At 54.7% G+C, this 53,032-nt stretch carries 56 protein-coding genes (1 of these 56 only partly in view); 20 read left to right on the plus strand and 36 right to left on the minus strand.

The genetic code is table 11. The features are described from left to right. From AYK82_RS13930 to AYK82_RS14000, 15 genes are all read right to left on the minus strand, one after another. A protein-coding gene (locus AYK82_RS13930) for a DUF2163 domain-containing protein (RefSeq protein ID WP_068317142.1) crosses the window boundary here: on the minus strand, positions 1-872 show its 5' portion. The gene continues 22 nt to the left of window position 1, outside the view; the window shows 872 of its 894 coding nt (coding positions 1-872); it begins with the start codon at positions 870-872; its stop codon lies off the left edge, out of view. Positions 873-907: 35 nt separating this feature from the next. Next, the gene (locus AYK82_RS13935) at positions 908-1,582 is read right to left on the minus strand and encodes a DUF2460 domain-containing protein (RefSeq protein ID WP_068317145.1); all 675 of its coding nucleotides are present in this window, start codon (positions 1,580-1,582) and stop codon (positions 908-910) included. A gap of 222 nt (positions 1,583-1,804) precedes the next feature. Next, positions 1,805-2,404 (minus strand): phage tail tape measure protein, encoded by a 600-nt coding sequence (locus tag AYK82_RS13940; RefSeq protein WP_068317148.1) that lies wholly within the window; start codon positions 2,402-2,404, stop codon positions 1,805-1,807. Next, positions 2,401-2,613, minus strand: coding sequence for a phage tail assembly chaperone (locus AYK82_RS13945; protein WP_068317151.1), 213 nt, complete (start codon positions 2,611-2,613; stop codon positions 2,401-2,403). The genes AYK82_RS13940 and AYK82_RS13945 overlap by 4 nt, the downstream gene beginning before the upstream one ends. Positions 2,614-2,624: 11 nt before the next feature. Further along, positions 2,625-3,029, minus strand: coding sequence for a GTA-gp10 family protein (locus tag AYK82_RS13950; protein WP_068317154.1), 405 nt, complete (start codon positions 3,027-3,029; stop codon positions 2,625-2,627). After that, positions 3,026-3,463, minus strand: coding sequence for a phage major tail protein, TP901-1 family (locus AYK82_RS13955; protein WP_068317157.1), 438 nt, complete (start codon positions 3,461-3,463; stop codon positions 3,026-3,028). Before AYK82_RS13955 ends, AYK82_RS13950 begins: the two co-directional genes overlap by 4 nt. 36 nt (positions 3,464-3,499) lie before the next feature. After that, positions 3,500-3,904 (minus strand): tail completion protein gp17, encoded by a 405-nt coding sequence (gp17, locus tag AYK82_RS13960; protein ID WP_068317160.1) that lies wholly within the window; start codon positions 3,902-3,904, stop codon positions 3,500-3,502. A 14-nt stretch (positions 3,905-3,918) separates the two neighbouring features. Next, positions 3,919-4,350 (minus strand): hypothetical protein, encoded by a 432-nt coding sequence (locus AYK82_RS13965; protein WP_068317163.1) that lies wholly within the window; start codon positions 4,348-4,350, stop codon positions 3,919-3,921. Between the two features lie 52 nt (positions 4,351-4,402). Then, positions 4,403-4,975 carry a head-tail connector protein gene (locus AYK82_RS13970; protein WP_068317169.1) on the minus strand — a complete coding sequence of 191 codons (573 nt, stop codon included), beginning with the start codon at positions 4,973-4,975 and terminating at the stop codon, positions 4,403-4,405. Between the two features lie 163 nt (positions 4,976-5,138). After that, positions 5,139-6,449 (minus strand): phage major capsid protein, encoded by a 1,311-nt coding sequence (locus tag AYK82_RS13975; protein WP_082733944.1) that lies wholly within the window; start codon positions 6,447-6,449, stop codon positions 5,139-5,141. Positions 6,450-6,500: 51 nt separating this feature from the next. After that, positions 6,501-6,983, minus strand: a complete 483-nt coding sequence (locus AYK82_RS13980) for an HK97 family phage prohead protease (protein WP_068317175.1) — start codon at positions 6,981-6,983, stop codon at positions 6,501-6,503. Continuing rightward, positions 6,980-8,206 (minus strand): phage portal protein, encoded by a 1,227-nt coding sequence (locus AYK82_RS13985; RefSeq protein ID WP_082733958.1) that lies wholly within the window; start codon positions 8,204-8,206, stop codon positions 6,980-6,982. The genes AYK82_RS13980 and AYK82_RS13985 overlap by 4 nt, the downstream gene beginning before the upstream one ends. Positions 8,207-8,363: 157 nt before the next feature. Beyond that, positions 8,364-9,722 carry a DNA-packaging protein gene (locus AYK82_RS13990; protein WP_068317369.1) on the minus strand — a complete coding sequence of 453 codons (1,359 nt, stop codon included), beginning with the start codon at positions 9,720-9,722 and terminating at the stop codon, positions 8,364-8,366. Next, positions 9,700-10,056, minus strand: coding sequence for a hypothetical protein (locus AYK82_RS13995; RefSeq protein ID WP_068317178.1), 357 nt, complete (start codon positions 10,054-10,056; stop codon positions 9,700-9,702). The genes AYK82_RS13990 and AYK82_RS13995 overlap by 23 nt, the downstream gene beginning before the upstream one ends. A gap of 341 nt (positions 10,057-10,397) precedes the next feature. Next, positions 10,398-10,898, minus strand: coding sequence for a YcgN family cysteine cluster protein (locus AYK82_RS14000; RefSeq protein WP_068317373.1), 501 nt, complete (start codon positions 10,896-10,898; stop codon positions 10,398-10,400). Positions 10,899-11,076: 178 nt separating this feature from the next. Here AYK82_RS14000 and AYK82_RS14005 point away from each other — a divergent pair, with 178 nt between their 5' ends. From AYK82_RS14005 to AYK82_RS14015, 3 genes are all read left to right on the plus strand, one after another. Further along, positions 11,077-13,422, plus strand: coding sequence for a transglycosylase domain-containing protein (locus tag AYK82_RS14005; RefSeq protein ID WP_172795242.1), 2,346 nt, complete (start codon positions 11,077-11,079; stop codon positions 13,420-13,422). Next, positions 13,415-14,110, plus strand: a complete 696-nt coding sequence (locus AYK82_RS14010; RefSeq protein ID WP_068317181.1) for a DUF1214 domain-containing protein — start codon at positions 13,415-13,417, stop codon at positions 14,108-14,110. Before AYK82_RS14005 ends, AYK82_RS14010 begins: the two co-directional genes overlap by 8 nt. Positions 14,111-14,226: 116 nt before the next feature. Next, a complete protein-coding gene (locus AYK82_RS14015) occupies positions 14,227-14,946 on the plus strand; it encodes a DUF1254 domain-containing protein (protein ID WP_208976503.1) in 720 nt (239 codons plus the stop codon). Positions 14,947-15,031: 85 nt separating this feature from the next. On the opposite strand, the gene AYK82_RS14020 is transcribed toward AYK82_RS14015, so the two are convergent. The 4 genes from AYK82_RS14020 to AYK82_RS14035 form a co-directional block, all read right to left on the minus strand. Then, positions 15,032-15,886 (minus strand): hypothetical protein, encoded by an 855-nt coding sequence (locus AYK82_RS14020; RefSeq protein ID WP_156453377.1) that lies wholly within the window; start codon positions 15,884-15,886, stop codon positions 15,032-15,034. Between the two features lie 160 nt (positions 15,887-16,046). Beyond that, on the minus strand, positions 16,047-16,508 hold the full coding sequence (locus AYK82_RS14025; RefSeq protein ID WP_082733945.1) for a DUF1491 family protein: 462 nt from the start codon (positions 16,506-16,508) through the stop codon (positions 16,047-16,049). A 12-nt stretch (positions 16,509-16,520) separates the two neighbouring features. Next, a complete protein-coding gene (locus tag AYK82_RS14030; protein WP_068317186.1) occupies positions 16,521-17,387 on the minus strand; it encodes a peptidoglycan-binding domain-containing protein in 867 nt (288 codons plus the stop codon). A 79-nt stretch (positions 17,388-17,466) separates the two neighbouring features. Further along, positions 17,467-19,077, minus strand: a complete 1,611-nt coding sequence (locus AYK82_RS14035) for a sensor histidine kinase (RefSeq protein ID WP_208976504.1) — start codon at positions 19,075-19,077, stop codon at positions 17,467-17,469. Positions 19,078-19,437: 360 nt separating this feature from the next. On the opposite strand from AYK82_RS14035, the gene AYK82_RS14040 reads away from it, so the two are divergent. Continuing rightward, positions 19,438-20,073, plus strand: a complete 636-nt coding sequence (locus tag AYK82_RS14040) for a DUF5330 domain-containing protein (RefSeq protein ID WP_156453378.1) — start codon at positions 19,438-19,440, stop codon at positions 20,071-20,073. A gap of 92 nt (positions 20,074-20,165) precedes the next feature. Then, positions 20,166-20,597 carry a SufE family protein gene (locus AYK82_RS14045; protein ID WP_068317195.1) on the plus strand — a complete coding sequence of 144 codons (432 nt, stop codon included), beginning with the start codon at positions 20,166-20,168 and terminating at the stop codon, positions 20,595-20,597. An 87-nt stretch (positions 20,598-20,684) separates the two neighbouring features. Here the strand turns inward: AYK82_RS14045 and AYK82_RS14050 are convergent, their stop codons facing one another. The 10 genes from AYK82_RS14050 to AYK82_RS14095 all read right to left on the minus strand — a co-directional run bounded on the left by AYK82_RS14050 (position 20,685) and on the right by AYK82_RS14095 (position 29,291). Continuing rightward, positions 20,685-21,401 (minus strand): DUF6456 domain-containing protein, encoded by a 717-nt coding sequence (locus AYK82_RS14050; protein WP_068317198.1) that lies wholly within the window; start codon positions 21,399-21,401, stop codon positions 20,685-20,687. Then, a complete protein-coding gene (locus AYK82_RS14055; protein WP_068317201.1) occupies positions 21,398-21,844 on the minus strand; it encodes a helix-turn-helix domain-containing protein in 447 nt (148 codons plus the stop codon). The genes AYK82_RS14050 and AYK82_RS14055 overlap by 4 nt, the downstream gene beginning before the upstream one ends. Positions 21,845-22,336: 492 nt before the next feature. Beyond that, positions 22,337-22,753 (minus strand): Ros/MucR family transcriptional regulator, encoded by a 417-nt coding sequence (locus AYK82_RS14060; RefSeq protein ID WP_068317204.1) that lies wholly within the window; start codon positions 22,751-22,753, stop codon positions 22,337-22,339. 630 nt (positions 22,754-23,383) lie between these two features. Further along, entirely contained in the window at positions 23,384-23,710 is a 327-nt protein-coding gene (mnhG, locus tag AYK82_RS14065; protein ID WP_068317206.1) for a monovalent cation/H(+) antiporter subunit G, read from the minus strand. Next, entirely contained in the window at positions 23,707-24,066 is a 360-nt protein-coding gene (locus tag AYK82_RS14070; RefSeq protein WP_068317209.1) for a cation:proton antiporter, read from the minus strand. Before AYK82_RS14070 ends, mnhG begins: the two co-directional genes overlap by 4 nt. Then, on the minus strand, positions 24,063-24,545 hold the full coding sequence (locus tag AYK82_RS14075; RefSeq protein ID WP_068317211.1) for a Na+/H+ antiporter subunit E: 483 nt from the start codon (positions 24,543-24,545) through the stop codon (positions 24,063-24,065). The genes AYK82_RS14070 and AYK82_RS14075 overlap by 4 nt, the downstream gene beginning before the upstream one ends. Continuing rightward, positions 24,542-26,128 (minus strand): Na+/H+ antiporter subunit D, encoded by a 1,587-nt coding sequence (locus tag AYK82_RS14080; protein WP_068317213.1) that lies wholly within the window; start codon positions 26,126-26,128, stop codon positions 24,542-24,544. The genes AYK82_RS14075 and AYK82_RS14080 overlap by 4 nt, the downstream gene beginning before the upstream one ends. A gap of 3 nt (positions 26,129-26,131) precedes the next feature. Then, a complete protein-coding gene (locus AYK82_RS14085) occupies positions 26,132-26,509 on the minus strand; it encodes a Na+/H+ antiporter subunit C (protein ID WP_068317215.1) in 378 nt (125 codons plus the stop codon). Next, entirely contained in the window at positions 26,509-26,928 is a 420-nt protein-coding gene (locus tag AYK82_RS14090; RefSeq protein WP_068317221.1) for a Na+/H+ antiporter subunit B, read from the minus strand. Before AYK82_RS14090 ends, AYK82_RS14085 begins: the two co-directional genes overlap by 1 nt. Beyond that, the gene (locus tag AYK82_RS14095; protein WP_068317224.1) at positions 26,925-29,291 is read right to left on the minus strand and encodes a putative monovalent cation/H+ antiporter subunit A; all 2,367 of its coding nucleotides are present in this window, start codon (positions 29,289-29,291) and stop codon (positions 26,925-26,927) included. Before AYK82_RS14095 ends, AYK82_RS14090 begins: the two co-directional genes overlap by 4 nt. Positions 29,292-29,558: 267 nt before the next feature. Here AYK82_RS14095 and msrB point away from each other — a divergent pair, with 267 nt between their 5' ends. From msrB to AYK82_RS14120, 5 genes are all read left to right on the plus strand, one after another. Continuing rightward, positions 29,559-29,984: a peptide-methionine (R)-S-oxide reductase MsrB gene (msrB, locus tag AYK82_RS14100; RefSeq protein WP_068317226.1), complete on the plus strand. Its 426-nt coding sequence runs from the start codon at positions 29,559-29,561 to the stop codon at positions 29,982-29,984. 115 nt (positions 29,985-30,099) lie between these two features. Then, complete coding sequence (locus AYK82_RS14105; RefSeq protein WP_068317229.1) at positions 30,100-32,208, plus strand: S9 family peptidase; 2,109 nt, start codon at positions 30,100-30,102, stop codon at positions 32,206-32,208. Positions 32,209-32,500: 292 nt separating this feature from the next. Continuing rightward, positions 32,501-32,836, plus strand: a complete 336-nt coding sequence (locus AYK82_RS18235; protein WP_208976505.1) for a hypothetical protein — start codon at positions 32,501-32,503, stop codon at positions 32,834-32,836. A 299-nt stretch (positions 32,837-33,135) separates the two neighbouring features. Then, a complete protein-coding gene (locus AYK82_RS14115) occupies positions 33,136-33,504 on the plus strand; it encodes a hypothetical protein (protein ID WP_208976506.1) in 369 nt (122 codons plus the stop codon). A 99-nt stretch (positions 33,505-33,603) separates the two neighbouring features. Continuing rightward, the gene (locus AYK82_RS14120; protein ID WP_068317231.1) at positions 33,604-33,966 is read left to right on the plus strand and encodes a hypothetical protein; all 363 of its coding nucleotides are present in this window, start codon (positions 33,604-33,606) and stop codon (positions 33,964-33,966) included. Here AYK82_RS14120 and AYK82_RS14125 read toward each other — a convergent pair. Further along, positions 33,963-34,442, minus strand: coding sequence for a MarR family winged helix-turn-helix transcriptional regulator (locus tag AYK82_RS14125; RefSeq protein WP_172795243.1), 480 nt, complete (start codon positions 34,440-34,442; stop codon positions 33,963-33,965). The two genes, AYK82_RS14120 and AYK82_RS14125, sit on opposite strands and share 4 nt — an antisense overlap. Before the next feature lie 294 nt (positions 34,443-34,736). Here AYK82_RS14125 and AYK82_RS14130 point away from each other — a divergent pair, with 294 nt between their 5' ends. Continuing rightward, positions 34,737-35,957 (plus strand): Acg family FMN-binding oxidoreductase, encoded by a 1,221-nt coding sequence (locus AYK82_RS14130; protein ID WP_156453379.1) that lies wholly within the window; start codon positions 34,737-34,739, stop codon positions 35,955-35,957. A gap of 201 nt (positions 35,958-36,158) precedes the next feature. After that, positions 36,159-36,755: a hypothetical protein gene (locus AYK82_RS14135; protein WP_156453380.1), complete on the plus strand. Its 597-nt coding sequence runs from the start codon at positions 36,159-36,161 to the stop codon at positions 36,753-36,755. Between the two features lie 108 nt (positions 36,756-36,863). Here AYK82_RS14135 and AYK82_RS14140 read toward each other — a convergent pair whose 3' ends face one another. Both AYK82_RS14140 and AYK82_RS14150 read right to left on the minus strand, forming a co-directional pair. After that, the gene (locus AYK82_RS14140; protein ID WP_068317244.1) at positions 36,864-37,463 is read right to left on the minus strand and encodes a superoxide dismutase; all 600 of its coding nucleotides are present in this window, start codon (positions 37,461-37,463) and stop codon (positions 36,864-36,866) included. A gap of 323 nt (positions 37,464-37,786) precedes the next feature. Then, complete coding sequence (locus tag AYK82_RS14150) at positions 37,787-38,656, minus strand: branched-chain amino acid aminotransferase (RefSeq protein ID WP_068317253.1); 870 nt, start codon at positions 38,654-38,656, stop codon at positions 37,787-37,789. A gap of 542 nt (positions 38,657-39,198) precedes the next feature. Here AYK82_RS14150 and AYK82_RS14155 point away from each other — a divergent pair. The 4 genes from AYK82_RS14155 (at position 39,199) to AYK82_RS14170 (ending at position 43,588) form a co-directional block, all read left to right on the plus strand. Then, on the plus strand, positions 39,199-39,858 hold the full coding sequence (locus AYK82_RS14155; protein WP_068317256.1) for a haloacid dehalogenase type II: 660 nt from the start codon (positions 39,199-39,201) through the stop codon (positions 39,856-39,858). 430 nt (positions 39,859-40,288) lie between these two features. Beyond that, the gene (locus AYK82_RS14160) at positions 40,289-40,870 is read left to right on the plus strand and encodes a PDC sensor domain-containing protein (RefSeq protein ID WP_068317258.1); all 582 of its coding nucleotides are present in this window, start codon (positions 40,289-40,291) and stop codon (positions 40,868-40,870) included. 17 nt (positions 40,871-40,887) lie between these two features. After that, positions 40,888-42,570: a methyl-accepting chemotaxis protein gene (locus tag AYK82_RS14165; RefSeq protein ID WP_068317261.1), complete on the plus strand. Its 1,683-nt coding sequence runs from the start codon at positions 40,888-40,890 to the stop codon at positions 42,568-42,570. Positions 42,571-42,685: 115 nt separating this feature from the next. After that, a complete protein-coding gene (locus AYK82_RS14170; RefSeq protein WP_068317265.1) occupies positions 42,686-43,588 on the plus strand; it encodes a DMT family transporter in 903 nt (300 codons plus the stop codon). 90 nt (positions 43,589-43,678) lie between these two features. On the opposite strand, the gene AYK82_RS14175 is transcribed toward AYK82_RS14170, so the two are convergent. Beyond that, positions 43,679-45,070: a dipeptidase gene (locus AYK82_RS14175; protein ID WP_068317267.1), complete on the minus strand. Its 1,392-nt coding sequence runs from the start codon at positions 45,068-45,070 to the stop codon at positions 43,679-43,681. A 292-nt stretch (positions 45,071-45,362) separates the two neighbouring features. Here AYK82_RS14175 and AYK82_RS14180 point away from each other — a divergent pair, with 292 nt between their 5' ends. Together AYK82_RS14180 and AYK82_RS14185 are read left to right on the plus strand one after the other, a co-directional pair. Further along, the gene (locus AYK82_RS14180; RefSeq protein WP_068317270.1) at positions 45,363-45,743 is read left to right on the plus strand and encodes a DUF4345 domain-containing protein; all 381 of its coding nucleotides are present in this window, start codon (positions 45,363-45,365) and stop codon (positions 45,741-45,743) included. 176 nt (positions 45,744-45,919) lie between these two features. Next, entirely contained in the window at positions 45,920-46,309 is a 390-nt protein-coding gene (locus AYK82_RS14185) for a DUF2780 domain-containing protein (protein WP_068317273.1), read from the plus strand. A 340-nt stretch (positions 46,310-46,649) separates the two neighbouring features. Here AYK82_RS14185 and AYK82_RS18410 read toward each other — a convergent pair whose 3' ends face one another. After that, positions 46,650-47,411: a LuxR C-terminal-related transcriptional regulator gene (locus AYK82_RS18410; RefSeq protein WP_244265769.1), complete on the minus strand. Its 762-nt coding sequence runs from the start codon at positions 47,409-47,411 to the stop codon at positions 46,650-46,652. A 532-nt stretch (positions 47,412-47,943) separates the two neighbouring features. Between AYK82_RS18410 and AYK82_RS14195 the strand changes: the two genes are divergently transcribed. Together AYK82_RS14195 and scpA are read left to right on the plus strand one after the other, a co-directional pair. Continuing rightward, complete coding sequence (locus AYK82_RS14195) at positions 47,944-49,962, plus strand: methylmalonyl-CoA mutase family protein (protein WP_068317277.1); 2,019 nt, start codon at positions 47,944-47,946, stop codon at positions 49,960-49,962. Next, positions 49,962-52,118, plus strand: a complete 2,157-nt coding sequence (gene scpA / locus AYK82_RS14200; protein WP_068317283.1) for a methylmalonyl-CoA mutase — start codon at positions 49,962-49,964, stop codon at positions 52,116-52,118. The genes AYK82_RS14195 and scpA overlap by 1 nt, the downstream gene beginning before the upstream one ends. Positions 52,119-52,170: 52 nt before the next feature. On the opposite strand, the gene AYK82_RS14205 is transcribed toward scpA, so the two are convergent. Next, the gene (locus tag AYK82_RS14205) at positions 52,171-52,779 is read right to left on the minus strand and encodes a glycosyltransferase family 25 protein (RefSeq protein WP_082733947.1); all 609 of its coding nucleotides are present in this window, start codon (positions 52,777-52,779) and stop codon (positions 52,171-52,173) included. Positions 52,780-52,790: 11 nt separating this feature from the next. After that, positions 52,791-53,030, minus strand: a complete 240-nt coding sequence (locus AYK82_RS18635) for an integrase core domain-containing protein (RefSeq protein WP_425272581.1) — start codon at positions 53,028-53,030, stop codon at positions 52,791-52,793. Positions 53,031-53,032 lie beyond the last annotated feature (2 nt).

Below are 53,032 nucleotides of genomic sequence, written 5' to 3' on the forward strand. Positions count from 1 at the left end.
TCGTTGGGGCCGGAGCCACTGACGGCGGAGAGCACAAAATCGTTGCCCGGCATATGTGGGAAACCTTGGAAGTTTTGCGCATTGGCAAAGCGGCTCTTGCAAGTTGCAAAGCTGCGGTCACAGCCCGCCCGCAGGTGCACGGTGCTGCCCGGCGGGATGGCGCCCACAAGTGGCAACCAAAGAGTGAGACGCGCGCCTGTGGGCGTTTGAGAAAGGCGCAGAATCTTGCCTTGATAACCTTGCCAAGCGCCATCGTGTAGGGAGAACGTGCCATGCTCATACAGCCCGCGAAAAGCTTCCGTCTGTGGCGGCGATGCATCAAGTAACACGTGCCGTGCCCCTTCCTGACTAGCTACTTTGCAAGTAAAACCGAGCGCCGGATCATTCAGATCTACCTTGCACATCTTGTCGCCAAGCGATGCGGCACATTGACGGGAAAGCACACGGCCAGCGGGTTTGTCTAACTGGTCGGCAAGGGAGAGCAACTGGGCATGAAATACTTCGCCATCATAGCTCACTTCGCCAAGCCGGGCGCGGCGCAGCAGCATGTACTGCTCAAGGTTCTCCCAATTGACAAGGTAGGCAGTAAATTCGGCATAGTCCCACAATCCCGCAGCGATCTGTTGATGTTGCAGTTTGGGTGAGCTTAACACCCCACTGATCTGTTGGGAGCCAACGGCCAGCCCGACGCCGGTTTTGGCGTGGCTTGCACTGCCCCCCAGCTCGGGGGTGTAGGTCAGACCGTTCAATTGCAGCGGTCTGTCATGATCGGTGAAGCCAAGGGCCGCGCCGCTGCGGGCCTGTAAGCGCCAGCAATAGCAGGTGGTGGTTTCTTCTTGCTGCAAATGATGCAGCAGCGCAGCGGCGGACATGGCCCCTCCTTTCAAGACATTTTGGTATAAATGACTTACAGGCTCAGCAGCTCCACAAGCGGAATGGAAGGCAACTCGCCTGCTTCAAAATGGGTTAGGCTCAACGCAAGCTGATCAACGTCAAAGCGCACCGGCACATGAAACCGGCACCCAGCGGTAACCACCTGCCCGACCTGCGGCGCATGTTGGGCAGCAAATAGGATTTGGCCATTTGTGGCATCCACATTGAAATGCTCGCCTTGGAGATGCTCCGCGCCATCCACCGCCACACGCACAGTGGGCGCCACTGGTTTGGTAAGCGGGCGATGATAGGCAGGCGCGGACGCGTCATCAGCTCGGGGGTAGGATTTTTGTAATTGAAAACGGGTTTGCAACACGTTGGTATCAGCTAGCCACGTCCCCGCGCCGATCCGGCAATCCTGAGCAGTGGGCACAGACTTACCAGAGGCCGCAGTGCAACTATCAAACGGATCGAGAAAACGAAACCCGCGCAGGCGTCCGTGGGTCCGCTCGAAAAATGCCAGAACTTCTTGCAATTGCGCGAGTGATTGGATGCCGCTGGCAATATCGTAGTGGCGGCGACTATGCGCCCATGCGCTGCTACGCTGTTCCATACCATTTGCCATTGTGAGTACGCGTGTATTGCGGCGGGGCCCGCCGGTAGCGCCAAAACCGATCTGAACAGGAAAAAGCGCTTCGAGAAAAGCCACAGATCATCTCCTCATTTATTGGGCACCTTGAACTGGGACAAATTGGCCGGGATTTCGAATTTCACCGGTGCTTTGACCTGCCTCAAGGAGCTGTGCGCGCCGTTGACCTATGTCTGCGGCAATGGTGGTTGGCAGCCGTTAAAGCCATCGCCGCGCGATGCGTTGAAAAGTGCTGCTGCATGTATGCGTCGGTCCTTGAGTCCCTCCTCTTCAACACCGACGTTACAGCCCGCGTCGTCCCCGTCCGGCGGCGCGGGCGACCATTTGCGCAATTTGTGCAGATGAGTGACGGAACCCCGCAGGATCCGGTGTTTGAATAGTGATGTTGATCGGCGCTGCGCTAACCCCAGATGCTGCGGCAACACCTAAACGCCCGTCTGCAGTTCGTTGCAGAGGCAGCACCGCTTCGGGACCCGCTTCGCCGGCCACTCCAAGGCCTTGTGGCAGACGGAAGTAACTGGGCGCAGTGAGAATGCCGCCATCAGCAAACGCAGTCGCTCCAGAAGCTCCTTCGAGAGACGACCCAACGCCGCCATTTGAAGCGCCGAAAGAGCCAATAGCTGCGCCTAGTCCATCGGCCAGAGCCCCAGAGAGGGGTTTCAGCGCGGCTTGCAGCGTTTGTCGGGAAAGATCGCGCGCGATTTGCTGAAAGATGCTTTGCAGGTCTTTGCCTTGGAAAATTGCTGATTGTAGGCCCTTATTCAAGGAGCCCGAGAAGTCTCTAGCCAACTCTTGCAGGGCGCGCATATGCTCTTCCAGCTGTGCAGCGGCCAGAACCTCCTCTTGCAATTCAAGGCGTGCGTTTTCATCTCTCGCTGTCATTTGTCCTCACTGGGCGGGGGCTGGCTTGTGTCATCGGGATAACGGCGCAGCAGCTCGCGGAGCTGGGCTTTCGTTGGCGTCGCGTTACTAGAAAAAAACTGAGCTGCAAGGGCGGCAAGTTCTTTGGGCGTCGCCTGCCAAAATGCACTGGTGCTCCAGCCATAGTTGATTACGGCAGCGCGGAGGGCGTGGGCAAATGGATAGCCCATTCCCTCCGGCGCTACTTTGGGGCCCGAAACGCTGCCTCACCTGATTGCAAGCTCTCGGAGCGCTGTGTTGGTGTGAAGGTTATCAGCAGAACTTGTAGGGCAAGTGAAAACAGACCTTGAACACCGATGCATTGGCGTAGCGCCTCCACGCTCGCGGCCGGATTAACAGCGCCGCCTCCACGCAGAGCAGCCACAAGTACTTGCTGTGTTTCCTTTGCATTAAGGCCTTCCTCACCAACTTTGCGCAGCAAGGCTGCCGTTGAGCCGCTGGCAAGCTCCGCCTCCAGTTCTGCCAGTGCAGCAAGGGTCATTTGCAGGCAGAGCTCACCACTTGGCAGGGTCAGCGAGATGGCACCTCTATGAGGATTTGCCCTTGGGGCGAGAGAACGGAGTTGGGGCGGGAAACGCATATTCATTGGCTGTCCTCCCCAGTTCTCACCTCTTCTGTGAAGGTGATTAATCCGGCAGATTCCAGCGCGATCTCATAGGTAAGTTCACGGTTGAATTCACCTGCATACTCTAGAGCCTGCAAATGAAATTGCCCTTCTAGATGACCAAGCGCAGGAACAATAATTTGCCATGTGCAAAGCTTCGCGGCGAAGAATACCTGCTGTAACAGTTTATCGCTTTCGCTGTCCTTGATGATGCCGCGCCCAGACAGGGAAAGAGCGCGCGTGCCTGCTGCACTTAACAGTTCGCGCCACCGCTGCGGGCTGGCGGTGTCGGTAATGTCCGGCGCGGTGGCGCTTAAGGCCAGTTTCTTGGAGCGCAAGCCCGCTACGCTGACGAACGCTCCGGTGCCAGTTGCATCGATTTTCAGCAGGAGATCCCGCCCGGTTTGAGCACTCATGGTGCCTCCCTTTAAGTCGTAGGGGAAATGTGCGCCTTACAGCGAGAAGGCTGTGAAGCTGAGGCGCTGGCGCATGGCCCGCGCGCTGGTGAGCGGTTGGATTTCGCTGCGCTGCAACGCCAGATGCAGCAAGGGCGCGGTGGCATCTGCTTTGGGTGCCGCCTGTAGCACCTGAGCCAATCGCTCGGCGATCGCTTCCACTTCGCCAGCATTACGGCTTCTGGAAACCGCGCTCATGCGCAGTTGCAGGCGGATGAGCGGCGGGTCATCGCCATCCAGCGGGGTGCGCTGCAGTTCCTCTATCAGCACCAGCGGATAAGTGGCAGCTAGTGGCAGACGGTCATAAATACGCGGCGGCGTACCAAGCCATGTTTGCAACGCGGCATCTTCGGCCAGCAGTTTGTGCAGGTAGAGGCGGATAGTATCAGGCGGCTGGCGCATAACGCATTCTCTCCTCAGTTCACCGCTCCCGTGGCACTGCCGGGGGTGTTTTCCGGAACGTTTTCATCAGAGCTAAGTGCATAATGCTCAGGTGGTTCTGCGCGGCACAACAGGCGGCGGCTACCGGGCAATTCGGCGCCATCATCTTGCGTGAGCACGAGCAGCATAATTTGCCCAAGCTGTAGCAAGTCGCCTGCCTTGATGCCGGGGCTTAACGGCGCGCGCACAGTGTAAGTGCTGGTCGTTTGAGGTACGGCTGCAGGGGTGCCCAGCGCAAGTGACACCCGCTCAAGCGCGACCCACAAGGTGGCTTGGTACCGCCAGCGTGCAGGGGAGCCTGCTGTGTCACCTTGGCGATAACTCTGCCGGTAAAGCCGGGCCTTGCGGCTACGCCGGGATGCGCTGGCCTTTGCGGCGGCGATTGAGATGGTGGTGTTCGCTGGCATTGTGCGCTCCGTACATCAGAGAATGGATGCAAGATGAAATCCGAGTGGAGGCTTAGAGACGCAGGACTTTGTAGGGGCTGAGTGCCTCAACCAGTCCATGGGGCCTCAAGGAGCACAGCAGCTCTTCCTGTTCCCCCAGACGGCGCTCGAACCAGAAGGCAACCAACAAAATAACCGCTTGGCGCAGTCCAGCTGGTACCGAGGCCGTGCTTGCACCGTAGCCTGCAAGAAAATCAATCTCCGCTCCATTTGCTGCCTTACCGGGGGTGTAGGCATGGGCTGGTAGACGCAGGCGGGGGGGATTGGCTGCCAGATCTTTGCGCAGGCTTTCCAGCGAAAGAGCTTGGGGCTCGCCATCTTCGTCGTACAAGGTGATGCTTTGCAATGAGCTAACCGGTGCCTTGGGCAGGCGCACAACCGGCTCGCTTGGCAGCTGATCTAGATAAAGACGAAACGGGCGAGAAATCAGTGCCCGCTGGGTGATGAGCTCCACTTGCTCGCGCGCAGCAACAATTAAACGGGTGAGAAGCGGGTCTTCTTCGCTATGGCTGAGACGCAGGTGCATATGCAACTGGGCAAGATCCACCGGCTCGCTCTGGGGTGGTTCCAGTTCGACAAGGCTCATTGGTTCTCCATGTCCGGCAAGCATTTAAGACCTGCCTCAACGCTGGTTTAATGGAAGAAAGGTGCCGGTCTTTGGCTAAGGTGCAGCGCATCAATAGGTATTATGACCGGCAGCATGGTGCGTGGGAGCGAAGGGCGCTCGAGCCCCTCGCCTTTTTGAAGGCTTAAGCGCTGTATTTCAGCAGCTTGAGGGCATCAAAATCTAGTATACCGCCGCCAACACGCTTGGTGATGTAGAACAGCACATAGGGTTTGGCTGAGAAGGGATCACGCAGAACGCGCAGGCCAAGCCGGTCCACGATCAGGTAGGCCTGTTTAAAATCCCCAAAAGCGATGGGTGTCTCTCCGCTGCCCGCGTCTGGCATCTGCTCCAGCTCCTGCACCGGATAGCCCAGCAGAGAGGCGCTGGCGCCGATGCTGGCAGGTGGTTGCCAGATGTAGTTGCCGTCGGCATCCTTGAGTTTGCGAAGCTGGGCTTGGGTACCGCGATTGAGCACAAAGGTGGCATTCTGGCGGTAGCGCCCTTTCAAGGTGTAGATCAGATCAATCAACTTATCGGAGGGGTTTTGCGCAGGCAATGCACCGTTTACGCCGGTTTTTCTGGTGCCGACTTTGCCCCATTGCCAACTGTTTTCCTCTGCTTGGGCGTAAGCTAAAAAGCCGGTTGGCGAGGTGCTGCCATCGCCATTTACAAAGGCTTCGGTTTCTTGCCGGGCGAAAGCGCTTTCCACTTCGCTTGTGAGCCACGCATCGATATCAATGGCCGCATCATCCAGCAGGGTCTGCGTGGCCGCCGGCATGGCGTAGAGCTCCATGGTGGCGAATACTTGTTCTTGCAGGCCGGGGCCAGCTGTCTGCGTGCGGTTCTCTGTCTCGCCCACCCAGCCACACGCGGCACCATCGGGCGAGAATGGCCGTTTGAAGGTGTTGGCTGACACTTGCCTCTGTGCTGACAAGGCACGCATAGGCGAGATGGCGGCCATGGTTTGCAACAGGTTGGTTTCTGTTTCGCTTGGCACCAGATAACCGCCATCCTGTCCGCTACCGGCACTCATGGATTTGCGTTCCATCTGGCGCAGGGGCTCCTCGGCACCGCGGCGCATATAGGAATGGAAGGCAGTTTTATGCTCTGCCACGGCTGGTGCGTGCTCACGGGCCATAGCATTGCTGCTGGCCCGTTCCAGGCGCTGCGCTTTGATTTGCAGCTCGTCAAGGCGCCGTATGTGTCTATCAATTTCGCTATCAAGGCGTGAGAGTTTTTCATCCAGCAACACATCAACGCCGGCTTTTTTCTCTAGCAGGTGGGTGCGGTTGTTATTCTCCTGCATATACTCATGGTGCGCGCGGTTCAGCCCTTCAAAACTGGCGGAAAGGCCAGAGGCGCTGGTCTCGAGCACACGCGCCACCGGAGGGCGGGGGGCGGGTTGGTTGGCAAGATCTTTTGTTTCAAGAGGAGCGGCTTGTTTGGCAGTCATACTTTTGCCTTTCGGTTAAAATCTATAGAGGTTCCATGAGGGTTCAACGGCTTACAAATGGGCTATTTGCAGGCGGGCGGTGGTAAGCAGCGGGAAGGTCACCAACGAGATTTCCCAGAGGTCTACCGCCAGCACTTCGCGGCAAAAATCCGCGCTTTGCTGTGCTGCGATGTTGTGGCGGGTGCGGGATTGTTTGCGGGCACGCAGGGTTTTAAAACCAATAGAGAGCCCATCAAGAATGCCCTTTTGCACCAGCGCTATGGCTTCTTCGGACTGGCAAAGGCCGCGGCACACTTCACCTTGCACGTAGAGGCCGTTGGTATCCTCTTCCATATGTAGCCAATGGCCGATGGGTTTTTCCGGGTTGTGTTGCCACAGCATCTTGACCCCGGTTGCGGGTCGGTGTTGCAGTGAGGCGGCAAAGGCGCCAAAGCGGATCACATCGCCGCTGCCATCGCATTCATTAAAGCGGCTGGCGTAGCCTTCAATAACCAGTGGCGGGGCGGCACCGGTCTCGTGCGGGGATTGGATCATTCACTCTCCTTTTTGGTTTGCTGCACAGTGTTTGGAGCTGCTGGTGTCTGGGAAAGAACAGCTTGCGGCGGCGTAGTTTTCACCTGTGTGGGGCGCATGCCATATCCGACAGCGAGGCGCTTTTCGTCATCAGTGAGGAAATCGGCGCGGCTGACCCGCTCCCACAAGCTTTTGCGCTCTTCTGAAAGCGCTTCGATGGCGTCCAGATCGGGGCTGAGGTGCAGATCACCTGCGTAAGCGCTGCCGAGCCAATTGCCGAGCGCGGCGAGGGTTTTATGCACCAGCGGTAATACGGCTTGACGCCAGAAAGCGCGGTTGGCCTCGCGGTAATTTGAGTAGGTGCTGTCGCCGGGGATCCCCAGCAACATGGGCGGCACGCCAAAGGCGAGCGCGATCTCGCGGGCGGCCTGGTTTTTGATCTCGATACAGTCCAGATCCTTGGGGCTCAGGCCCATGGGCTTCCAATCCAGCCCGCCTTCCAGCAACATGGGGCGGCCAGCGTTGCGGGCACCTTGGTAACTGCCTTCCAGCTCCTGTTTCAAGCGGGTGAACTGCTCGTCAGACAACTGGGCACTGTCTGGCCCGCCATAGACCAGCGCTCCGGTTGGGCAGGCCGCGTTATCCAGCAGGGATTTGCTCCAGGCAGCAGCCGCGTTGTGCACATCCAGCGCGGTTTGGGCAGCTTCCAGAGGTGCAAAGCCATAGTGATCACTCAGCGGCGCAAAAAGGCGCAACTGAAGCACGGGTGGCAACGGATCTTCCCGCCGTTGTTGCAAGCGGGTGGTTTTGCCTGCCAAAGTGTAATCCCAAGCCTCCACCCAGCCGCGGTTGCCTGTGACAAGGCTGACCCTGTCAGGGCGCAGGCAATGCAGCTCCCGAGGTTCTGCTTGTAACGTGAGCGCGTGCAGATAGGCATTGCCTGAGGAGAGCAAGTGGCCATAGACCGCCTCAAGCAGCCCGGCCTTGCTTTCGCCGGGGTGGGGACGGTGTAACAGAGACAAGAGCGGGTGTTCGTCAAGCTCAATAGCGCCGTCTTTGAGGATGAGCGGCAGGCTGGCCGCGGCCTCGGCAATCATTCGGATGGCCCGATACACAACGGGGTTGCGGCAATATCCGGCACGGGCCAGCGCGGCGTAATCGCGGTTGGTCCAGATTGGTTCGCCTGTGGTTGCAAGCTTGTAGAACTTGGCGGATGAAAAGGGCGCGGCCTGCTTTGCCTCCATTTGCTTTTGCATTTTTTCATGCAAAGGGGGCGAGGACGCGTGCGCGCCGTTTTCTTCTTGTGATTTGGGCGCAGGGCGGAAGGGCCAGCGCAAGATTGGTCTTGGCATGGAAGTGTTCCTTGCTGTTAAAGCCGGATTGGCCACTTAGAAAATATGTTTAAAGAGAACGGGCACGCGGGCGGCTAAGCTTACGAAAGGCCAGTTCTGAAAGTGCCCAAACGAGGGCGTCCATCCGGTCTGGTGAATGGCCATTGCTGGTGCCATCTGCGCCAAAGCCGCACAACTCATCCTCCAGCTCTGGCATGGGCTGTGTGTGGTGCACGCGCCCTTGCTCATAAAGCAGCGCGATTGGTTCGGCCCGGCGTTGTTTTGATTTGCTGGCATAGGCCAGAGTGACAGGCTGGGCTGGGTCCAATTGATGAATGACAGCCTGCACCATCTCCCCCCCTTGATTGGCCTCAGCAATAAGCGCATCACCATTCACCTGGGCTAGCAACTGCAAGGCCCGGGCAGCCCATGCGGCGGGGCGCAGGCGCGCGGCGGAGTGGTCGGCCAACACGTAGAGCTGACCATCTGCCCCCTGCCCTGCGGCGATGATGCCACAGGCATCAGCGCGGGGGCCTGATGTGGCCGGAGGATCAATGGCAACTACTACGCGCACAAGTGGTGGAGGGCTTTTGCATCGGTGTTGCTCGATCCATGAGCGCAGAAACAGGGCGTCCTCGCGATCGGTGAGCAGTTCGCCCTCCAGCTCCTGCCGGCCCAAACGGCTGCCGCCGTAGCGCTCCAGCATCTGGCCTAGGAAATTTGGGGCCAGATGCGCGGCGTTCGCCATGGTGTTGGCATGGGAGAGGTGCAGGTCTTTGCGCGCCAACAGGGATTGCAGCAGTTTGGTTGGTCGCGGGGTGGTGGTAATGAGTTGGCAAGGCGCCCGCCCAAGGCGCAAGGCGAACTGCAAGTTGGCGAAAGCTGCCTCTGCCTCGCCCCATTTGCCCAGTTCGTCACACCAAGCAGCATGAAATTGCGGGCCGCGCAGCGCCTCGGCATCTTCGGCAGAATAAAGCCGCGCTGTTGTTCCGTCTGGCCATTGCAAGCGGCGGCGCGAGGGCAGCCATTGGGGTCGCTCATGTTCGGCGTGCACAGCCAGAATGCCCGACACCCCCTCCACCATGACCTCACGCGCATCGTGATAGGTTTGTGCCACCAGCGCGATTTGCAGCGGCTCATCACTGGCAGGTACTGTAGCAGAGCTGCCCCCGTGGGAGATGGCTTGCGGGAGCGCCCAACGCTCGCCTAAAGCCAGCGCGCGGACCCATTCAGCTCCGGCTCGGGTTTTACCGCTGCCTCTGCCGCCGAGGATCATCCAGAGGTGCCATGGGTCCTCTGCGCAGCTGATTGGTGGCAGTTGATGATCGTGCGCGAAGACTTGCCAATCCGCTTGCAAGAACCGCAATTCTTCAGGGGAAAGCGAGGCGACAAACGCAGCGCGAACCTCAGGGCTTGTTAAGCTGCGCAAGGCGCTGCGCAAGCTGTCGGCGCATTCTATCGATGTCTTGGCGTTCTTTGGTAATCGCGGCAGCGTTTGTCTCCTTGCTCTGTTGGTGAGCAGCACCGGCGGTAGCAACAGAACGGTGCAAGTTCATCAAGAGGTCCAGGGTTTTGGCAAGACTGGCGATGGCTTTGGCCTGTTGATCCAGCAGAACAGGACTTCCGCCTGCTTGCTCGCTTGTTTTGCTGAGCGTGGTTTCCAAATGCTGTAACTGGCCTTCAAAGGCGCGTAGCAACCGCAAGCTGGCAGATTTGCTCAGCCGCAATGGCGCGGTGCTGGCGCTTCGCACTGGTGAGGACATGGGTATATCCTATTGTATTTTATTGGAAATTGCCCAAAAACAATGGTTCAGAAACCAGCCCCTAAGAGCGGTTAACCTTAACTGCCTACAGTTTTTCGAGCATGCCAATAACCTAACTGATCAGCGCGGCACTGTCAATGATTTTATTATTTAATTACAATAGGTTAGTTATTATCATGCGATATTTCAGATTACGTAGGCACGCAAAAGACTTATGGATTTTCGGGGCGAAGTTATCCCTCGCCTGTAAGCAATATTGCAGGGCACATGCAGCAAAAAACATCGCTTCTCTCTGCGAAAATTTCTGGTTTTTCCGCCGTACAGTCAGTGGTAGCCGATGCTTAGGCCTGCGATGTTTGAGGCTCCGCCTCTTGTTCGGGCTCATCGGGCCAAGCGACCAGATAATCCTCCAGATCTTCCGGTTCCAGCCCATCTTCAGGGACGGTTTTATCTTGCACCGATATGCCTGCCTGGTGGACGGATCGAGGATCCCCGGAGACAAGGGGGTGCCACCAATGTAGGTCTTTGCCCTCGCGCACCAAACGATAGGCGCAGGTAACGGGCAACCATTTTAATTCACGAACGGTTTTTGGGTCCAGCTGCACACAGTCGCTGACAAAGTCGAAGCGGCGTTCATAGTTTTTGCACCGGCATGTGCTTCCATCAAGCAAAGTGCAAGCAACGTTTGTCCAGTGAATTTCGCCGGTGTCCCAGTCCTCCAGTTTGTTGAGGCAGCAACGGCCACAGCCATCGCAAAGGCTTTCCCACTCTTGTGGAGAGAGCTCTTCTAGGGTTTTGGCCCGCCAAAAGGGGATTTGCCCTTCAGACTTAGAGGATTTCATTTTGGCGAACTCCAGAGGATAGTTGTTATGGCTTGTTGTTATTGGGCTTTGGCCTTCTTGTGCCTGCCTCATAACATAAGTAGCTTATAAGACAAACGAAAACAGCGCATTGGGCATGGCGCAAGGCAGTGGCAAAATTGCTACCACTTTGGCCGCAGATGATTGACAGGTAGGGCGAGTGAACGAAACTTCCGGGCAAGACAAAGCCAAGCAGGGCAAAGGCACAAAAGCAGGTGAAAAAACGCGCGCGGACGCAGCGCAGCACTCTGCCGCCAAACGCGATCCGGGCGATTTGCGCGATGTCTCTGCCAAATTGCTGGCTGCGGATGCGTGGATTGATTCGACCTTGTGGCAAGCGTGGCAGGCGATTCGGGCCGCGTGGCGCGGGTATTCCGCCTTTATGCGCCGGTTTCGCGCCCGTGGGCTGTGGCGCATTCTGGCAGAGCTTGGTTCTGAAGGGGCTACGCTTGGCACCGCCGGGGTGATTGTGATGCTCGCCTTTGCGCAGCCTGCGTTTGAGGCGACTAAGCGGGCAGACTGGAAAACCACCTCCGATTTTTCTGTGACCTTTTTTGATCGCAATGGCGACTTGCTCGGCAAGCGGGGCATTTTGCTAAACGATAAAGTGCCGCTAGACGAAATTCCCGATCAAATGATCAAGGCAACACTGGCAACAGAGGACCGACGCTTCTTCAGCCACTTCGGCATTGACTTTATCGGCACCTTCCGTGCGCTGGTTGCAAATGTGAAAGCACGCTCGGTGGTGCAAGGGGGGTCGTCGCTATCGCAGCAGCTGGCCAAGAACCTGTTTCTTTCCAATGAGCGCACGTTGCAGCGTAAAATTAAAGAGGCCTATCTGGCGCTGTGGCTGGAGGCTAACCTCAGCAAGCGGGAAATCCTCAAGCTGTATCTGGACCGCGCCTATATGGGTGGTGGTACTTTTGGCGTAACCGCGGCGGCGGATTACTATTTTGACAAAGACATCCGTGAGATCACGCTGGCAGAAGCGGCCATGCTTGCCGGACTATACAAGGCCCCCTCCAAGTACGCCCCGCATGAAAACCTGCCCAATGCGCGGGCGCGAGCCAATGAAGTGCTCTCCAATATGGTTGAGGCAAATTTTCTGAGCGAAGGGCAGATCATCGCCGCGCGACGCAATCCGGCAACACCGGTGGACCGGGGCAAAAGCACAGCCGCCGATTACTTTATGGATTATGCCTTTGAGCAGATACAAGATCTGGCGCTGCAATTTCCAGAACTCAGCAAAGACCGCGTGCTGAGCGTGGACACCACGCTTGACAGCGCCTTGCAAAGCCAAGCGGAAAGCTCGGTTGCGAGTATGCTGGATGAGCAGGGTAAACGCTACCGGGTACGCGAGGGAGCATTGGCCTCTATCACCACCAGCGGCGAAGTACGCGCCATGGTTGGCGGGCGGGACTACGACGAAAGCCAGTTTAACCGTGCGGTGCATGCGCTACGCCAACCGGGTTCTTCTTTCAAGCCATTTGTGTATATGACTGCGTTTTTGAACGGCTATTCCGCTGAAGATATCATTCGCGATGCGCCTATTAATATCGGCGGCTGGTCACCGCGCAACTACGGGCGGCGCTATCGCGGGGCGGTCACGCTTAAAACCGCGCTGACCAAATCCATTAATACGGTACCGGTGCGGCTGGCGCAAAAAGTTGGCCGCGATAAAATCGTACAAACAGCTTACATGATGGGGATACAAAGCGAGCTACGTATCAGCCGACCTTTGCCGCTTGGCGTTGCGGAAGTTACGGTGATTGACATGGCCGGTTCTTACGCGGCCTTTGCCAGCGGCGGGCTGAAAGTTCAGCCCTTTGCGGTGGTCAAAGTACGCAATTCCAAAGGCGAACTGGTGTATGATCATGCCCGCGATGCAGCCGCGCCAATCCGGATTTTACCATTTGATAAAACGGCTGAAATGAACGATATCCTTGTCAATGTTGTGCAGGCTGGTACAGGGCGGCGCGCGCGGATTGAGGGGGTCACTGCCGCTGGGAAAACCGGAACAACGCAGGCCTATCGCGATGCTTGGTTTGTTGGCTATACGGGCAATCTGGTGACAGCCGTTTGGTATGGAAATGATGATTTTACCCCTACCAACAATATGACCGGTGGCTCCCTACCTGCGATGACATGGCAAAAATACATGGAATTTGCCCATCAGGGGGTGGAAATCCAGCCGATGCCGGGGATTGACCCAGAAGCCTATAGCCGCGCCCTTATTGCCCAAGAGGGCGATGCGGCGCCAGCGCGACAACTGCCGCAGATTCTACGCAATAATACTCGCCAGGAACTACAGGCACTGCATGAGCGCTTTGGGCAGATTCTGGGGCGCCCGCAAGCGGCGCTCTCTCCCGCTTTGCCCTTTAAAAAGGCCCAGCCTGCGCATGACACCAAGCACGATAAGAGCGACCGCATCCATGCAAACTATGCGGAGGATCAAGATGGAAACCTGAGGGCAAACATTGAGGCAAACGGGGGCGCTGGTGGATAAAAAGCAGACAAAAGCGATGGTGATCGGTACGCAGCCGACGCCCTATTATGACGGAGAGAACAGCTGGCAAAAACCATGGCCCAAGGTCTCTCGCCTGCTGTACCGCGCGCGCATGCTATCGTTTGGTCCATACCTATTTTTTCTTGTGGTATCCCTAGTCGTCGGGGTGGGCTCAGCTTATTACGCTCTTAATCATGGGGCACCCTTCAATGCGGTGCATGAAGGCGTTTGGGTGGCCTATCCGAACGCCGGCACGCCGGAAGATGATCCATACAGTGTGGCCATTTTCAGCCGTACAAAGCGGCTTGCGCTTGGCCGGGGCGAAGGCCTTGCGTTTTACGCGGTGCAGGATGAGCTGGGGCAACCCCTTGATGCGCGCTGTACTTACGTCTTGGAAGGCGCACCTTTGCCTGCGCGTTTGTGGACGCTCACCGCACTGGACGGGCAAATGCATATACGTGGAACCGATGCTGGGCGGGCATGGCTGCACAGCCGAGATCTGCTCCGTAGCGCCGATGGCAACTTTCGCATCACAATCTCACCACAAGCGCAGGCGGGCAACTGGCTGCCAACAGGGGGCGATGGGCAGCTGACTTTGGCGCTGCGCATGTATGACAACGCTCTAGCGGGGGAATATGCGAGCTCGCGGCGGCAAATGCCGGGCTTGCGGCGGAGTTATTGCCAATGATGCACGCTAGGTTTGCAGCCTTGAAGCAAATGTGTTTTGCCGTTGCCACGACGTGTGGTGCGTATTTGGCGCGCCTCTGGAGGCACCCGCGTTTTGCGCGTTTGCGGCAAAGTAGCGTGACAGCATTTCTGTTTTGCATAAGCCTTGCGCAAGGGGCGCTGGTGTTGTTTTTGCGGTTGCTATCGCTGTTACACCTCGATCTGGCCGCGCGGGCAGGCAAGGTGCGGCTGGCGGCGCTGCTGCGCTGGCCACTCAGGCTGCGCCGTCTGCAAATCAAGCCCAGCTGGGTGTTGTGGGGTCTTGCCGGTTTTCTGCTCGGCGGGATTATTCATATTCTTATCGTTTTAAGCGTGCCGACGGCAATTCCCTTTACGCTTTATGAGCAGGTCGCCCGCTTTGGCCATGACCGCAGCTTTAACCTTTTGCCGCCGGTGCTGGCGCGCACGGAGCCGCTGTTAGATCTGGATCCTTCAATGGAGCATGCATTGTGCCGGTTTGATTTGGCGCGCGGGCCCGTGCGCCTCGATGTGGATCTCAACGCCCCCTACTGGTCGCTCGCCTACTTTAACGAGCGGGGACAAACGCTGTACAGCTTAAATGACAGCTCTGCTGCGCGTGAGAAACTTGCCATGCTGATTCTGAGTGAGGAACAGTTGTCGGTGCTGCGTGAAAACCCGCCAGAAGAGCTGGAGGACATGATTGTGGTGGAATCTGACGCACAGAAGGGCTTTGTGATGCTACGGGCATTTGTCCCGCACAAGGCTTATGCGCGTGAAATTAGTGCCGGGCTGCGCCGCGCGACCTGTACCGGCTTTGAGCGGCCGCCCTCCTCTTAACCAACAGGCAGCGCAACTCGCGGGCAGCCTTTGCGTGGAGACTGGGTAGAAGGTGCCGCGTTACGCTTCCCCAATAGCTTTTCACCTATTTTTTCGGGGCGGGGCGCTCCAGTCCCCAACCGGTTAGAATGCGCGACTTGCGCGGTTTTTTGCTGGTGTTTGATGGCGCGAGCTGCTCACACGTCGCATCCAGATCCAAAATATCCTGCTTGTAACCGACCAATGCGCGATGCACGGTCCATACCATATGTCGATCAGGCACATCGATCGTTAACCGGTCAAGCGCATGGCTGAAGGCGGAAAAGCGCAGCGATAGAGCCGCTTGCACCCAAAGATGCACTTGCCGATTTTCGCCAATGCGGGCGTTTAGATCTTTCGATTGCTGTCGAGAGGGATCATGGGCGCGGTGCAGCGCTTCCTTGCGAAAACTATCGGCCTCGCGCACCTGCTGCCACGCGCGGCAGTAAGGCGGGATTAGTGCACGATCGGTTTGAATGTCTGCAAGCAATTTGGTGTAGTGGGTTTGGCTGGCTTGGTAGTTTCGGTCCAACAGGTGCTCGTAATAGCTCTCGTAGGCGATACTTGACCAACTTGCTGGGATGACATGGGTGCGGCGCATCTCAACAACGGAATTGCCCAGCCAGTCTTCTTGAGAGGGGGGGAAGACCAGAGCCCAAGCCCGATTGTAAAGCTCTTTTTCACTATCGGTCAGCGGCAGTGAAGAAACCGGATTGCCAGTAATTGCCTTACGAGCGGCACCGAGCGCGGGCATGGCAGTTTCATGCAGGAGATCGTCTTGAGCGCGGCCAAAATCGCCTTGCGGGCGGGCGCAAGCGCTCAGCATTATAGCAATGGCACCTGCACAAACAGCGCGCCCGGCAATTTTTATTGTGGCTGTTTGCTGCGCCGAAATTCTCAGCTTTGCCTTAGGCCCTGTCATGTTGGCGTGCCCTTCCCCATTCATGTGCGGCTAAGAACACCCTAGAGGAACTCGCCGCAAGAGGCAGCCATAAGCACCAGAAAACACGCCAAGCCCCCTTTAAAACTAGTGGATAGGATAACGGAGTAAAGTGCAATTTGTTCAGAGCTTGGGCTGAGCTTTAGTCATCAGGCCAGATATCCTTGATGGAAAGCTCCGGCGCGGTGTCGCTGCCTTGTGTTGGGCTTGACGGTGCTTGCTGGGTTTGTGCCGCCGCACTTACTTGGGCAGCAGCAGGTGCGGCATCAGCTGGCAGGAAATGCTCGCCCTTGGCGCTTTCCACCTCGACCACCCAGAAATCGGGATCCATTCGGGCCTCGCGCACAAAGACACCCTCCAGTTCTTCACGGGGGCTGGCGGCAAGGCGCAGTTCAAAGCGCCGCAGGCCGCTGTCTTCTTCGTTAAAAAAACTTTGCGGCGCCGGTGTGTAGAGGTCAAACGTGCAGTCCAGCCTGTCGACGACCACCATAATGACGCCTGCCTCTGCCGCGCCACGGCGCGTAACAGCGGCAAATGCGTCACACTGAAAGCATTGGCGCACATAGGCCGCCACCCAAAATTCGCTGGTAACGCGGGGAGACATCAGCGGGTACTCTTAGATCTTGCGGCCAATAAAACGCTCCAGCTCTTGCAGGACGCGCGGACTGATTTCGCCATTGCTAACGAGGCCGCGATCTTGGGCAAAGCGGCGCAAGGCATCACTGGTTTGTTGACCAGCCACGCCGTCAACTGTGATCGGGCCATAGCCACTTTGGGCCAGCGCGGCTTGTAGGCGCATGATGCGGGCGGTGTCAAACACCGCGACTTGATCGCCAGAACGACGGCTAGGTGAGTGCGGCGTTGCGCTTGCCGTCACGGGCTTTTTACGCATTGGTGTTGGAGGCGCTTGCGCGGGCGTGGCATTGATCGAGCCAGTAATTTGCGGTTCAGTGCCTTGAGACGCGGGCAGGCCCGCGGTGTTTCTTTCGAGCGGGGCACTGTTTTGGTTGGCACGCTGTTCCGAGCCACGGTTTTTCGGGGTGGCAGCCATGGTGAGCTGAGCCAGCAAGGCAGTTGTGACCTTGCCCGTTTCGCGCAGTCCAGAGCGGCGTTCAAACGCCATGACCGCACCACGCGTGGCGTTGCCAGCGTTGCCATCTACCGAACCATTGTAGTGCCCCAACCGGCGCAACTCCAATTGAACATCGCGCACCAAGGCCACCTGCAGGGCCGCAAGCTGGGTGGCTTCGGCGGCAGCGGCTTTGGCAAGCGCTTCATCTTGCGATGGCGCGCGTGTGGTAAACATTGGCGCTGGATGCTGGTCTTCCTGAAAAGCCAGTGCGTTCAACATGATCATGACCAACAGTACAGCGGTTGCCAACACTGGTAGGCGGCAAATCCCAGCCTTAAGAGCCGAGTGTTTTTTCCCGCTGGCTTGAGTTTTGCTCTGCACTTGATGTCGCTTTGGACTGGTCCGTGCCATAACCTACTATCGTTTCCCTTTTTCGTTCCCGTCTTTCGCCAGATGTAAACAGCCTGTGAGGCTTGCTGGCAGCTACCGTTTATGCCCAATTGTCTTGCGTGAAAGCGGAATGGGTGTCCTCGACCTGCTGCTGCGGGCCCTTGGTGGGCAGTGATACCACAACCTTGGTGCCTTTGCCCGGTGTGCTGGTGAATTTTATTTGCCCAGCGTGCATATCGACAAGTGCCTTAACCACAGACAATCCGAGTCCTGCGCCTTCACAGCGACTCAGTTTAGACGAGCCCGCTTGAAAAAAGGGTTCACAAATTTCGGCGAGCTCGGATTTTTCAATACCGCTGCCATGATCGATGACCGTCATATTCACATGAGCGTGCGATTGACTGATTTCCAGACGCACCCTGCCCCCTTCCGGGGAATGCTTCATAGCATTAGTCAAAAGGTTGATCATTATCTGACGGCACGCCATAGCGTCGGCAGTAAAGGGCTCAACCTGCGGCTCTGTTGAAAGTGTGAGCACCACTTTGAGCTGGTTTGCCTGCGTGCGCAGCAAAACCTCAACTTCTTCACATAGTTTATGTGCATTGGTTGTCGAGAGGTTGAGCCTGCGCTTGCCCGCGGCAAGACGGGTGTAGTCCAGCGTTTCATCGACCACTTTGTTCAGATGCTCTGCGGAGAAACGGATAAGCTGCAGGTATTCGCGGGCAGCATCTTTGGCAAAGCTGTAGTCATTGGCGTTGTGCAACAGCTCGGAAAACCCGAGAATCGCATTAAGGGGAGTTCTAAGCTCGTGGCTTGCCCGGGCGACCAGCTGCATGCGTTGCCCACTTTGAGCGCGTAGACTTGATAGGGCAACTTGCAGCTCTGCCTCGCGTTTCTTGTCTGCGGACCGATCTGCGATTTCCACCCAGAACCCGGCATCAGCCAACGGGTTTTGCGCAGATGACAATGGAGAAATCTTGAGAGTGAGATGTATAGTTTTACCGCGCGCGCCTTCGCTCGGACCGTGTTGCTTGGCTTCAGCGCGGGTTTCAAGAATCTGCACCTCGCCAGTGTTGCGCGCCAACAGAAGTGCCCGGTTTAATGCCGGAGTCTCCTCCCGCAGGAGGTGTGCAGCAAGATCATTTCTTACATAGCTTTTGGTCGTGCAGGCAAGCAGTTGCTGCGCCGCATTGTTGGTAAACTGCAATCGCCCTTGAGTATCAAGCAAGGCAATTGGCGTGTGCAATTGGCTGTCAATTAGCGCAAACCACGTGCTCTGCTGCTGACCGACCGCCTTCGGCATCTGCCAATGGGCACGCAGATAACCCAGAAGGCCCATAAGGAGTGCAAAGCACGGCAAGACGACGGCCAGCGCCGCCAACTCCAGTTGCAGGTTTAGCAAAGACGGCGGTGTGGTCGGCGCTGCGCTGATGACCGCAAGCACCTTGATGCCTGCGACCAAGCTTGCAAGGATAAAGCCAGCAGATGCGCCAAGTACAACTCGGCTTCCAAGGCATGCTCTATCGAGCACCAGCAGAAAAAGCGGCACCCACAAAAGAGCGGCAAGGGGCGCCACGTCACCTATGCCAATTCCCACACCGGTATAAAGGATTTGGACCAATATCAAGGCGGCGCTGCTGTATGCGGCCAGCAACAGTGAATGTAACGCCAGCTTTATGGCGTGGCGTAGGCGCGGCGCTGTGTTTATCACAGCTTGTCCAGTTGTCGTGTTGCGCATGGCTGCAATTGGCCCCGGCTTTGAAGGCGCTGTTGCGCGCCACCCATAAAATACCCATCAAATTTGACTTGAATATATTGCCAGTGTTTTTAAGGAAGCTTGAAGCAGTCTAGTGAAAATTGCCTGTTAACGTTTACCTTTGGTTTGGCATAGCAATTAAAATGCCTGTCGATTTTTCGTCAAAGCGCTGCCCTGTTGGCATTTGGCAAACTATTGTTGCTAGGACGGGAGTCGGGCTTTCGCCTGTCACTGCACCTTTAAAGGTGGTGACCGGGCGCGGGGCGCCTTTTGTTTGTCTTTGTGTTTTGCAACGTAAATCCTAGGTATAGGCCGGTGCGGTTACTCTTTTTTTTGCTCAAAACAACATTCTGGCTATCGCTCATCCTGCTGTTTGTACCATTAGGGTTAACGGGGCAGGAGGACGAGCCGACCGTAAACCCAGTTAACGCTATGAGCGCTGCCCAAGCAACTTTCAGCGATTTGTCTGGTTTTTGCGAGCGCAATCCGGCCACTTGTGAAACCGGCAGTGAAATTGCAAGCGTCGTGGCCTACCGCGCCAAGCTGGCGTTTCGAGAGGTCTACGAATATCTGCAGGAAGATGCGCGCCCTTCACCACACACCCCTGAGGGGCTTGTGGCAGAGCCAATAGAGGTGGTTCCAGCCGACGACTTTGACGCGGTGGTTTTACCGTCCGAGGGAGAGGCTGCGATAACCGGCAGCTTGCCAGCGCTGCAAACGACTGGTGAAGCCGAGCGCCATGGCACGTTGACAGCGGAAGACCTGTCTATTCCTTGGGCCGGTGACGAGGGTGCATTGTCAGCGCAGGCTGCGCGGGTAATCGCAGAGCAAGGTGTACGGCGCGTAAGCACGGCGATTGATGCTGAGCTGGCCGCGGCGTATGCTGGGCGAAAAAATACTCGTCCCAACGAGCTATCGGTGCCAATTCCCTGGCAAAAACCACTTCCCTAGTTTCGCATTGCTGCAAATAAAAAGGCTAAACGCTTGAGCTGCGTTTCATGCTGACGTAAAACCAGCGCAACTGCATGAAGGAAGTAAGCGCAATGGCAAGTTCAATCAACGACATTCTTGAGGGGTTTGAATACCTTGAAGAGTGGGAGGACCGCTATAAATACCTTATCGAGCTGGGGCGCGAGCTGGATTCGCTGAAGGAGGGCGAACGCTGCGACGCGAACAAAGTGCAAGGCTGTGTTTCTCAGGTTTGGCTGGCAAAAGAAGAAAGCCGCAGTGAGGATGGTGAGCCTATCCTTTTGTACCGCGGCGACAGCGACGCCATGATCGTTCGTGGCTTAGTAGCGATTGTGCTGGCGCAATTTTCCGGCAATAGCGCAGCACATATCGCGGCAAGCGATATTGATGCGGTGTTCCGGCAAATTGGTTTGAAAGAACACTTAACACCGCAACGCTCCAACGGTCTGGCAGCGATGGTACAGCGGATCAAACAGGATGCAGCCACTGCACTTGCCGCTGGTTAAAGGCAACGCGCCTGCCAAACTCTACTAAGAGCAATAGGGCTCTAGCGCGTTAGGGCCCCAGATCCACCGGGGCCCTTTATATGTTTGTCACCGCCCAGATTTGGAGTAGGTGTCCAGTTGCTTATAATAGCTGACCAAGCGCTGGAGCGCCAAGCGAAGGATTATACGCCCACTACGCGCGGGCCACCGCTCTTGCTTTTCCAACTCCTGCAGCCCGATTCCATGGCAGCAAACCGCAAGCAACACCGGGCTCAGCTCCGGGCCGATGACCGAAAATGTTGCCTGCAAGTGCCGTGATGCTTGACTTTCAAAGGTGTAGTCATGCTTTGACGGGCCGCCATAGGAAATTTGCGCCGACCAGTTGCTTTTGATGGATAATTGCTTTTGCGCTTGATCGAACGTACTGCGCAGTCGTTCTCCCGCCATAACTTGCGCTTCATCGATCAGGGGAAAGCCCTTCGCGTCTCGACGACTTGCCAGCCATGCCAAGGGCGTGTCTTGCCCTTTAATAACGGGGGGCATCATTCGTTTTTCCTGTTGGGCTGGGGCTGTCTTCCGGCTGGGCACATTCTTCGCATGCTTGTCATCAAGCGTTCTCAGGCGGCGCAGTGCGGATTTGCCAAAGGGGCTTATGGTAAAGTCATATTCATGATGGCTTAGGATCAGACCCTGCTGCTCCGCCAGTATGAGGAGCTGCTTCCCCTCCTGTCCCGCGTCTTGAAGAAATTGCTTGGCGCTTGCCTTCCCTGAATAGGCCAATCTTTCGAGGAACCCTGCAAGTGATACCGGGTTTTGTGTGCTCATTGAGAGGCCTCCCGAGCGGCGAAACCAGGGTCTTTGGCCTCTCCCAAGGCTTTGGCGCCTTCGGCAAATCGGCGCAACTGCTCTTCCATTAGACTAAGCTTACTGTCAAAGGCCAGATCGTCCCGCATATCCTCGACCACCCGGCAGGCATGGGCGGCGGTTGTTCTGTCTCTGCCGAACAGACCTGCGGCTTCTGCCAGTGTGTAGCCAAGCGCCACGTGCATTAGATAGATGCAGACTTGCCTTGCCTTGGCGACCTCGGCAAACCCGCGCGTTGGACTGTGCAGGTGCTGGGGGCTTAGTCCAAATGCGAGGGCAACTTGTGCAGTGGCCAGCCACGCTGCGGCTTGGTGACGACTGGTTCTGCGGCAATGTTTATGCCCGCGTTTTTTGATGATGGCATGAGGTGGAAGAGACAACGAAGAGCAATGCTTCTTTAACATGCAAACGCTCCAATCTGCTGAATTTGAATAGAAACATGGATTTACATGTCTATGTTCAGGCAGTTGCGGCACAAGGGGATAAGTAATCCCCGCCGATATCGTCTATTCGCGGCGAAAATATATTGTTTAGACTAAGCCCACTCGGAAAGTTGCAAGGCAGAGCCGACGCGCCCCTCATTTATCAGAGCACGATTATTGAAGGAGTATCAAAATAGGTGACGAGAAGACCATCTCTACAGAAACTAGGGCACAGAACCTGCTCCTAGTTAATTTTTACAGTACTGTGAGACAGTTACGGGCGGAGAGAATTCGCGGCGCTGAGGCGCATTGGAGCTTTGATGCCAATCGTCTAATTGCCTTACGGCAGCAGCTTATTAGTGAACTAGATAACCGGCACGTGAGAGCGCAGCTGATGCAGGTAACTGAGAGAAAATGCCGCTAATGCGGGGATAAAAAAACCATGGAATTTCTTCCATGGTTTTTCATTGGTGGTTATTTGGAGCGCTTGCGCTGCTGGCCGAGGCCCATTTTCTTCGCCAATTCGGAGCGGGCTGCTGCATAGTGCGGCGCAACCATTGGGTAGTCGGAGGGCAGTCCCCACTTTTCACGATACTCTTCCGGGGTCATATCGTAGTGCGTGCGCAGGTGACGCTTGAGCGACTTGAACTTTTTGCCGTCTTCCAGACAGATGATGTAGTCGTTGGTGACAGACTTCTTAACCGGAACGGCTGGCTTGAGTGGCTCTGGTTCAGGCTCGACAGTGCTACCGTTGGTTTGCTGTAGAGCGGAGAACACGTCCTTAATCAGGACCGGAAGATCTGCGGAAGCAACAGTGTTGTTGCTGACGTAAGCAGACACAACATCAGCAGTGAGTTCGATCAGGCCATTATCTGCAGGGTTTTCGCTCATCTTTCACCCAATTCTTTCGTTTATGTGTTTATTCGTAGGCCACACCGGCTTTCATATAGTAACAGGGCAAACCCATACTTAAGAAAGGGCAAACTTATCTAGTGAAGACAAGGGAAACTATTTGATTCCGGAGAAGCGTTAATCTTGGAGACCCTATATAGAGAGGGTGTTTGCCAATCACAAGAAAAAAACTTCATCTTCTTCAAGATTTACTAGGGAAAAGCTAGAGATGCGCCGCCATCATACAAATTTTCGTAGTTATCTGGAAGAAAACACGCTGCGAGATGCTATGGCAAACCAACGGAATTTGCGCCGAAAAAGCACGGAAATTCAACAAATTGATTGAAAATCTCGATGCAAACAGATTGGATAAATGCACGATAATCAACTGTTATCGGGAAATTCCGCCATATGACTGAGTAGCATTTGCTTATTTGAGAAAAAAGTAAACATCCCGTCAAAACAATATGTTCTGGTCGACAGAATTGCGGCAATACTAAGCCGAGTGAATTGTTATCTAGCAAGCCAAAAGATATATTAGCCCTAAACGTATACCTTAGTATAAAAACTTAGGCCGCTGCACTGCAGCGGCCCAGAATTTTCAGTCGGAATAAAAAATTCCCAGCCTGCTTACTCGGGCATATCATTGATATGCGTTGATTTGTGGGGTTTGTAACCAACCTTGAGCGCCGCACGGGCGATGAGATGGGCCGAGATGGGCGCTGTAAGCAGGAAGAATGAAACTCCGGCGAGCGCTCGTGTTAACACGCCCCAATCTTGCGCGTAGAGGCCAAGTGCAAGCAGTAGCACACCCGAACCGAGCGTACCGGCTTTTGAGGCAGCATGCATGCGGCTGTAAACATCAGGCAAACGCAGCAAACCCAAAGCGGCGGTAAAGCTGAAAACGGCGCCGATGAGCAACAAGGTTGCAACAAGGAGATCCAGCGCGATGGTCATTGGCTTTCTCCTGTGTTGGTTTCAGCAACTTCATTGGTTTCATTTAGGATAGCCTGATCCTTGGCAAGACCGCGGTTCAGGATAAACCGGGCAAAAGCCACGGTTGCCAAGAAGCCGACAAGGCCAAGTGCCAATGCGATATCGACATATAGCGAATACTTAGAGAGAATACCGAATACCGCAATGAGCCCTATTGCAATGGCCACTAGGAGGTCCAGACCGACGACCCTATCCGGCAGATTGGGGCCGATGCAGACACGATAGGCGGTGAGCAACAGGCTTAACCCCAGAATAATCAATGACGCGTGGAGAGCAAACTCCAGATATGCGCCTGCGAAAGCTTCTAATGCACTCATCGAAACGCCTCCATAATTCTACGCTCAAAGCCGTTTTTAATGTCATCGATTGTTTCTTGCGGATCCGGCACATCGATGCAGTGAACAAAAAGCGTGTCTTTGTTGTCCGCCACATCAACCGACAAAGTGCCAGGTGTGAGTGTCACCATGTTTGCAAGCAGGGTGATTTCAAAGTCCTGATCCACATCCAGCGGCACCGCAATGATACCGGGCTTCAAGTCTTCAATGCGCGGACGGATAACAATGCGCAGCACACGCCACGAAGAGAGCACCAGCTCTTTTAAGAACAGCACTGCCAAGCCGAACACCTTCGCAGACTTAGACACGTATGCTCGGAAGGCGACTTGTTCGCGGATCAGCGCGAGGCCGAGCGTGCCCAGAATGAAGCCGAAGAGCAGATTGAGCGCGGCGAAAGAGCCGGTAACTGCCCCCCACGCGATCGCCATCAACAGGTTGAGGAGAAAGAGGCTGCGGTTCATGGCGTCACCCCGAATACAGATTGAACATAGGCGGTGGGATCAAGCAGCGTATGCGCGCCGGTTTCGGCCAATTGCATCAGCCCCTCCGGTTGCAGGCCAAGCCAGAAGATCATGGCGATAAGCACGGCCAGTGGCAGCCACGCTGTGAATGGCACTTGCAGTGGCATGGCTTCGGGACCTGTTTCGACGCCCTGCGTGCCGTCAGCAATCCCCTCAGGCCCGCCGCGCCAGAATGCGAAGATCCAGATGCGGCCTACAGTGATCGCAGTAAGAATACTGGCAAGCAGGATTGTTCCGGCTAACCAGCCCTGCCCGGCGGCAAGCGCACCATCCACCAGCAGAACCTTTGGCCAGAAGCCGGAGAACGGTGGCAGGCCCACTGCGGCAAATAGCAGGATCAAGGTTGCGGCGGACAGCAGCGGGGCACGGCGGTACATGCCGCCTAGCTCGCGCAAGTTAAAGGTGCCGCGATCTTTCCCGGTGATGCCGAAGATGAGGAACAGCGCCGTCATGGCAAGGATAGAGTGTACGGCGTACATGATGGCGCCGGTCAGCGCGACCTCGCTGCCAACAGCGATACCGGCAAGCATGGAGCCGATGCCGGAGATCACCAGATAACCGATGGTGCGGCGCACGTCCGCTTGCGCCAAAGCGCCGAGCACGCCGGTAAGCATGGTGACAATAGCAACCACCGTGATCAGCCCGTGCATCCAGTTATGCCCTGCTGGCAGCAGCAGCACCAGCACCCGCAGCAGCGCATAGACGCCCACCTTGGTGAGCAGGCCTGCGAATAGTGCCGACACGACAATCCGCGGTGTGTGATAGGAGGCGGGCAGCCAGAAGTTTACCGGGAAAGCTGCGGCTTTCATAGCAAAGGCGAGGAAGTAAAGTGCACTGATGCCAAGCAGCGGGCCGCTGTCGCCGAGCGCACGGGATTTCAATGCGATGTCCGCCATGTTCAGCGTGCCGAGCAAGCCATAAAGCAGACCAGTGGCGATGAGGAACAAGGTCGTGCCAATGAGATTTAGCAGGGCGTATTTTAAGGCGCCGTCGATCTGCAAGGTGGTGTTGCCCAGAACCAGCAAACCGAATGAGGAGATCAGCAGCACTTCAAACCAGACATAGAGATTGAAGATATCGCCGGTGAGGAACGCCCCAGATACGCCGCAGAGCAGCATAAACAGGAACGGGTAGAAGCCGTAGCGGCGCTCGGAGGCGGCGATGGAGCCTGCCGCGTAGATGCCCGCCAACAGACCAACAATCGAGGCGATGAGCGCCAGTGTGACACCCAGCGCATCGGCGGTAAAGGCGATGCCGAACGGTGGCAGCCACTGCCCCATAACCATGGTGACAACACCGTTTTGCCAGACATGGGCAAATAGGCCAAGGTTGGTCAGCACCAGTAGGGCTAACAGGGAGATGCCGACAAGCGGCTGGATGCGCACGTTCTTGCGCAGGATAAGCGTTGTTGCGCCACCGACCATGCAGAGCAGAACGGGCGCGACGAGCAGCCAGTCAGCTGCTGCGGTGGGATGGGTGATCATTGCCGCGGCAATATCGACACCGGTTTTTGTTGCAGCCATTTATCAGTATCCCAAAGGTGGTTCTGGTTCGTTCACGGGTTCGGCGACGCGCATTTCCAGCATGTCATCGGTGCCCAGTTCCTGATAGGCGCGGTACCCCAGCACCAGAAAGAATGCAAAGAACGAGAACGAGATCACAATCGCGGTGAGAACAAGTGCCTGGGGCAGCGGATTTGCCGTAATCGCCTCGGGCACATAGGCATGGGCGGGTATGATTGGCGGCACTTCCCGCAAGAGACGGCCTGAGGTGAAGATCAACAGGTTGACCGCATTGCCGAGGATGGCAATGCCCATAAGCACACGCACCAGCTTACGCGAAAGCATAAGATAGATGGAGGCGGCGAAAAAGGCGCCTACGGTGATGGCGAGGATGGTTTCCATTAGTCGCTCTCCCGCTCTTCCAAAGACAGGGCAATGGAGGTGATGGCCCCCACAACCACGAGGTAAACGCCAATATCGAAGAACATGGGGGTGCTCAAGGCGATCGGGGTGTCAAACAAGGTGAACTCCAACCACTGGCTGGTCATGGCCGCTTGGCTTTTGAACAGGCTTGGCAATACCGAGGCCACAGCCAGCAGCAGGCCACTTGCAGCAACGCTCATGGGGTGCATGACCAGCGCGCGGCGCACAGCGGCGACGCCGCAGGCGATGCCCAAAATGGCAAAGGCGGAGACAGCTATCAGACCGCCGATAAAGCCACCGCCGGGCTCGTTATGGCCGCGCAGCAGCACGAACACCGAGAACAGCAGCATCAGCGCAGTTAGGAACGGGGCGACAGTGCGGAAGATAACGGTATTCATGAGTTTGCCTCCGCTTTGTTTGCCTCAGGATCTGCTGGCGGCGTGTAGTTGGAGCGCACGCGGATGAGTGCCAGTACACACAGGCCGGTCACCATCACCACGGAAATTTCGCCGATGGTGTCAAATCCGCGGAAGTCCACGAGAATGACATTCACGATGTTACGGCCATGAGCAATAGATCTGGAGAACTGGGTGAAGAACTCGGAAAGGCTGGCATCAAAGGGCTGCTGCGTCACCCCAGCCAGTGCCAGCGTGAAGCCGAGGCCGACCAAGGTGGCAAGGCCAGCATCAAACAGCTTGGCAGCTGAGCCGCGGCTGTCTTTGTTGTGCAGGTTGAGCCGTGTCATCACCAGTGCAAGGATCACCACCGACAAAGTCTCGACCATGAACTGGGTGAAGGATAAATCCGGGGCGCCAAACAGGAAGTAGATCACCGCGACTGCAAAGCCGGAAACCCCGAGGGAAACCATGGCGGTAACACGGTTTTTCGCGGTAAGCACGGCGTAGAGGCCGATAAGTGCCAGCGCCAGAATGCAGCTTTCCAGCACGCTTGGCAGTTCGCTCGGGATCAGGCTTGGCCAACTGGCGGTCGCGATCATCGGCACAAACAGCACCAGCAGCAACACCGAGAAGGTGAGGCGCATATAGGTCACCATGGAGCCGGTTTGTACGGTGCGGGTGAGCTTGCTGGCCAGAATAACGCAGGCGTTGATGAACTGGTCAAAGCCTTTGTCCGGCCCCCAGCCGATGGTTTCAAGGGTTTTGCTGGCAAATGCGCGGGCTTTATCCTGATAGATGTATAGCGTGATACCAAGGGCAATGGTGCCCAGCGACAAGAACAGCGCGGCGTTGATATGTGCCGGGATCAAGTGCAATTCCCCGTGCACTGGCTCGCCGGAGACCGCGAGTGTCATCGGATCGGCAAACAAGTGACCGGCGGAGGCAACAAACAGACCGGCAATCAAACCGCAAGCGGCCAGAACAACAGGCCCCGCATACAGCAAGATGGGGCCTTCATGGGCGTGTTTCGGGGTATCGACCGGCTTTCCGAGAAACGGCTTGAGCGCAACAATGGCCGCCAGAGCGAACATCATGGCATTGCCAGCAACGGCAACCAATGTGAGGATGGCGGCGCCGCTGCCAAGGGTCCACGTACCATTATACAGCACCTCCTTGGCGACAAAACCGAGGAACGGTGGCAGACCCGCCATGGAGAGCGCGGCGAGCAGTGCCGCGGTAAAGGTAATCGGCATGGCTTTACGCAGCCCGCCCAGATACCGCATATCGCGGGTGCCTGCCTCGTGATCGATGGTGCCAACTGCCATAAACAGAGCACCTTTGAACAGCGAGTGAGCAAAAAGATAGAGCACCGCACCGCGGATGGCCTCAGCTGACGATGTGCCGGTGAGCATCACCAACAAGCCAAGAGAGGCAACGGTGGTATAGGCCAATACCAGTTTCAGATCGGTTTGGCGCAGCCCAAGGAAGGTGCCAACCAGCAAGGTCACCCCGCCAAAGAGCGGCAGCACTGTCATCCAGATGGTGGTATCCCCAAGAACCGGATGCATGCGCATGAGCAGGTAGACACCGGCTTTAACCATGGTTGCGGAGTGCAAATAGGCCGAAACCGGAGTTGGGGCTTCCATGGCATTTGGTAGCCAGAAGTGGAAAGGGAACTGCGCCGACTTGGTGAAAGCGCCAAGGCAGATGAGGATAAACACCGGCAGGTAGAGGCTGCTTTCGCGCAAGACATCACCGCTTGCCAGCAGCTGCGACATTTCCATGGTGCCCGAGGCTTGCCAAGTGAGCAAGAGACCAGCGAGCAGCGCCATCCCCCCTGCCCCGGTGACCACAAGCGCTTGAATGGCCGAGCGGCGCGAGGCGGTGCGCAGATGGTCAAAGCCGATAAGCAAGAATGAAGTGATAGAGGTCAATTCCCAAAACACGAAGAGGGTGAGGAAATTATCCGCCAGAACAACGCCTAGCATCGCCCCCATGAAGAGGAAGAGAAACGAGAAGAAACGCCCTTGGTGCGCGTGCCCTTTAAGATAGCCGCCTGCATAGAGCACCACAAACGTGCCAATGCCGGAGATGAGCAGCGCAAACAGAACCGAGAGGCCATCTAAAAAGACGGAAAACTCGACCTGAAGGCTGGGAACCCAAGGCATACTGGCGCGAAACACGGCACCACCAGACACTTCTGGCACAAATGACAGAAAGAAGAGGAAAATGGCCGCGGGGGGAACCGCCAAAATCCATGCGGCGTTGTGCTTTAAGTGGCGCGTAAGCCATGGGCCGAAAGCAGCTGCAACAAATGGGGCAAGCAGCGCCCAAAAAGTTGCCTCGACACCTTGAAACGGCATAGGGCACTCCGTAGTTATTTGTTATACTAAGGTCTTTGGCGGAAAGCTTTGCACATATTGCGCATTTATCCCGCCCAGGGCAATGACCTTGTATATGTGCATAAATAGCCATAAATCAAAGGGCAAGGCGCCATGCGTCGCGCTAGCGCGATATGTCGCTATGCAAAATGCCTAGGGTAACACGCCTTAGAGGGCTGAATGGTCAAGGTTTCTGTCGTTTTTCGTGCGTAATGCATGCCTGAAAAGAAATGGCTGTGTGGAGGATTCATGGGTGAGCAAAAAAACAAAAGCGGGCAGAACTGGTCAACATTGAGTAAAGCTCAATGGATGCAACGACTTACCCCAGCGCAGTTTCACGTTTTGCGCGAGCATGGCACGGAACGCGCGTTCAGCGGCCCTTTTTGGGACAGTTTTCAGCCCGGTCGGTATTTTTGCGTGGGCTGTGGCAATGCACTGTTTGATTCTGACAGTAAGTTTGATGCGGGCTGCGGTTGGCCTAGCTTCTTTCAGGCCGTGCATGAGGGAGCGGTGCGCGAATATGAGGATCGCTCTCACATGATGGTGCGAACGGAAATCCGTTGTGGCGCGTGTGATGGCCATCTCGGCCATGTGTTTGATGATGGGCCGCCGCCAACGGGTTTGCGCTACTGCCTGAATGGAACAGCCATGCGGTTTGAACCGGCAACAGACTAGGTTGCAAGCGCCGCTTTGAGAGAATGACGGTATATATGCGAAATAGTGGTGCGCAGCAGGCGAATGCGCCCTTACCCCACTTGCAGGAGTAAGGACAGCTTCTTACCTTGCTTACATGACTGAACAGCCTCATTCCCCTCACCTGCCCCCAGTGGCAGACAAGCGCCCGAGCAGCGATACGCGCCACGGCGTCACCCGTCATGATGACTATGCGTGGCTGCGCGCTGACAACTGGCAGGAAGTGATGCGCCAGCCGGAAACGCTGGCGGCAGACATTCGCGCCTACCTAGAGGCGGAGAACGCCTACTGCGATGCAGCGATGGCAGGAAGCAAAGACTTGCAGGACGCTTTGTTTGCCGAACTTAAGGGGCGGATCAAGGAAGATGATAGCTCGGTGCCGATGGTGGATGGCGCCTATGCCTATGCGCTGCGTTATGTGACTGGCGGCCAACATCCGGTGTATTATCGCAGTGCCCGCGATGGCAGCAATGAAGAGATCATGCTGGATGGGGACAAGGAGGCAGAGGGCAAAGCCTATTTCAAGCTGGCCAGCGCATCGCACAGCGATGACCATAGGCTGCTGGCATGGGCCTATGATGACAAGGGCTCGGAATACTTTTCCATGAAACTGCGCGATCTGGCGAGCGGCAAGGACCTGCCCGAGGTGTTACCAGATACCAGCAGCGGCGGGGTGTTTTCCGCCTGCGGTCGCTTTGTTTTTTACGTGCGGCTTGATGCCAACCACCGCCCTTCCCGTCTTTATCGGCACGAAATCGGCACCGCTGTAGAAAATGATGCGCTGGTTTATGAGGAGGCAGATGCGGGCTTCTTTATGAATGTGAGCCGCAGCCAATCCGGCCGGCTTATTCTGATCAATATTCACGATCACGAGACCAGCGAAGTGCTGGTTATTCCTGCCGATGCGCCAACGCAGGCCCCACAGGTGGTGTTGCCGCGCGAGGTTGGGCTGGAATACGAGGTGGAAGACAATGGCGAGGACTTTTACATCCTCACCAATGCGCAGGGCGCGGAAGACTTCAAAATTGTGCGCAGCCCCATAGCGCAGCAGCTTGGCGCAAAAGACACCAGCAATTGGCAGGATGTGGTGGCACATTCCAGCGGCTGCCTGATCCGCTCGCTGAGTGTTTACAAGCACCACTTTGTGCGCTTGGAGACTTTTGAAGGGCTGCCGCGCATTATCATTCACCAGCTGGCAGATGGCAGCGAGCACGCCATCAGCTTTGACGAGGAAGCCTATAGCCTTGGCTTGATGGATGGCTTTGAATTTGACACGCAGACACTGCGTTTCACCTATTCCTCGATGACCACGCCTGCGCAAACCTATGACTATGACATTGCCAGCGGGATGCGCACCCTACGCAAAACGCAGGAAGTGCCAAGCGGGCATAAGGCAGAGGATTTCATTACCCGACGGTTGATGGCGCCAAGCCACGACGGGGCTCTGGTGCCGGTTTCACTGTTTTATCACCGCGATACCAAACTGGATGGCAGCGCCCCGTGCCTGCTTTATGGCTACGGATCCTACGGCATTTCTATCCCGGCGGGCTTTTCTACCAACGCCCTTTCCTTGGTCAACCGCGGCTTTGTTTATGCGATTGCGCATATTCGCGGTGGCAAGGAAAAGGGTTTTGCTTGGTATAAAAACGGGCGGCGCGAGCAGAAGAAAAACACTTTCCTCGATTTTATCGCGGCAAGCGAGCATCTGGTTGCTAACGGTTTTACCAACCATGAACGCATTGTGGCGCATGGCGGCTCGGCCGGCGGCATGCTGATGGGGGCTGTGGCCAATATGGCGCCGCAGAATTTTGCGGGCATTGTGGCGGAGGTACCGTTTGTTGATGTGCTGACCACCATGCTGGATGATAGCCTGCCACTGACCCCACCTGAATGGCCAGAATGGGGCAACCCAATCGAAGATGCTGCGGCTTACGCTTATATTTCCAGCTACTCGCCCATTGATAATGTGCGTAAGCAAGCGTATCCGGCGATCTTCGCACTTGCGGGGCTAACAGATCCGCGTGTGACCTATTGGGAGCCAGCCAAGTGGGTGGCAAAACTGCGCGCGCACAACAGCAATGATGCACCGGTGATGCTGCGCACCAACATGGATGCAGGCCACGGCGGCGCATCCGGACGCTTTGACCGATTGAAAGAAGTGGCGCTGGTTTATGCTTTCGCATTACAAGTAACTGAGGCGCTGTAAGCCCACGGCGGGCATTAGTAAATACACTAATTCCCGCCGTATATTTTACTCAAAAAACACAATTTTACTAATTTATTCACAATCGCTCCTAGTAAACTAGTAATAGTAAATCGATTTAATTTGCATACAAAGCAAGTAAACGCTATTTTTCTATTGCCATAAGTTATTTATTGACTGGCTCGGCGATGAATAAGCGCGGCTGATTGGTCTGCGGCAATCTCCCCCCTGACTTATGGCTGTTAGCACGCGTTCCCCCGTTCGCTTGGGCCAGCCGCATTATGGAGCATATGAAATGAAACGTTTACTCTCAGTCTTGGGGACAGTTGCACTTATCTCCCTTAGCAGCACTGCTGCTGGTGCTACCGCTTACGATATGTTTGAGAAATTGTTGCCAAATGACCGTAGTTCTGCAGCGCATATCACTGGATCTGAGTATGACTGCAAGAATTTTTCCAGAGCAGATGGTGCTGTTTACCGTGCGACTGTAACTGGTGAATTTCACGACCCACATCACAGTGTGTCCAATGTTGCCTGCTTTAAAACCGCAGATGCTTGCGATGCGTTTTTGAAGTACATGCGCGGGTATTATGAGCAAACCAACTCGGCAGCTTGTGAATTGCGCCGCTGATTTTAAACACGTGCATATGGGGAGCCCTGCTTGTCAGGGCTCCTTTGCTACACAAAAGCTGTTTCCTGCGCTTATACACTAAATATTATAGAAATAATCCACAAAACCACAGGTTTTATATTTGTAAAAACACCCAATATATTATCTAGATAAAATATTTTCTCAATTTATATTTAACTACGACTCGAGTTTTTCCTATCGAGTTAAGCTCGTTCTTGTCAAGAATGTGGCAGTCTCTTCTCTATGGCAAAGGTGCCACGGTGCCTATGCCACAATAAACAAGAAGAGGGGAGCACATTATGAGTGGCCATGGTACTTTTGTCGCTGGTATCCTCGCTGCCACAATTGGCATCGGCAGCGCTGCGCAGGCACGCGATCTCTATCCTTTCAACTACCTATTGCCAAATGATATGACGTCGGCGCCGCGCATCTATGGATCGCAATATGATTGCAAAATCCGCGTTAAAGCAGACGGTAAGGCGAATGTTTATCAAGCCTTTGTCAGCGGCTCATTTTATGATCCAACGCGGCAAATCTCTTCGGTGGCGTGCTTCCGCACACAGAAGAAATGTAAGGCCTATCTGAATTTCATGCGCGGTTATCTTGACTACACGAACAGCGCTGCTTGCCAAAAAGGCTACTACACCGGTTTGTTCAATTGGGACTAAGTACTTTTTGTAGTCTGCGAGCACAACGTGCGGGGGCTATGGCTCCCGCGCCCGGAATACCCTCCATAAAACAACAATAGAAATGGATGGACCGGACTTATGACACAGCATTTATCCCAGTTCCTAAAGATAGCCTGTATCGGCCTGCTGCTTCTCGTTGCGGCATGCGCAGAGCGCGGCAGCTACAATCCGCTATCGCAAGAGTTGCTTTTGCCAACAGGGCGAAAGATCCCGCAAATAAAGGGCAGCGCCTATGATTGCAAGTCCGCCCATGCGGCGGGACATGCAGCGACTGTCTGGCATGCTTTTGTTAGCGGCCGGGTGCTCTCCGACGAGCCAAGCTACAATGTTAGCAGTGAGGCGTGCTTTGCCAGCCAACAGCAGTGCGAGGCTTACCTGTATTTCATGAACGGGGAGCTGGATCAGATCATCATATCGCGCTGTCAATATGGGTATAGCTAGAGGCTATCAGGATCTATCAGCTGCGCCAGCGCCCTTCGCATTTGACGCAGGGTTTGCGCACTTTGCTTAAGGCGCGGCTCGCCCAGCGAATGCACCAAAGGGGCGATCAAAGCGGCTTCTTTCGCATCTATTTCGGCAGAAACGCGCAAGCCCATCTCGCTCAATGACAGCAGAGGCGAGCGCTTATTCTCCGGATTACTCTGGGTGTTTAGATAGCCAAGCTGAATGAGGCCATTTACGGGCACCTGTACATTCTGTCTCGTCACGTGCTTGCGCTTGGCGATCTGCGGCACGCTTACCGGCTCATGCTCTGCGATAAACAACAGCAGCGCCCGCATGTAAGCGGTCATCTGGTGATCTGCTACCAACTGGGCGCTTACCCTTGATAAGTAAGTATAGAGCTCGACGACTTCGTCGATCAGCTCTCTGGTCATTGCTATGCTTTTCATCGGCTGCATGCCGGAGTTGCGCTGCATAACACCCCCTCCCCTTGCTGCGCCAAGCGTGCTTGCGCGTCGGCCACCTTCTTTGATGCGCATAAGCGAACGGCTTGACAAGGAACTTGTCAATAGGCACAGCAGACAAGCAAAATCATTCAGGTAAACCGGCTATTTATTGCCGTTTAGAATACTCTCAATCATCTTTTCCCAAGAGAGCGCGCAAAATCTGCGTGGTACTGGGCACTAGCATTCCTGATCCTCCAACTGCGGCGTAGATTGAAACCATAGGAGATCATCCTACTTGCCCCTAGCCGATTGCTGAGTATTGATATGACACATCACAGATTTATGGCCCCTTCCCCACTTAAGCAAATAGAGCCGCTGCGCCCGCGCGAGCCCTGCTCATCTCTTGCCCCTTCGCAGGTCGCGCCGCAACAAAGGGCGCACCCGGTCAAGTTAACCCGGCGCGCTGTATTGGAAGCCAGCGCGGCGCTGGCAGTGGGTGCCGCCGTTAATGGTTGCAGCTTTCAATCTGACCTCGCTGCGCTCGACGACCAACCCAGCGCCACAAACGAGAGAGGCGAAGAGCCAATGGACGAATTCAGCTTTCTCGTAGATCACGCCACCCGCGCTGCAAACAACCACAACACCCAGAGTTGGCGCTTCCGCCGAGAGGCGCAAGGCGTCACAATCCTTACAGACATGGCAAGAGCAACGCCGGTGGTTGACCCGCATAACCGTCATTTGTTTGCTTCGCTTGGCTGTGCGGCAGAAAACCTACGTGTTGCTGCAACACATAAGGGCAAAGCGAGTGAGATCCGCGGCGTTGGTGAGGGCGACGCATTTCACGTAGCTATTGAGCTTGGGGCTCAGGGCAGTGCCGCGGCCGATCCGCTGTTTAAAGCGATTAGAAAGCGGCAGAGCACACGCAGCCTTTATGATAGCCGCCCTGTACCGGCAGCTGATCTTGCGGCACTAAAAAGCTCAGTCGAGGCATGTGGCTGTGATTTGCATTTGATTGAAGATCCAAGGCAGAAAGAGCGTTTCTTGGAGATCGCAGTTCCGGCCAGCAACACCCAAATCTCCGATCCTGCCTTTAAAAAAGAGCTGAAGCAGTGGCTGAGGTTCAGTACAGATTATGCACAGAAGATGGGAGATGGCTTGTTTTCAGCGTGTTCGGGCAATCCACGCATGCCCGAATTTGCCGGGGGGTGGATGTTTGAGCTCTTCTACAAACCTGATGCCGAAGCGGAAAAACTGACTGCTCAGGTGCGCTCATCTGCCGGATTGGCGATCATACTCTCTCGCAGTGACAGCGCTGCTGCGCATATGACGGTTGGGCGCGCCTATCAGCGGCTGGCATTGCGCGCAACAACATTGGGTATAAAGAACGCGCTCATCAATCAAGCGATAGAGGTGGAAAGCGCCAAGCAGGAGCTAGCGAACTGGTTAAAGGTTCCCGCCTATCGCCCCGCACTCATTGTGCGCTACGGCTACGCGGAGGCTTTGCCTTATTCCTACAGAAGACCACTTGCAGAAGTGGTTGTTTAACGCAGCTCTGTTGAAGTTTCTCCTAGGGTGAGACGTGAAACGAGCTCACCCCAACCTTTAATACTGTTTTTTAACCAAGGATAACAGCACATAAATACAATTACTTTTCTCTTATACTATAAATGAAACAAATATAGAGCTTATTGACTTTACCACTACTGAAGATAAATATGCAAAACCAAATCTAAATGGATGCATATTATGAAACTATTGGAAATAACAGTTTTTACTTCTTTGCTGATTTTTCTTAGCGCTTGCCAAAGTGTGCCGGAGCGTTCCTTGCCCGATACACAGGGCGAGCAGGCTGTGCTGCACGCGACTGCAAGCGGCAAAGCTGCGGTGACCGGCGAAGTCACCTATGAGCAAAAGACATGTAACCCCAGCCGCATGCAGATTGCCAATCTGGTTGATCTACAGCGTTACACAGTGAGCAAGGACACGCTTACTGTCATCCCCGAGGGGAGTTATATTGCCTATTTCCTTGAATGCGGTGATCATTACTGGAGCATCAAGGGCGAGCTGGCAAATATTCGCGATGACATGAAATCACTGCTGGTGTTCCCAACATTTTCCGTGAAAGCTGGTGAGATCATCAACATCGGACAGATCAGCTTTGACCTTGTTGAGAAGGGCGGCCTGCTTTCCGTTGAGAAGCATGCACCGGTGGCAAGAGAGCCACGCCCGCAAACCAGCGTAACATTGGCGAAATACTACCCAGCTTTGAGCGGGAAGATAGTTGTGCGCAAAGCGAAAACAGCGCTCACCCCGACTTTGCAAGAGCGAATGATCAATCAATAAGCCTCCCACCTTCAGAAACGAGCTCTCAAGCTAGTGGAGGCCGAACTTACCAACAAAAAAAGCCCCGCCGACGTGGTGGGGCCTTTGCTTTTTGGTGCGTGACGCAGATTAACCGGCTTTAGAGAACAGCTCTTCCACGTATTCCCAGTTTACCATGTTGTCGATGAAGGCTTCCAAGTATTTCGGGCGCGCATTGCGGTAGTCGATGTAGTAGGAGTGCTCCCAAACATCGCAGCCGAGCAACGGGGTTGCGCCGTGTACCAGCGGGTTTTCTGCATTTGGAGTTTTCATGATTACCAGTTTGCCATCTTTCATGGCAAGCCATGCCCAGCCTGAGCCGAATTGGGTCACGCCAGCATTGATAAAGTCTGCACGGAACTTGTCAAAGCCACCCAGATCTTCGTCGATCTTGGCAGCCAAAGCGCCTGGCAACGAGGTGCCGCCGCCATCTTTTTTCATCATGCGCCAGAAATGCAAGTGGTTGTAGTGCTGGCCAGCGTTGTTGAAGAGACCCGGGTTGGAGCCGTAGCTTTCTTTCACGATCTCTTCCAGAGACTTGCCTTCCAAGCCGCTGTCTTTTAGCAGGTTATTGCCGTTTGTGACATAGGCCTGATGGTGTTTGTCATGGTGAAACTCAAGGGTCTCTGCGGACATGTACGGTGCCAAAGCGTCGTATGCGTATGGCAGATCTTCAAGTGTGAAAGACATGGTAAACCTCCAGTTCGTTGCGGTAGGATCGGGCGCAATTTGGGGGCGTTTCGCGCCCCAGCTTGAGTCCCTTGCAAAATCTAGGATGGAAAATAGGGTTGTTTTGTCGCAGCCGCAATGGGTCGCATGCTTAATTTGCAAATATTTTTGTTTTTTTTTCAAAGTGTGCATGAGTTGATCGCGCTATCGGCAGCGACGCGGCTTGGTTTGCTGCTGCCCGCTGCAAAGCGAAACGCAGCAAACCGAGCGTATAAAGCAAAACAGGCGGCCAATTGGCCACCTGTTTTTCCGCTTGGGTCGCATGCGCTGGATCCGACGAAAGCTCAAGAGCCGTAGCGCCATGGTTGCGCCTTAGCAAATTCCCAATAAAGCTCCCGCGCTTTTGCTGTTATCGGCCCCCGCTCCAGTCTGCGGTCTTCAATGCGACCAACAGCGACAACCTTGGAATAGTTGCCTGTCGAAAACAATTCGTCTGCTTCTTTAAGCTCGGCATAGGAAATCAAACGCTCGGTTACCGTTACCCCTGCATCCCGCAGCAGCTTAATAACCCGCTGTCGGGTCAAGCCGTTTAAAAACGTGCCGTTTGGATAAGGGGTGTGCACTTCACCCTCTTTAACCATGAAGATGTTTGCAGAAGTCAGTTCAGCCACATTGCCAAGCGCATCGAGCAGCACGGCATTGTCAAAGCCGCGCGCCACTGCTTCTCGCATGGCCCGGGCATTGTTCGGGTACAAGCATCCTGCTTTGGCGTTCACCGGCATGGTTTCCATGGTCGGGCGACGAAAAGGCGATAATGTAACAGAAAAACTGGCATCTGCCGCCGGCATTGGCGCTGCGAACAGGCACATGCAAAAACGCACATCTTCGCTATCTGCGCTAATTACTCCAGGGCCATCACTCTCGCCCCAATACATCGGCTTGATGTACACCGCTTCTTCTGCCGCGAATTTTTCCATGCCTTCCTTGGCAAGTGCAGCCATATCTTCCCAGCGCATCGTGGGATTAAGACCAAGTGCACTGGCTGAAGCATTGACACGTTGGCAATGCAGGTCCAAATCCGGCATCAGGCCTTCAAATCCCCGCGCTCCGTCAAAAACACTGGAAGCCAGCCAGAATGCATGGGACCGCGGCCCCATTAGCGGCGGGTTACCTTCCAGCCACGCTCCTTCAAACCAATTCCAAGTTTTTGACATATCCACTTTTGTTTTTCCTTGTACAAACGTTTTTCTGGCAATAGGTCGTTTGCCAAGCCGCCTTAAGCGCGCTGGCAAGACATCGCCCACTTTGCGCAAGTCTAACCGTTTTTAAAGCGGAGATACTTGTCGTTTTAGCAAGTGGGTTCTTACGTACGCGCTGCTCTTCCTTGGCAGATTCCCTCTGTAACGTTTATGGTCAATGCTGAAAGCCGTGCGCGTCAAGGTTTCGCTCACGCACCAAAAGGGTTTGCAATAAAACGAAGCCCTCTCCGCTTTGTTCTTGGTATATCCCTGGATCCTCTGCCAATCTTTAGCATACCATTGCGCACTTGATAGAGATTATTAGCATTTATAATTAGTTCACGGACTTCCTGCATGCTATTTCGACCCAATATCGTCTTTTGCGTAACCGTCAAAACTTACGGATGCGCACTCATAAACCGTTAAAATTATCTCAGGAAATGGGAGGTTATTCTTGACGGAGGAACCAGATCGCGTCAATTGAGGGAGCAGAGGTGATCTAGTGCTTGGAGTTTGAAATGGCGCATGCGGTCTATGCTTTTGATGCTTACGGAACGCTTTTTGACGTTCACGCTGCTGTGCGCCGTCATGCTGCGACGCTTGGGCCACGGGCCGACGCTTTCTCCATGGTATGGCGACAAAAGCAGCTAGAATATAGCTGGGTATTGTCGTTGATGGGGCAGTATGCAGATTTCTGGCAACTGACCCAGCAGTCACTTGACACGGCATTTGCGCTTTTTCCCGACGTTGATCGCAATATTCGCCAACAATTGCTTGATGCTTACTGGACGCTGGACTGCTACCCGGAAGTGCCGATGGTGCTTAAAAAGCTACGTGAAGAGAACAAGCGACTGGTTATCCTTTCAAATGGCTCACGAGAGATGCTTGGTGCTGCAGTGCGCGCTTCCGGACTTGAGGATGTGTTTGACGAGGTGTTTTCGGTCGAGGATGTGTGCTGCTACAAGCCGGACCCGCAAGTGTATGATCTGGTCACGACACATTTTCGTGTTTATCCGGATGCAGTTTCCTTCCAGTCTTCAAACCGCTGGGACATTGCCGGAGCAAGTAAGTTTGGCTTCCGCGCAGTTTGGGTCAATCGCGACCAACTGCCAGAGGAATACCCGCAGAACACGCCGCAAGCAACTGTGAAGGAGCTGGAAAGCCTGCTTCAGCTTTAAACACTCGGGCAACCAAGGGTGAAGCAGAGCGGAATAGGCTCGTCCACATATTTTTCAAGAAAATCGGCAATACTAAATCAATACATCAGTATTGACTATCTATCAGCATTACGAAGGGTTATCCGCCTTTTGATTTAGAATGAAATTGATTAGCCGCGACACAAATATCTCTCTTGTGACGACCGTTTAATAACAGCAGTCGGCTAGACTGTACCTTAACTTATGCGCCGCACACTAATCCATTATTGATTAACAGGAATAAGTTAAGGCGCGGTTTTTTCGCTAAATAGCGTAATATTTTTCTTTGCTTCTTAAGATTTCGAAACAATCTTTCAAGAAGTGATAATTATCACTTTCTCACCCTCAACTTGATGCCCCAACACATTCGTGATCTTGTCACGTACAACTACGTATAATTTGGAGGTAGCCGATGAGATTGCTTAAAACAACTCTCATTGCTTTGGGTATAAATTTTCTCGCCTTGGGCACCGCGCAAAGCCAGCACACTATCCCAGCGGGTATTATTGACGAACTTCGCCAGTTTACCTCTGCGGAAATCGTGTTGCTTAGTGTAGAGAAAGCAAACAAGAAAACCGCATCATACGATCAAGCCAGAATAGACGAACTTGACAGCCGATGGCGTTCAGAACGCGAAGACTATCAACAACCGTTGATTGTTGATTTGATGTCCCGTCAAGCCTCTCTTTATCTGCTTCGGCAAATTGCGGCTTCAAAGGGCCTCCTGCTGGACTTTTTTATCACGGATCTAAAGGGCCTCAACGTGGCGCAGGCCATGGTCACATCTGACTATTGGCAGGGTGATGAAGACAAGTTTCTAAAAACCGTTCCACTTGGCCCGGATGGGCTACTGATCAGTGAGCCTGAGCAAGATGCAGATACCGGTGCTGAAATGGTTCAGATTTCATTCTCAATTGTCATGAAAGGCAAGGTGATTGGCATGGCTTGTGTAGACTTCAATCTTACAGAAGCTAAGCGCCGCGGCCTCCTTTAGTATTCTCGGGTAGTGTTATGAATCTGAACCGTATTAGTGTCAAAGTAATTGCTGCTGGTATCGTGGTGGTGTCTTTAAGCGTCGCCATGGGATTGCTTGCGCTGCAGAGCTCGCAAGACGTCAAAAAGGCAGCGGAACAAACCGCAAAACTCATGAGCCTGCATGGGGATACGAGCAAGCTTGCAGAGGAAAGCTTGCGACTTGCGCTTGACTACCGTGACTACATTTTTTCAGGTCGCGAGGAAATGAGAGAACCACTGGTTAAGCATGCCTCTTTCGTTGAGAGTAAAATATATTTACTTAAGAAAGCGGCCGCACAGACCAGTAAAACCAAGGCGGCGCATCAGGCGCTTTCTATGTACTATCGAAAGTGGAACGATCTATACTTGGGAGCCGCACTTGAAGACATCCAGTCATTGGAATACGTGCAAGCTGTGCGCTACGATGTACTGAACGGGGAAGGCCGAGACGCACTTGACCGCGTATTGTCATCGACCGATCTGCTCATCAAGGCAGTGGACAACGAATTGATCAAGTTGCGACAAGCACAAGTCGACGCGATTGATCGCAACCAGTTACTCGCATCTTCTGCGGCTTTGGTTTCAAGCCTCGCTTTCCTGCTCTTTTGTGGTGCCATTGCCTGGTTTGTGGTTCGCCCTATTCGGAAATTGTCTGAGGTTACACGCCGTCTCAGTGATGGTGATTACAGCACGATAATTCCCGCGTCCAAACGACGGGATGAAATCGGCGAACTATCAAAAGCGCTTGAGCTTTTTAAAGCCACGTTGGTACACAGCAAAGAACTTGAGCAGCGTGCGAGCGATGAACGGCAGAAACAGAGTGCCGCGCGGCGGGAACTTCTTTTATCACTTGCACAGGAACTTGAAGAACAGATCAGCAGTGTGAGCGACAAAGTGGTGGAACAAAGCCGGGATGTGAACAACTTGTCGCGTGAGCTTGCCGAATTGACAGGCAAATCTGCAAGTGGCGCATCCAAGGTGCATTCCCATGCAGTCTCGACCAGTGGCCGGGTTCAGATGATTGCCTCGGCAACCGAGGAACTTTCGATCTCGCTCGGCGAGGTCGATCATCAAGTTCATTCAGCAGCAAAACATGCAGAAGAAGCTTCGTTGCAGGTAGAGGGATCGCAGCAGAAGATTGGCGCGCTTCACAGTGCAGTCGCACAGGTCAATGATGTAACGGGGCTAATCTCCGAAATTGCTGAACAGACCAACCTATTGGCCCTTAACGCAACAATCGAGGCGGCGCGGGCCGGAGAAGCCGGACGCGGATTTGCTGTAGTGGCCACAGAGGTCAAAAACCTAGCGGAGCAAACCGGGAAAGCAACCGGTGATATTTCTACCCAGATCAGCAATGTCGGCGAAGTGACGCAAGCCTCGATTGCAGCAACGGATGAAATTGCTTCGCTGGTTATGCAAATACATGAGAAATCGGTAGCAATGGCCGCCTCCTCAAGCCAGCAAAGTGTAGCGACAGAAGAAATCGCACGAAACACAGCAGATGCCGCGCGTGTCACTGAGGAGGCTTCTCAGGTGGCAATGCAGTTGTGCGAAGAAATGGAGCAAACGCAATCCGTTGGCGACCAAATGGCGGTCACGACACAAAGCCTTGTGGAGATTGTGAACGAGTTGCGGGCCAGCGTTGACAAAGTCTGCGAGGACATTCGCAAGAGCGCCTAAGCTGATGCTTTTACTTAGATAATTCCCTAGGCTATTGAGATAGCAAGGGAATTATCTTTGGATTGCGCCCTGCGATTAATTGCGGCTCAAGGTTAGGAGTGTTTAGCTCCTTTTCATGCAGGAGTTTAAAATACCACACAGCCGCAGACAGGCACTGCTTGGCACATTGGCTCTCTTGGTTAGCACCACCATGTTTGCTTCCTTGCCGCTGTTTGGCGCAGTTGGCGCGCAGCAGGGTGTGGGGCCTGCAATGGCAAGCCTGTTGCGTTTCGGCCTGCCAGCTTTGCTACTTGGCTTCCTGCTGCCGGTAGCCCTAGGCAAGGGCAGAGGTGGACGGGTTTATGTCGGGTTTGGCATGCTAACGGGCGCAGGTGTTTGGGGATACTTATATGCCAGCACACACTTGTCGCTGTTTACTGTTCTGCCGCTGTATTTCTCCTGGCCGCTGTTCTTGTTCTTCCTGCGCTGGTTTACTGGACGACACCGCGCATCCAAGGCGCTGCCCGCCGCCGCGGCACTGCTAAGCTTACTCGGTGTGGTTTTATGTGCATTGCAAGCGCAAGAACATGGCACTGGGGAGGCATTGCCAGCGCTTGCTGCCGGGTTGATTGGCCCGATTAGCTACGCAGTGTTATCTTCGCAAAAAGAATTACCCGTACCCTATTTATCTGGGGTATCGGTGGCTGCCTGTGTTTTCTTGGGTGGCACAATCGCTTCAGCGGCACTGCTTTTTGCAAGTGGTGAAGCAATTGCCTTGCCACAAAGAAACATGGGTTGGCTCGCGGTGTTCGGCGTAATGCTGCTTTCAGGGCTTGTTCCGCAGCTGTTGTTTACTGTTGGCACCCACGCAACACCAAAACACCTCTTGGAACACGCTTGTCTGTTCGAGTTGCTCGGAGCATTTCTGCTTGCTGTGCTTTTCCTTGAAGATTGGCCGAAAAGGCTAGACGGTCTTGGTTTAATTTGCTGCGCAGCGGCGTTGGCGCTGAGCCGCGAGCGCGCAAAACCACAAGCCTAAACTGCTGATCAGGTAGGGCCCGAGCGAGCACAAAAAATCCGAGGGCCACCCCGGATTTTTTGCCTTAAGCCAGCGGCAGCTCTGATCGGGCTAGCCTTTTGACAGTTCAGCGATCACGCGAACCCATGACCGAATTCCTTTGTGGAAGCTGGTCAATTCGTACTTCTCATTGGGCGAGTGGATTTGATCCTCATCCAGTCCAAAGCCGATCAGCAACGTGTCCATGTTCAGATCACGCTTAAAGTTGCCAACCACAGGAATAGAGCCGCCGCCGCCCATAAGTACAGTCTCTTTGCCCCATTCTGCCTCAAGCGCTTTGCAACCTTTTTCCAAGGCTGGCGCAGTGAAATCAACCCGCTGCGCGCGGTCACCACCATGCTCGTGAAACTCTACAGAGCAATCTGGCGGGCAAAGCGCTAACATCTTCTTACGAAAGCTCGCCCTGATCTTTTCCGGATCCTGATCACCGACCAGCCGGAATGAGATTTTCGCATGTGCCTTGGACGGAATAACGGTTTTAAATCCAGCACCAGTGTAGCCGCCCCAGATCCCATTGAGTTCGCAGGTAGGCCGCGCCCAGACCTGTTCCAGCGCTGAGCGGTCCTGCTCGCCTGCCGGCATTTTCAAGCCCACGCCGCCCAGAAACTCCTCCTGCGAGAAATCCAGTTCAGCCCACATGTCTTTCACGTCCTGAGGGAGTTCCGGTACATCATCGTAAAACCCGTCCAGTGTGATACGGCCCATGTCATCCCGTAGGCTATCAATCATCTTTGCAAGCACATGGATTGGGTTACGCGCAGCGCCGCCGAAAAAGCCCGAGTGCAGATCTTTATCCGGACCGGTCACCACTATCTCTTCAGAGACCATACCGCGCAACATCACGGTAATTGCCGGAGTTGTGCGGTTCCACATGCCCGTATCGCAAACAAGAGCCAAGTCCTTGGAAAGCTCCTGTTTGTTTGCATCCAGGAATGGCTCAAGCGAAGGCGAGCCACTTTCTTCCTCTCCCTCTAAGAAAACCGTAATGTTTAACGGCATATCGCCCGTCACTTCGATATAGGCCCGCATCGCTTCTACAAATGTCATCAGCTGGCCTTTATCGTCGTTCGCACCGCGGGCAACAATCATTTTGCCGCCATCTTCACGGGTAACAATGCGCGGATCAAACGGGTCTGAGTGCCACAGCTCAATCGGGTCGACCGGCTGCACATCATAGTGACCATAGAACAAGACATGCGGGCCCGCTTTGCCCTCACCAGTGCGGTGCCCTACCACCATCGGATGGCCGGTGGTGTCGCGCACCTGCGAGGGCACACCGATGCTGGTGAGCTCGTTTGCTAGCCACTCAGCCGCTTTGCGGCAATCACCCTTAAATTCGGGGTCTGTAGAAATGCTCTTGATCCGCAGCAGATCAAACAGGCGTGTGAGACTGTTTTCAAGATTGGCATCAACATGGTTGAGGATTTGGTCTATCTGGCTCATGGGCGTTCCTTAAAACTACTGCGAAAACGACGAGGCTTGGCAAAGCTCTTTGACTTCGCACTTAACGTCTTTTCATGGGGGCTTGCAACTGCTTTCCAGCCTAAAGCGCCCATAGAGTTTGCAGCATGCAGGCAAACCGCAGATCAACAATAATGCCGCAGAGTTAAAAAATGTAAATTGCAGATATTTTCCACACGACGAACAACATGTTATTTATAATATCCATTTATCTGCTAATAACAGATCCAAAATCCATCACTTATTGCACCAATAATATGAGATGAGAGGGCAAATGACACTAAAAAGCTTTTTCCTTGGTTTTGCCGCAGTTGGGCTGCTTCCCATCGCGCTCAGTTATGGCTTAGCGCCGCGGGCAGCCATGCGGGCACTCTACGGTTTGGAGCTCCCCACCCCCAATGGCAGCCACATTTTTCGCGCGGTCATGGGGCTATATCTGGCGATGATTGTGCTTTGGACATTGGGCGCTTATGACCCGGTCTATCAGTTCGCGGCCTTGGTCAGTGTTGCCGTATTTATGCTTGGTCTGGCTGCGGGGCGGCTGCTTAGCTTGTTGGTCGATGGCATGCCGCATTTCCTGCTGTTCGTCTACTTCGTGCTTGAGGTTGTGTTGGGTGTGATTGCCTTGATGCTGCTTCGCGGCATCGTGCAGTAGCCTGCTTTGTTGTGACGCACCCAAAACGAACGCCTACCAATCCATTCACTGTTAGCAGGAATAACGATTCAACAAATCTAGAACCGTGCTAAAGTGTCGGCCCAATAATACGTGCAAGAGCTCCGGCCAGCGCGAGTGTTGCGATCTGGTCCGCCTCTTGTCGATGGAGGTGCAAAATGCATTATCTCATTGATCGTCTAACTTGCAAAATGGATATCTCGCAGGAGCAGGCAGAGGCAGCTGTCGGTGCGCTGCTGAGCTATATTGCGAAGCAGCTGAATGCAGCAGAAATGCAGCGAATTTTTGACCGCTTTCCCCGCGCAAAAGATTTGGTGTCTCAGGCAGAAAGTCACGAGACTTCCGGGTTGCTTGGCGGGCTTGCCAGCCCGATGTCGAGCCCTGAACCTCTGCTGGCAGCACTTAGTGAAATGACGTCGAAAGGCCTCAGCATAGAGGAGATTCAAGAAGTGGCGCGCGAGACAGTAGACTTTGCCCGCGAAAGAGTGGGAGATCATTCTGTTGAGGAGCTTCTGGAAAAGGTCCCAGGCCTACGGCAGATTATCTGAAGGCTCTTTAGTAATGTGCCTTCCAACCCACTGGCAATCAAGCAAACCTTGACCGGTCAGCCGCCCTTTAGCTGGCCGGCACCTAAAACTCGCTGTAACAAAGCGCAGCTACGACGCATCGACAGCACCGCGGCAAGCCAAGAGGAAGATGACCGGGCATATTGATTATTCTTTCACTTGAGACATAAGTCCACTTTGACGCCCTCCTGCCCTTAAAGCTGCTGCCACTTTGTATTGTCGTCCTTTATGATCGTATGCTGCGATGGTCTTGCTCTGCCAATCCCCAGCTCGGCTGCGGGTTACCTAACAAAGTAACCCGCTTAACCACAAGACTTAGAGGTTAGATTTGAATCTGGCCATATCGAAGGGCCTCAACAACCGTGTGCGTTTTGTTGGAGGCATTCAGCTTTGCGCTGGCGTTTTGCAAATGCGCATGAACAGTTCGCTGGGATATATCGAGCAACTCAGCAATTTCGTGGGCGGTTTTGCCAAGAGCGGTAAGCTCCAAAACGCGCCGTTCACGAGCGGAAAGATCGCCAGGCCGCTGCTCGGAAACCACGCCAAGCTCATGTAAACGACGGAAAGCGGCTGCACAGACAATTTCTACAGACGCAAGATCGTAGGGCTCGACTGAAATATTCTGCCCCGCGCCGATCACCATCGCCTGAAATGGGCGCAAGGCATCTACAGGGATGACCATGGCATGCGCCCCTTCGCCAACACTGGCCAGCAAGTCCGAGCCCGTAATCTCTTGTTGTGTAATGGTGAGTGTCATTGGCCGGTTACCGGACAAACCAAACATCAGCGCTGTATCATTTGTGCTTAGTAAGGTGCGCTCAACGCCGCCATGGCGCTCATCGGCCCATCGTAGCCTGTGTATCAAGCTTTCGATAGTGCGGTTTGGCATGGGCAGCCCGGTGATCAAGATATGGGAGGCCCCTAGCCTACGCAAATACGATTCGACAATGTCCAAGACCGGCTTTGCAGCTCTGGCCTCGTTTATTGCCGCAATCTTCGCTTCAATGTCCATTGTTTCGCCCATCAGATCCGCGTTCCCCAAATAGTCGGCTGATGCCGTGTTAAACCTGTCGTCTATTGCCATGGTTGTACGCCCCACTTACGCTTTTTTACTTTTGCTGCCAGCAAACGATGGCGACGCGCCACCCAGCAACACACCCGAACACCATTCAACTTGCGACGGAGCGCGGCCGCTCCCCTGCTTCCCACCAGTCTGCGTTTTGCCAATCTGCTTTTCGGGGCGCTCTGACGTGGTTTTAGGTCGCGCCGTCTTCAGAATGGTGACTACAGTGGCTTTACCTATTGTGCACTTGACACAACAAGCCCGTTCACACCTTGCTGGTGTGGTGGATTTCCCTCTGCATGTCTTTCCAAAAATTCCCCGAAAAAGCAGAGAGTTGCCCTGCTTTGATAAGCAATAGTAACAGCGTGTTACCGCTAAGGGTCAACCGCGACAAATTTGTGATTAATTAAGGTAATGTGAAAAATGTCTATTAGTTGTAACTAGGTTGAACCATGGTTTTACTCGACGAAAGACTAAGAGGCGCGTCTCGTTCTAAGGCATAGCTTGAATTGTGCTTTGCGCCGCTTCTATAACACTCGGGGAAGGACTTACTATGGCTACTCAATTGAATAGACTTGTAAATAGCTTTGAGCGGGTGTCGCGGGACGATTGGGAAGTCGCGGCCCGTAAAGCGTTGAAAGGACAAGATATCAATGCCTTATCATCCGTAGATATGGATGATCTGACAATTCATGGTATCTACGAGCACACCGGAGCTTACCCTCAAATAAAACTAAGGGAGAATAGCGCGGGATGGGCTGTGGTTTGTCGGCAAGACCACCCTGATATTGTGCGGGCCAATCGGCAAATGCTCGATGATCTTGAGGGTGGCGCCAACGCCATTGAGCTGGTTCTGCCCGGATCAGCACGCGCAAGAGGTGTGGGCCTGCAACTACAGCGGCTGGATGATGCGCAGCGGCTGTTTGCTAATGTGCAATTTGGACTGATCTCCACCTATCTGGACAGTGCACCGGGTGGCCGGGCAACTTTAGCGCTGATCGCAGAACATGCAAAAAGTGATGCGAGCGCAAAAGGCGGGTTCACCGTGTTTGGCGGGAGTGATCCGGCAGGTGATCTGGCCGCCAACGGTAGAGTTAAAGGCAGCATGGAAGATTTGAGCGCCATGTTCCTTGATGTTGCCCATTTCCGACAGGATCAGGGTATTGGCGGCGCCATGCTCAAGGTTGATGGACGGCTCTACGCCGATGCCGGGGCCACATGCGCGCAGGAACTTGGCCTGAGCCTTGCAGCCGCGACGATGTATCTGCGCCTTGTTCACAATGGCGGCGGCACAATAACAAGAGCCAATGAACTTGTGTATCTGTGTCTGAGCACTACGGCCAACCAGTTTGACAGCATTGCCAAGGCGCGGGCGGTACGCCTGCTGTGGGCACGCCTGCTGGAAGCGCTGGAGCTGCCTGAGCAGCACTTGCATTTGTTTATGCAAAACAGTTGGCGTGGTATGAGCCAGCGCGACCCTTACGTGAATATGCTACGCGCGACAAGCGCCTGCTTCGCCGCGGCGGTTGGCGGGGCTGACGCTGTTAGCCTTTTGCCCTTTAGCGCTGCCAATGGTTTGCCGGAGGAATTTGCCCGAAGGCAGGCGCGCAATGCACAGCTGGTGCTGCTGGAAGAGGCGCACCTTGCACGAGTTAACGACCCAGCGGCTGGGAGCGACTTTGTCGAAGCACGAACCATCGACATGGCTCAAGCTGCATGGAAGATGTTCCAAACAATCGAAGCGCAAGGGGGCATTTTCGTGGCTCTACAAAGCGGCTTGGTGCAAACCATGCTGGAGGATAGCCGCGCCAAAGCAAGGGGCGTCCTGCGCGATGGCCGCTATCGCATGATCGGCAGTAGTGTGTTTGCCAATTTAGAAGAAGAGTTGCCAGCTGTTGACGGGAACCGTGCGACACTCCAACACCTCGAACCCAGTCAACACGCCGTATTTGCACCACCTTCCAATGCACAAGGGCAGCAAATGGGCTTTTTCGCCAAAGAGCTGGCCAGTGGAGCGCGGGTGAACGACTTGTTGCAAGGACCGGTGAATGGCTCGGCTATGGAGTGCGTGGCACTACAAGGCGAGCGCTTGGCCAAGCCGTTTGAGGCACTGCGCGATAGTGCCGATTGCATCAAAAAGGTGCGCGGCGCGCGACCTGCAGTGCTGCATGTGATGCTGGGCAGCGTGGCCGCACGCGGACCGATGGTCGGCTTTGTACAAAACTTCTATGCGGTCGGCGGAATTGAAGTGCATCCCGCACACCCGTTGGAAGCTGCGGGCGAGGAAAGCTTGCAAACCCTTTGCGATGCTTTGCGGACCTGTGGCGCCGAAGCCGTGTGCCTGAGCGGTACAGCGGAAGCCTTCGCACAAATGGGAAGTATGGTGGCTGCAGCGTTGCAACGGGCCGGAGCAAAACTGGTGGCAGTGGCAACATCCGGTGAGCAAAATTCTACAGAGAGCTTTGGTTGGGCGGGTTCTCACATTTATGAGGGGTGCGACCACTTACAGGAATTGCACCGCTGTTTTGGCGTATTTTCAGCATGTGGCAGCTGTGACTTGGAGGCGGTTTAATGGGAAAGTTTCCTGATTTCAGCAATATTGAATTCTCGGGAGAGGCACCTGCAGCTCATCTGGATCAGCCGACTGGCGCGCCATGGCAAACACCGGAAGGCATTGAGGTGAAGCCTGCCTACAGCGCGGCAGATCTGGAAGGTCTATCGCATCTTGGTGGCTGGCCGGGCTTGGCGCCTTTTGTGCGCGGCCCTTACCCAACCATGTATGTGCAACAGCCATGGACCGTTCGCCAATACGCTGGTTTTTCAACTGCGGAAGATTCCAACGCCTTTTACCGCCGCAATCTGGCAGCTGGGCAAAAGGGGCTGTCGGTGGCCTTCGATTTGGCAACGCACCGTGGCTATGACAGTGATCACCCTCGTGTGGCGGGGGATGTGGGCATGGCGGGGGTGGCGATCGATTCCATCTACGACATGCGCACTTTGTTCGAGGGCATTCCACTGGACAAAATGAGTGTGTCCATGACCATGAATGGCGCAGTCCTCCCTGTAATGGCGCTGTATATTGCAGCTGCTGAAGAACAGGGGGTGGCGCAAGCGCAGCTTTCAGGAACCATACAGAATGACATCCTGAAAGAATTCATGGTGCGCAACACCTACATCTATCCCCCTGCCCCTTCCATGCGGATAATCTCCGATATCTTCGAGTACACCTCGCAGCATATGCCGCGGTTTAACTCGATTTCGATCTCCGGTTATCATATGCAGGAGGCGGGCGCGACGGCGGATCTGGAGCTGGCCTACACCATTGCCGATGGCATCGAATATGCTCGCGCCGGGGTAGCTGCCGGACTGGATATCGACAGCTTTGCCCCGCGCCTGTCGTTCTTCTGGGCAATTGGTATGAACTTCTTTATGGAAGTTGCCAAAATGCGGGCGGGACGGCTGATCTGGGCCAGTTTGATGCAAGAGAACTTTGCTCCGAAGAACCCCAAGAGCCTTTCGCTGCGGGCCCATTGCCAAACATCGGGTTGGTCGCTGACCGCGCAGGATGTGTTTAACAATGTGACACGTACCTGCGTTGAGGCAATGGCCGCAACTCAAGGGCACACACAATCGCTGCATACCAATGCACTGGATGAAGCGCTGGCATTGCCGACCGACTTTTCCGCGCGAATTGCCCGTAACACCCAGTTGTTTTTACAGGAGGAAAGCGGCACCACCGGCACGATTGATCCTTGGGGGGGCTCCTACTATATTGAAATGCTCACCCATGAACTCGCTGAAAAAGCACTGGCGCATATTGCCGAGGTAGAGGCGCTTGGTGGCATGGCCAAAGCCATTGAGCAGGGCATTCCAAAGCTGCGCATCGAAGAGGCCGCAGCCAAAACGCAAGCGCGCATCGATAGCGGCCAGCAAAGTGTCATCGGGGTCAACAAGTTCAAGCCGGAAAGCGAGCCGCCGCTTGAAGTTCTCAAAGTTGACAACGCTCAAGTGCGCGCCATGCAGATCGATAAACTGCAACGGCTGCGGGCTGAACGCGATGAGACCGCAACGCAGAGCGCCCTTCAAGCGCTTGAAAACGGTGCGCGCTCAGGCACGGGTAACCTCCTTGCATTGAGCATTGATGCGGCGCGGGCGAAGGCCTCGGTGGGCGAGATATCCCTCGCCATGGAGAACGCTTTTGGTCGCCATAATGCGGAGATCCAGTCAATCTCCGGCGTCTATAAACGGGAGGTCGGCACCATGAACCCGCAGGTGCAAGAGGCAATCAATCGCGCTGACCGCTTTGCCGAAGAGGACGGACGCCGTCCACGTATTCTCGTCGCCAAGATGGGACAGGATGGGCATGACCGCGGCCAGAAGGTTATTGCCTCGGCTTTTGCGGATTTGGGCTTTGATGTGGATATCGGGCCACTGTTTGCTACGCCGGAAGAAGCAGCCAAGCAGGCCGTGGAGAATGATGTGCATGTGGTGGGGGTGTCTTCCTTGGCCGCAGGGCATTTAACGCTGGTGCCAGCGCTAAAGAAAGCTCTTGCCGCGCAAGGGCGCGAGGATATCGTCATCGTTGTGGGCGGGGTTATTCCGCCGCAAGACTTTGATGCACTTTATGCAGCAGGCGCGGCGGCTATATTCCCGCCAGGCACAGTTATTGCCGATGCGGCGCTTGGCCTCTTGCAACAGCTTGCCGAAGCCCGGGGCTATACACTTTAGCCAAGCGCACTGCATCAAAATCGAGAGGAGCCAGCCTGAATGCTGGCTCCATTCACATACCAAGTCTTAGTTTGATCTCGGCATAACGCTTGAAGAAACTTGAAGCCAAGCGGTATAGCCTCGGGCCATACTTGGATAATTCACTCTTGCCAGATTTATACTTGTAATCTCTATGTCCAATTTGAGAGCTTAACGCACCACTGTTGTCTTCGTTGTCTGGAATGGGATGGACTGGATAAGGTATGACTGCATAAATATCGACTCCATGACGAAAACTTCGGTCCAGCATAGTATCGATTGGTAAACTCATCGAGTAACAGTAAGACAATAGTCTGGGTACAGCTTCTTTCCGAATAAAATAGGCGCAAGTGTTAAGCGGGCCATACGCCAGTTTGTAGAGGTCAACTTCGGATGTCAGCTCACCTAGTTTTCTCATGGGTTTGACTTGATTGCCGCTGAGCTTTACAAATGCCGCATCTGTGTTTTGTAGTGCACTCACGATTTCCGGCAGATTGTCAGACAATTTCACATCATCTTCCAAAACAACATATGCATCGGCTTCGGCGTCTTGTAAAAGCTGTCGCCAAAGCTGCATATGCGAAAGGCCACATGCCAGTTCTCCCGGCGTTAACGGGCGGCCAAAGTGTATTGACCCAGCAATTTCTGCTCAAGTTATGCCGCTAATTTGTATGCCTCGTTAGGTGTCTTCATTGCAAGCGCCTGATGAGGCCTCAAGCCATTATAAAACGTAACCCAATTAGCAATTGTTCGGCTGGCATGGATTAGGCTTTCGAAGCGTTGGCGATGAACGCATTGCTCCTTCAGCGACCGGATCAATCGTTCCATCATGCCGTTCTGCTGCGGACAATATGGTGTGATGAACTCTTGGCGCAGACCGTAGCTTCGGACCAGCT

It is taken from the genome of Polycladidibacter hongkongensis, from assembly GCF_001561995.1.
Lineage (GTDB): Bacteria > Pseudomonadota > Alphaproteobacteria > Rhizobiales > Stappiaceae > Pseudovibrio > Pseudovibrio hongkongensis.

Bases quoted from the DNA above. Each gene is read 5' to 3' on its own strand.
- gp17 (WP_068317160.1), bottom strand. From the start codon at position 3,904: ATGCGCCAGCCGCCTGATACTATCCGCCTCTACCTGCACAAACTGCTG.
- AYK82_RS13955 (WP_068317157.1), bottom strand. From the start codon at position 3,463: ATGAGTGCTCAAACCGGGCGGGATCTCCTGCTGAAAATCGATGCAACT.
- AYK82_RS18410 (WP_244265769.1), bottom strand. From the start codon at position 47,411: ATGGCAATAGACGACAGGTTTAACACGGCATCAGCCGACTATTTGGGG.
- AYK82_RS14095 (WP_068317224.1), bottom strand. From the start codon at position 29,291: ATGCCGTTTCAAGGTGTCGAGGCAACTTTTTGGGCGCTGCTTGCCCCA.
- AYK82_RS14140 (WP_068317244.1), bottom strand. From the start codon at position 37,463: ATGTCTTTCACACTTGAAGATCTGCCATACGCATACGACGCTTTGGCA.
- AYK82_RS14045 (WP_068317195.1), top strand. From the start codon at position 20,166: ATGGCAAGTTCAATCAACGACATTCTTGAGGGGTTTGAATACCTTGAA.
- AYK82_RS13940 (WP_068317148.1), bottom strand. From the start codon at position 2,404: ATGACAGCGAGAGATGAAAACGCACGCCTTGAATTGCAAGAGGAGGTT.
- AYK82_RS14080 (WP_068317213.1), bottom strand. From the start codon at position 26,128: ATGGCTGCAACAAAAACCGGTGTCGATATTGCCGCGGCAATGATCACC.
- AYK82_RS14195 (WP_068317277.1), top strand. From the start codon at position 47,944: ATGGCTACTCAATTGAATAGACTTGTAAATAGCTTTGAGCGGGTGTCG.
- AYK82_RS14105 (WP_068317229.1), top strand. From the start codon at position 30,100: ATGACTGAACAGCCTCATTCCCCTCACCTGCCCCCAGTGGCAGACAAG.
- AYK82_RS14130 (WP_156453379.1), top strand. From the start codon at position 34,737: ATGACACATCACAGATTTATGGCCCCTTCCCCACTTAAGCAAATAGAG.
- AYK82_RS14170 (WP_068317265.1), top strand. From the start codon at position 42,686: ATGCAGGAGTTTAAAATACCACACAGCCGCAGACAGGCACTGCTTGGC.
- AYK82_RS14020 (WP_156453377.1), bottom strand. From the start codon at position 15,886: ATGACAGGGCCTAAGGCAAAGCTGAGAATTTCGGCGCAGCAAACAGCC.
- mnhG (WP_068317206.1), bottom strand. From the start codon at position 23,710: ATGACCATCGCGCTGGATCTCCTTGTTGCAACCTTGTTGCTCATCGGC.
- AYK82_RS14185 (WP_068317273.1), top strand. From the start codon at position 45,920: ATGCATTATCTCATTGATCGTCTAACTTGCAAAATGGATATCTCGCAG.
- AYK82_RS14135 (WP_156453380.1), top strand. From the start codon at position 36,159: ATGAAACTATTGGAAATAACAGTTTTTACTTCTTTGCTGATTTTTCTT.
- AYK82_RS13985 (WP_082733958.1), bottom strand. From the start codon at position 8,206: ATGGAGGCAAAGCAGGCCGCGCCCTTTTCATCCGCCAAGTTCTACAAG.
- AYK82_RS18235 (WP_208976505.1), top strand. From the start codon at position 32,501: ATGAAACGTTTACTCTCAGTCTTGGGGACAGTTGCACTTATCTCCCTT.
- AYK82_RS14055 (WP_068317201.1), bottom strand. From the start codon at position 21,844: ATGTTAAAGAAGCATTGCTCTTCGTTGTCTCTTCCACCTCATGCCATC.
- AYK82_RS13970 (WP_068317169.1), bottom strand. From the start codon at position 4,975: ATGAGCCTTGTCGAACTGGAACCACCCCAGAGCGAGCCGGTGGATCTT.
- AYK82_RS14060 (WP_068317204.1), bottom strand. From the start codon at position 22,753: ATGAGCGAAAACCCTGCAGATAATGGCCTGATCGAACTCACTGCTGAT.
- AYK82_RS14150 (WP_068317253.1), bottom strand. From the start codon at position 38,656: ATGTCAAAAACTTGGAATTGGTTTGAAGGAGCGTGGCTGGAAGGTAAC.
- AYK82_RS14160 (WP_068317258.1), top strand. From the start codon at position 40,289: ATGAGATTGCTTAAAACAACTCTCATTGCTTTGGGTATAAATTTTCTC.
- AYK82_RS14125 (WP_172795243.1), bottom strand. From the start codon at position 34,442: ATGCAGCGCAACTCCGGCATGCAGCCGATGAAAAGCATAGCAATGACC.
- AYK82_RS14070 (WP_068317209.1), bottom strand. From the start codon at position 24,066: ATGAGTGCATTAGAAGCTTTCGCAGGCGCATATCTGGAGTTTGCTCTC.
- AYK82_RS14075 (WP_068317211.1), bottom strand. From the start codon at position 24,545: ATGAACCGCAGCCTCTTTCTCCTCAACCTGTTGATGGCGATCGCGTGG.
- AYK82_RS13945 (WP_068317151.1), bottom strand. From the start codon at position 2,613: ATGGGCTATCCATTTGCCCACGCCCTCCGCGCTGCCGTAATCAACTAT.
- AYK82_RS14155 (WP_068317256.1), top strand. From the start codon at position 39,199: ATGGCGCATGCGGTCTATGCTTTTGATGCTTACGGAACGCTTTTTGAC.
- AYK82_RS13980 (WP_068317175.1), bottom strand. From the start codon at position 6,983: ATGATCCAATCCCCGCACGAGACCGGTGCCGCCCCGCCACTGGTTATT.
- msrB (WP_068317226.1), top strand. From the start codon at position 29,559: ATGGGTGAGCAAAAAAACAAAAGCGGGCAGAACTGGTCAACATTGAGT.
- AYK82_RS14000 (WP_068317373.1), bottom strand. From the start codon at position 10,898: ATGAAATCCTCTAAGTCTGAAGGGCAAATCCCCTTTTGGCGGGCCAAA.
- AYK82_RS14175 (WP_068317267.1), bottom strand. From the start codon at position 45,070: ATGAGCCAGATAGACCAAATCCTCAACCATGTTGATGCCAATCTTGAA.
- AYK82_RS14030 (WP_068317186.1), bottom strand. From the start codon at position 17,387: ATGGCACGGACCAGTCCAAAGCGACATCAAGTGCAGAGCAAAACTCAA.
- AYK82_RS14115 (WP_208976506.1), top strand. From the start codon at position 33,136: ATGAGTGGCCATGGTACTTTTGTCGCTGGTATCCTCGCTGCCACAATT.
- AYK82_RS13950 (WP_068317154.1), bottom strand. From the start codon at position 3,029: ATGAATATGCGTTTCCCGCCCCAACTCCGTTCTCTCGCCCCAAGGGCA.
- AYK82_RS14165 (WP_068317261.1), top strand. From the start codon at position 40,888: ATGAATCTGAACCGTATTAGTGTCAAAGTAATTGCTGCTGGTATCGTG.
- AYK82_RS13965 (WP_068317163.1), bottom strand. From the start codon at position 4,350: ATGCCAGCGAACACCACCATCTCAATCGCCGCCGCAAAGGCCAGCGCA.
- AYK82_RS13995 (WP_068317178.1), bottom strand. From the start codon at position 10,056: ATGTCCTCACCAGTGCGAAGCGCCAGCACCGCGCCATTGCGGCTGAGC.
- AYK82_RS14050 (WP_068317198.1), bottom strand. From the start codon at position 21,401: ATGAGCACACAAAACCCGGTATCACTTGCAGGGTTCCTCGAAAGATTG.
- scpA (WP_068317283.1), top strand. From the start codon at position 49,962: ATGGGAAAGTTTCCTGATTTCAGCAATATTGAATTCTCGGGAGAGGCA.
- AYK82_RS14090 (WP_068317221.1), bottom strand. From the start codon at position 26,928: ATGAATACCGTTATCTTCCGCACTGTCGCCCCGTTCCTAACTGCGCTG.
- AYK82_RS14120 (WP_068317231.1), top strand. From the start codon at position 33,604: ATGACACAGCATTTATCCCAGTTCCTAAAGATAGCCTGTATCGGCCTG.
- AYK82_RS13975 (WP_082733944.1), bottom strand. From the start codon at position 6,449: ATGACTGCCAAACAAGCCGCTCCTCTTGAAACAAAAGATCTTGCCAAC.
- AYK82_RS14180 (WP_068317270.1), top strand. From the start codon at position 45,363: ATGACACTAAAAAGCTTTTTCCTTGGTTTTGCCGCAGTTGGGCTGCTT.
- AYK82_RS14085 (WP_068317215.1), bottom strand. From the start codon at position 26,509: ATGGAAACCATCCTCGCCATCACCGTAGGCGCCTTTTTCGCCGCCTCC.
- AYK82_RS14025 (WP_082733945.1), bottom strand. From the start codon at position 16,508: ATGTCTCCCCGCGTTACCAGCGAATTTTGGGTGGCGGCCTATGTGCGC.